The following is a 57671-nucleotide window of genomic DNA, read 5'->3' on the forward strand; positions in this document are numbered from 1 at the left end:
CTTGCATGGCATGCAAGAGGTCGACGGTTCGATCCCGTCTAGCTCCACCAATCACTGATGGCATGGCATTCGCCTTGCTGTTCATCGAAGGTTTCGTCCCCTTCGTCTAGTGGCCTAGGACACCGCCCTTTCACGGCGGTAACAGGGGTTCGAGTCCCCTAGGGGACGCCATTTTCGCCCGCGACTTGCGGGTTTCGAGGGCTGCCGAAAGGCGGCCCTTTGTTTTTTCCGCCTTTCCCTTTCCCTCTGCGTTTTGCATGCTGCGGGCACGCTGCGGTCTGCGGTTGGCTGCCACGCTGTCAGGCGGCATCATGTAACGGTCGTGAATCAGAACCGCTTGCCGGTGGTCACAGAGGAAGTTGCCGAGCCAAATGCCGGCGTCCGAACGGCCTGTTGTCGGCCGCAACCACTGGAGTCAGGAAATGCCCGGATCATTGTTTCAGGCCTACCCCGACCGTGACGCCTGCGTCAGGGGTCTGGCAGGTGACCTTCATGCCTGCCTGCAGCGGGCGCTGGCAGCCGATGGTAGGGCAAGGATGCTGATGCCTGGGGGTAGCAGTCCGCAGGCGCTGTTTCCGCTGTTGGCGGCACAGGCGCTGGACTGGGGGCGGGTCGACACCACACCCGGCGACGAGCGCTGGGTTGATCGCGAGGATGAGCGCAGCAACTTCCGCTTGTTGCGCGAAGGCCTTCCGCAGGCCTGCTGTCTTGATCCGCGCCTTGCCGATACCGCAGAAGAGTCGGCAAGGCTATGGGGTGAGCGCATGCGCGAGTGGCTGCCGTTTTCGGTCGTGCTGCTCGGGGTGGGCGGCGACGGCCACTTCGCCTCTCTGTTTCCAGGCATGCCGGGGCTGGATCAGGCGCTTGACCTCCAGGCCGCTCCCGACGCGCTGGTAGGCCATGCGCCGGATGAGCCGCGGCTGCGCATTTCCGCCAATCTGGCGATGCTGCTGGACAGCGACTGGGTCGGACTGCTGGTCTTCGGTGAGGACAAGAAGCGCCTGATCTATGCTGCCCTGGCTCACCAGCAGGCCAGCCTGTCGCAGCCGATCCATGCGCTGCTGCACAACGGGATACGTCCCGTGCACATTCACTGGGCGCCCTGAGCGCCCTGCACCGTGAGAACCGCCATGCTTCACCGCATCGTCGAGAAGGTCACCAGCGACTTGCAGGCGCGCTCGGCGCAGTCGCGCGAGCGCTACCTCGAACGTCTTGCCGACGCACTGGCACGGCCGCCACGCGATCGTCTCAGCTGTTCCAATCTGGCACATACCCTGGCAGCCAAGGACGAGGATGAGCGCGTAATCATCCGCCAGGGCGGCGCGCCGCATATCGCCATCATCTCCAGCTACAACGAGATGCTTTCGGCTCACGCGCCATTCAAGCACTACCCGGATCGTCTCGCCGCGGCACTCGCTCGGCGTGGTGCCACCTGCCAGTTCGCTGCCGGTGTCCCGGCGATGTGCGACGGCATCACCCAGGGCGAAGGCGGCATGCAGCTGTCGCTGTTCTCGCGCGACCTGATCGCCCAGGCCACTGCCATCGGCATGACCCATGCGGTATTCGATGGCGGCCTGTATCTGGGGGTCTGCGACAAGATAGTGCCGGGACTGCTGATAGGAGCCCTGGCGTTCGGTCATCTGCCGGCGGTGTTCGTGCCGGCCGGGCCGATGCATTCCGGCATTCCCAACAAGGAGAAGGCGGCGGTACGCCAGCGCTTTGCGCGGGGCGAGGCCACTCGCGAGGAGCTGCTGGCAATCGAGCAGGCCTCCTACCACGCTCAGGGCACCTGCACCTTCTACGGTACGGCAAACACCAACCAGGTCATGATGGAGGCGATGGGGCTGCATGTCCCCGGCAGCGCCTTCATCAATCCGGACAGCCCGCTGCGCGACGCGCTGACGGAAGAGGCGGCCCGGCTTGTAGCGCGCAACAGCCGGCATGGCGAGCGTCATCTGCCGCTGGGACTGCAGATCGATGCACGTGCGCTCGTCAACGCGGTGGTGATGCTGCTGGCGACGGGTGGTTCGACCAACCATGGTCTGCATCTGCCGGCCATTGCCCGTGCGGCCGGCTTCAAGCTGGTCTGGGAGGATTTCGCCGAGCTTTCCAGGGTCGTGCCGCTCCTGGCGCGGGTCTATCCCAATGGCGCGGCCGACGTGAACCAGTTCCAGGCGGCGGGCGGCCCCGGCTGGGTCATGGGCCAGCTGCTGGACGCCGATCTGTTGCACGCCGATGTGGCGACGGTGGCGGGCGAGGACCTGGCCGACTATGCCCGTGAGCCGTGGCTGGATGGCGATACTCTCGCCTGGCGCTCTCTTCCACGACACAGTGTGGCGCCCGACGTGCTCCGTTCCTGCGCCGAGCCCTTTGCCCCTGAGGGCGGGTTGGCGGTGCTCGAAGGCAATCTTGGCCGAGCGATGATCAAGACCTCGGCGGTGGATCCTGCGTACTGGCGGATTCGCGCACCCGCGAGGGTTTTCGACAGTGAAACCGCGGTGCAGCACGCCTACACGGCTGGCGAGCTGGTCGGTGATCTGGTGCTGGTGGTGCGCTTCCAGGGGCCGCGTGCCAATGGCATGCCCGAGTTGCACAAGCTGATGCCGCTACTGGCCAATCTGCAGCACGCCGGCCAGCGCGTCGCGCTGGTGACCGATGGCCGGCTTTCTGGCGCCTCGGGTCAGGTTCCGGCGGCCCTGCATCTGACGCCGGAAGCGCTTGCCGGCGGTGCGCTGGCACTGTTGCGCGACGGCGACATCATTGAAATCGACGCACAAAACGCCCGTCTGCACGTCGAAGTCGAGGATGCGCAGTGGTGTACGCGCACGCCGGCGACACCGAGCGAGCCACTGGCGGCCGGTTTCGGCCTTGAGCTGTTCGCTGCCCAACGTCTGCTCGCCGGTCCGGCTGATGAAGGCGGCAGCAGCCTGTTTCTGGATCACCCTCACACGGGAGCCACGCCATGACCCTGACGATGGATGAAGTGCTGCAACGAGCCCGGCCAGTGATGCCGGTGCTGGTCATCGACGATCTGAATCTTGCCGTTGATCTGGCGCGGGCACTCCATGCCGGTGGCGTCGAGGTGCTCGAGGTGACCTTGCGTACCGCCTGCGCTTTGAAAGCGGTGGAGGTGATCCGCCGCGACCTGCCCGACCTGTTGGTGGGGGCGGGGACGCTGATTCATGCCGAGCAATTTGCCGAGGCACGTGACGCCGGCGCGCAATTCGCCGTCAGTCCGGGGTTCACCGCGCGCCTGGCCGCCGCTGCCGAACAGTGCGCGATGCCTTATCTGCCTGGCGTCATGACACCCTCGGAGGTGCTGATGGCGCTGGAGCACGGTTATCGTTCGTTGAAGCTGTTCCCGGCCAATGGCTCGACCAGCGTGAAAATGCTCAAGAGTTTCAAGGGCCCGTTCACCGGAATACGTTTCTGCCCCACCGGGGGCGTCACGCCGGACAATCTGCTGAGCTTCCTGCGATTGCCGAATGTGGCGTGCGTCGGAGGTACCTGGATTGCGCCGGAAAGCCTGGTCAAGGCGCGAGCCTGGGACCAGATCACGCAATTGGCGGCTGAGGCACGCTACCTCGCCGCGAGTCTGGAGCACTCTGCATGAAGTGGGATCGTCCCGATCCGTTCACCCTGGACATCAGTGTCCAGAGCGATGATATCGACGGCCTGGGCCACGCCAACAACGCCGTCTACGTCAGCTGGCTGGAGCGCTGCGCCTGGCGTCATTCGCAGCGTCTGGGGCTGGATCTGACGGAGTACCGCCGTCTGGATCGGGCGATGGCCGTGGTGCGCCACGAGATCGACTACCTGGCCAGCGCCTATGAAGACGAGCAACTGGTCATGGGCACCTGGATCGTCGAGTGGGATCGCAAGCTGAAGATGGATCGCTGCTTCCAGCTGATTCGTCCTGCCGACGGCATGACGCTGTTGCGTGCGCGCACTACCTTCGTCTGCATCGAACTGTCCAGCGGTCGTCCGCGACGGATGCCGGCGGAGTTTCTCGACGGTTACGGGCAGGCGGTGCTGGAGCCTGCGGTCGTCTGACAGGGCAGCGCGACGGGGTGCGAAGCGAGTAAGATGCGCGCCCGCCAAATTGTTCGAGATCTTTCGCGTGCAAATTGCTCTGGCCCCGATGGAAGGGCTGGTCGACGAAATAATGCGTGACGTCCTCACGGGCGTAGGCGGTGTCGACTGGTGCGTGACCGAGTTCATCCGCGTCAGCGATCGCCTGCTGCCCGCATCGCAGTTCCGCCGTCTCGCCCCCGAGCTTGCCCAGGGCGCCCGCACGGCCGCCGGCACGCCATTGCGAGTGCAGTTGCTCGGCTCCGATCCTGCCTGCCTTGCCGACAATGCGGCGCGCGCCTGCCGCCTCGGTGCGCCGGTGATCGATCTGAATTTCGGCTGTCCGGCGCGGACCGTGAACAAGTCGCGCGGCGGTGCCGTGCTGCTCAAGGAGCCCGAGCTGCTGCATGCCATCGTCCGCGAGGTACGGCGCACGGTGCCGGCGGCCATCCCGGTGACCGCCAAGATGCGTCTGGGCTTCGAGTCCACCGATCTGGCGCTGGACTGCGCGCGCGCCCTGGCCGAGGCGGGTGCCGGACAGCTGGTGGTGCATGCGCGGACCAAGGCTCAGGGCTACCGCCCGCCCGCGCATTGGGAGTGGGTTGCGCGGGTGCAGGAGGTGGTTGCCGTGCCGGTTTATGCCAACGGCGAGATCTGGAGTGTCGAGGACTGGCGTCGCTGTCGTGAGCTCAGTGGGGTCGAGGACATCATGCTCGGCCGCGGCCTGGTTTCCTGTCCCGATCTGGCGCTGCAGATCGCCGCTGCCCGTCGCGGCGAGGTGCGTCAGCCGGATGGTTGGCGCGAGGTTCTGCCGCTGCTGCTGGAGTTCTGGCGGCAGGCGCGCAACAAGATTGCACCGCGCTACGCGCCAGGCCGGCTCAAGCAATGGCTCGCCCAGCTCAGCCGCAACTATCCGCAGGCCGCTGCGCTTTTCGCCACCTTGCGGCGGGAAACCGACTGCGAACGGATCGATGCACTGCTCGCCCAGCCTGTCGCCCGCTGGGGTGATTTGGCGGCGGCGGGTTCGTAATCAGATGCCGAGCGGCGGCGTGGTAGCGTCGCGTAGCAGGGTGATGAAGGCTTCCAGTGGGATGGGCCGGCTGAACAGATAGCCCTGGTACAGGTGACAGCCCTGTTGCTGCAGGAATTCGAGCTGCTCCTGTTTCTCCACGCCCTCGGCGATCACTTCCAGGCCAAGGCTGCGCGCCATCGCTGCGATGGCACGGATGATCTCTGCGTCGTTGGGATCGCTGGTGGCATCCCGCACGAACGACTGGTCGATCTTCAGAATGTCCACTGGCAGGCGCTTCAGATAGGTCAGTGACGAATAGCCGGTACCGAAGTCATCCATGGCGAAATTGACGCCGATCTTCTTCAGTCGACGCATCTTGCCGATGGTGTCGTCGATGTTCTGGATCACGATGCCTTCGGTGATTTCGAGCTTGAGGGCGGCGGCCGGCAGGCCGCTGGCGGACAGCGAGTGTTCGACATGCTCGATGAACTGAGGATCGCGGAACTGACGTGGGCTGATGTTGACGCAGAGACTGAATTCCCTGCTGACCAGCTTGCGCGCGAACAGTTCGGCACAGGCCGCGCAGGCCTGGCGCAGGACCCAGGCACCGACCTGAACGATCATGCCGCTTTCTTCCAGCACCTGGATGAACTGCGCCGGAGATTGTTCTCCACGCTGGGGGTGCCTCCAGCGCAGCAGGGCTTCTGCGCCGATCACGCTGCTGTCGCGCGCGTCGACCTGCGGCTGGTAGTGCAGTTCGAATTCGCTGCGACTGAGCGCCTGACGCAGGTCGCTTTCCAGTCGCAGCCTGTCGCTGGCGGCCTGTTGCATATCGCTGCGAAACATCTTCAGCGCGTTGCGACCGGAGTCCTTGGCCCGGTACAGCGCAATGTCGGCGCGCTTGAGCAGGTCGGCAGGGTCGCTGCCATGATCGGGAATCAGCGCGATGCCCATGCTGGGGGTGACCTGCAGCCGGTGACCGTCGAAGGTCATGGGCTCGGCAAGCAGGTTACGCAGCTTGTCGGCGATCTGACGGACCTGGCGGGTGACCTCCGAGCGTTTGCCCTCAAGGCCGGACAGCAGCACCACGAACTCGTCCCCGCCCAGGCGGGCGACCGTGTCTTCCTGGCGCACGCTGGCCTCCAGGCGGGCGGTAACCATCTTCAGCACGGCGTCGCCGACCGGGTGGCCGAGGGAGTCGTTGATGTGCTTGAAGTGGTCCAGATCGAGAAACAGCAGGGCACCGCGCAGGTCGTGACGCTTGAGCAGGGCGATCTGCTGGGTCAGGCGGTCCATCAGCAGTGCGCGGTTGGGCAGGTTGGTCAGCGAGTCGTGATAGGCCAGGTGCTGGATCTGCGCCTGGGCCTGCTTGAGTGCGGTGACATCGCGTCCGGTCAGCAGCAGGCAGGGCTTGTCGTCGAGGTCGATCGGCTCGACCGATACTTCGACCACTTTCTCGTTGCCGAAACGGTCACGTCCGGGCACCTCCAGATGGTGGATGAAACCGTCACGCTCCAGCTGGGCCGCCAGCCGCTCCCGTTGATCGGGCAGGGCCCACAGCTGCAGGTCCTCGACGTTCTTGCCGTAGGCCTCCTCCGGCGTGTAGCCGGTGAGGCGGGTAAAGCCTTCGTTGACTTCGAGGTACTTGCCGCTGGCGCGGTCGGTAATGGTGATGGCGTCCGGGCTTGAATGAAACGCCTTGGCGAACTTCTCCTGGCTGGCCTTAAGGGCGGCCTCGGCGCGCTGGCGCTCGGTGATGTCGCGGAAGGTCGAGGTGATGCACATTTGCCGGTTGATGCGCAGGAAGCGACTGGAAACCTGGCAGGTGAGCACGCGGCCGTCGCGGGTGCGGAACTGCGCTTCCTCGTTGTTCAACGCCTTTTCCGCCATCAGCCTCTCGAACAGGCGACGACGGTGGTCGGGGTCGACCCAGAAGTTCACCTCCGGGGCGCTGCGACCGACGATCTGCTCGGGACTCCAGCCAAAGGTCTCGCTGAAGCTCGGATTGACCTCGGTGAACACGCCATCGCGGATGCGCGAGACCGAAATCGGGTCCGGACTGGCCTGAAACAGTGCGGAGAATTTTTCCTCGGAGGCCCTGACATGCTGCTCGCGAAGTACCCGCTCGGTGATGTCCACGACGATGCCAGCCATGCGCAAGGGCTTTCCGTGTTCGTCGCGGTAGAGCTTGGCCGTGCTTTCCAGGTAAAGCTTGCGTTCACCGATGTAGGTTCGGTAGGTCACCTCGTAGCGCTGGCTGCGGCCCTCGGCGAGTTCCCGGTAGGCTCGGCGTAACGCCAGACGATCATCCATGGGGACGTTGGCGAAGAAGTCCTTGAAATGCCCCTGAAAGGCGCCGCCGGCCAGTTCGCTCAGGCCGTGCAGGCGTGCGGAGCGCTCCGAGCCGTAGAGGGTGCCGCTGGGAATGTTCCATTCCCAGGTGCCCAGGTCGACCGAATCCAGGGCCAGCGCCAGGCGTTCCTGGCTGTCGCGCAGGGCCTGCTCGCGCGCCAGATCCTCGGTGATGTCGCGAGCGGTCAGGACCAGGCAGCGGACCCCGTCCAGATCGACGGTGCCGCCGGTCATTACATTGGTGGTGATGTTGCCGTCGCGCCCGCGAAAGCGCAGGCGAATCGGTGCCAGGGTGCCGTTCTCGTCCATTGCGTCGAGCATGCGCCGGCGGTCATCAGGGTCGACCCACAGCCCCAGGTCGACAGAAGTACGGCCGAGGGCTTCGGCGGCGCTCCAGCCGGTCTTGCGGGTAAAGGTATCGTTTACCTCGACATAGCGACCCGACTCCATTTCGGTAATGACGATGGTATCGGCAGAGCTGTGAAAGGCCTTGGCGAACTTGCTCTCGCTGGTGCGCAACGCGGCTTCGGAGCGCTTCTGTTCGGTGGTGTCGAGAAAGGTGCAGAGCAGGCAGGGCTGCTCGTCCAGATCCATGTACTGGGCGCTGAGCACACCATGCAGGATGCGCTCGTCACGGGTGCGCAGCTGCACTTCGACATTCACCGGCTCCGGACTGGCCAGGGCGCGGGCGCGCACTTCGTCGCGCTGCTGAGTGTTCACCCAGAGCTTGAGCTCTGCGGTCGATCGCCCGATCGCCTGCTCGGCGCTCCAGCCGAACACTTGCTGGAAATTCTGGTTGGCCTCGAGGATCACCGCGTCGCTGAAGCGAACCAGCACCACGACGTTGGGGCTCATGTGAAACAGGCTGGAAAAACGCTGCTGCGAGTTGGTCAGGGCTTCTGCGCGTTCGCGGCGGCGGGTGATGTCACGGACCACTCCCATCAGCAGGGGACCCTGCTCGGACTGCTGCACGGTGCCGCGAAGTTCCAGCCAGTGCAGGCTGCCATCGGGCCAGCGCACCCGGTGCCGAAGGGGGGCAAGCGGCGCCTGGCCTGTTATCGCCGCCTCCAGTTGTTCGCGAATGCGGTCACGATCGAGTTCGTGGATCAGCTCGAGATAGTTGCGCGGCTGCTCGGAGGCTGCATCCGGGTCTCGGCCGAACAGAACGCTGGTGCCCCTGGACCAGTGCGCTTCGCCCGTCTTGAGGTTCCACGCCCAGGCGCCCAGCCCGGCGGCATTCATTACCGCGATTAGACGCGGCGCGTCCTGCCAGGAAGCCTCGATCTCCCGAGGGTCGAGCGGCGGCAGAAACGGAACCGAGGTGGGGGCTTTGGGCGGTTTGGGCATCGCGGTGTCGTTCTACCTGCGCTGACTGACTACTGCGCCGGCTACATCGGCTGGGCGCGTTTTTGTTGCGGTTCACGTTAGCCTCTGCCGCTGCCGCTAGGCAAGGTCGGCGTTTGCCTCCAGCAGCGCCATGAAGGCGCGCGTTGCATTGGAAAGGGTTCGCTCGGTGTGGACGATGTAACCGAGCTGGCGAGTCAGCTGGATGCCGGGCAGTTTCAGCGCCGCTACCTGGCCATCGAGCATGGTGCGCGGCAGTACGCTCCACGCAAGACCGATGGAGACCATCATCTTGATGGTTTCCAGGTAGTTGGTGCTCATGCTGATGTTGGGCGTCAGCCGACGTGCCTCGAACAGATCCTTGACGATGTGGTGGGTGAAGGTGTTTTCCCCGGGGAACACCGCCGGCTGGCCGGCGACATCCTCGAGGCGGGCGCGCTGCAGCTGCGCCAGCGGGTGTTCCGGGGCGGCGACGAAGTCCAGGGGGTCATTCCAGATTGCGGTGGCCCTGACCGGCGCCCGGGTCTGCGGCGCCAGGGTAATGACCGCCAGCTCCGCGCGCCCATGCAGAACTTCTTCGTAGGCTACTTCCGAGTCTAGGAAATGGATATCCAGGGAAACCTGCGGATGTGCGCGGGTGAATTCGCGCAGCAGTGGTGGCAGGCGGTGCAGGCCGATGTGGTGGCTGGTAGCCAAGGTCAGGCGGCCGCTGATCTCGCCGGAAAGGTTGCTCAGGGCACGACGCGTGTCGTCGAGCACATTGAGTATCTGGTAGGCGCGCGGCAGCAATGCTCGGCCGGCCTCGGTCAGGCTCACCTCGCGGCCGAGACGGTCGAACAGCCGGATGCCCAGTTGCTGCTCGAGCCCGGCGATGCGCTTGCTGATCGCAGGCTGAGTCAGGTGCAGACGCTCGCCGGCCTCGGAGAAGCTGCCGCATTCGGCGATGGCTATGAAGGTGTCGAGGTTGGCGATGTCCATCGAGTGTTTCTGCAGTTGCGTCGATGTCGGGATTGTATTCCTTAAGGGAATGCTTTGAATAAAAAATATGAATTTGAGTTATCCGTCAGGAATCCCTAGCATCCTCCCCACAAGCAGCAGGGTTACTCCCGCAGCTGCAGGCAGAGAACCTGATGAGGATTGTTCAATGGCCGGCAAGACGCTCTATGACAAGCTCTGGGAAATGCATGAGGTGAAGCGTCGCGACGATGGTTCGTCGCTGATCTACATCGACCGCCACATTCTCCACGAGGTGACCTCGCCCCAGGCCTTCGAAGGGCTGCGTCTTGCCGGGCGCAAGCCGTGGCGCATCGACGCCAACATCGCCACCCCGGACCACAACGTGCCCACCACCCGCGCCGAGCGCCAGGGCGGGCTTGAGGCCATCGCCGATGAAGTGTCGCGTATCCAGGTCCAGACCCTGGACGAGAACTGCGACGATTTCGGCATTCTCGAATTCAAGATGAACGACGTGCGCCAGGGTATCGTCCATGTGGTCGGTCCGGAGCAGGGCGCCACTCTGCCGGGCATGACCGTGGTCTGCGGTGATTCGCACACCTCGACCCACGGCGCCTTCGGTGCGCTGGCGCACGGCATCGGCACCTCCGAGGTCGAGCACGTGCTGGCTACCCAGTGCCTGGTGGCGAAGAAGATGAAGAACATGCAGGTGCGCGTCGAGGGGCAGTTGCCTTTTGGCGTCACCGCCAAGGATATCGTCCTGGCCGTGATCGGCAGGATCGGCACCGCCGGCGGCAATGGCCACGCCCTGGAGTTTGCCGGCAGCGCCATTCGCGAGCTGTCGCTGGAGGGGCGCATGACCATCTGCAACATGTCGATCGAGGCGGGCGCCCGCGTCGGCCTGGTGGCCGTCGACGAGAAGACCATCGCCTACGTCAAGGATCGTCCCTTCGCACCCAAGGGCGGCGACTGGGACAAGGCTGTGGCGCAATGGCAGGGGCTGGTGTCCGACGCCGACGCCGTATTCGATACGGTGGTCGAGTTGCGCGCCGAAGACATCAAGCCGCAGGTGTCCTGGGGTACCTCGCCGGAAATGGTCCTGGCGGTTGATCAGAATGTCCCCGACCCGGCCCGCGAGAGCGATCCGGTGAAGAAGGACTCGATCATCCGTGCGCTCAAGTACATGGGGTTGGCCGCCAACCAGCCGATCACCGACATTCGTCTGGATCGGGTCTTCATCGGTTCCTGCACCAACTCGCGGATCGAGGACCTGCGCGCCGCCGCCGAGGTGGCCAAGGGACGCAAGGTAGCTGCCACCGTCAAACAGGCGCTGGTGGTGCCGGGCTCCGGCCTGGTCAAGGCGCAGGCCGAGAAGGAAGGATTGGACAGGATCTTCATCGAGGCCGGTTTCGAGTGGCGCGAGCCGGGCTGCTCCATGTGCCTGGCGATGAATCCGGACAAGCTGGGCAGTGGCGAGCATTGCGCGTCTACCTCCAACCGCAACTTCGAAGGCCGCCAGGGTGCGGGTGGGCGTACCCACCTGGTCAGTCCGGCGATGGCCGCCGCCGCGGCGGTGACCGGCCATTTCATCGATGTGCGCGAACTGATCCAGTCCTGAGGAGATTCCGATGCGAGCCTTTACCCAACACACTGGCCTGGTCTGTCCGCTGGATCGCGCCAACGTCGATACCGACCAGATCATCCCCAAGCAGTTTCTGAAGTCGATCAAGCGCAGCGGTTTCGGCCCCAACCTGTTCGATGAGTGGCGCTATCTGGATGTCGGGCAGCCGAACCAGGATTGCTCCAATCGTCCGCTGAACAAGGATTTCGTGCTGAATTTCCCGCGGTATCAGGGCGCCAGCGTGCTGCTCGCGCGGGAGAACTTCGGCTGTGGCTCCTCCCGCGAGCACGCACCATGGGCATTGGACGAGTACGGCTTTCGCGCCATCATCGCGCCGAGCTTTGCCGACATCTTCTTCAACAACAGCTTCAAGAACGGTCTGCTGCCGATCGTGCTCGCCGAGACTGAGGTCGATGCGCTGTTCGAGCAGGCCGAGGCCTGTGAGGGTTATCAATTGACGGTGGACCTGGCGGCGCAGACCGTCACGCGTCCGGACGGCGTGCAGTACGGCTTCGACATCGATGCGTTCCGCAAGCACTGCCTGCTCAACGGGCTGGACGACATCGGCCTGACCCTGCAGGACCAGGATGCGATCCGCGCCTTCGAGGCAAAGCACCGGCAGAGCAGCCCCTGGCTGTTCGGCGCGATCAAGTAAATGGAGGGCGGGTTAGGCGTAGCCGTAACCCGCCGAAAAGAGGCACGGCGACGAAATGTCGGGTCTTGCTGAACAAGTGAGGAATGCAATGAGCAAGCAGATTCTGGTTCTCCCCGGTGACGGCATTGGCCCGGAAATCATGGCCGAGGCGGTCAAGGTGCTGAATCTGGCCAACGACAAGTTCAATCTGGGCTTCGAGCTGAGCTTCGATGATCTCGGTGGCGCGGCTATTGATCGCTACGGCGTGCCGCTGGCTGACGAGACGCTGGCGCGCGCCCGTGCGGCCGATGCCGTGTTGCTCGGTGCGGTCGGCGGGCCGAAGTGGGACACCATCGACCCGGCCATACGTCCCGAGCGCGGCCTGCTGAAGATCCGTTCGCAACTGGGCCTGTTCGGCAACCTGCGTCCGGCCATCCTCTATCCGCAGCTGGCTGAAGCGTCCAGCCTCAAGCCTGAAGTGGTCGCCGGCCTGGATATCCTGATCGTGCGCGAACTGACCGGTGGTATCTACTTCGGCCAGCCGCGCGAGAGCAAGGTGCTGGAAAACGGCGAACGCATGGCCTACGACACCTTGCCGTACAGCGAAAGCGAAATCCGCCGTATCGCCAAGGTCGGCTTCGACATGGCCCGCGTGCGCAACGGCAAGCTGTGCTCGGTGGACAAGGCCAACGTGCTGGCTTCCAGTCAGCTGTGGCGCGCAGTGGTCGAGGAAGTCGCCAAGGACTACCCGGACGTCGAGCTGTCGCACATGTACGTCGACAATGCGGCTATGCAGCTGGTGCGTGCGCCCAAGCAGTTCGACGTGATCGTCACCGACAACATGTTCGGCGACATCCTCTCCGATGAAGCCTCCATGCTCACCGGTTCCATCGGCATGCTGCCGTCGGCCTCGCTGGATGCACACAACAAGGGCATGTACGAGCCGTGCCATGGCAGTGCGCCGGATATCGCCGGTCAAGGCATTGCCAACCCCCTGGCGACCATCCTGTCGGTCTCGATGATGCTGCGTTACAGCTTTGCTCAGGTGGCGGCTGCCGACGCTATCGAACAGGCGGTCAGCCTGGTGCTCGATCAGGGGTTGCGCACCGGCGACATCCATTCAGCAGGAACCACGCGAGTGGGAACACGCGAGATGGGCGACGCGGTAGTCGAGGCGTTGCGTAATCTGTAATCTGTCCGGCCCGTCATGCCTGGCGGCCGCTTTCTTCTCTGGGGTGCAGTGGTTATGAAACGAGTAGGTCTGATCGGTTGGCGCGGTATGGTCGGCTCCGTTCTCATGCAGCGGATGCTGGAAGAGCGGGACTTCGACCTGATCGAGCCGGTGTTCTTCACCACCTCCAATGTCGGGGGCGAGGGTCCCGCCATCGGCAAGGACACCGCTGCACTGAAAGACGCCTACAGCATCGAAGAGCTCAAGGGGCTCGACGTGATCCTTACCTGTCAGGGTGGCGACTACACCAGCGAAGTCTTCCCCAAGCTGCGCGAAGCCGGCTGGCAGGGTTACTGGATCGATGCTGCATCCAGTCTGCGCATGGCCGACGACTCGGTGATCGTGCTCGATCCGGTCAATCGCAAGGTCATCGACCAGTCGCTGGATGCCGGCGCCCGCAACTACATCGGCGGCAACTGCACGGTCAGCCTGATGCTGATGGCGCTGGGCGGTCTGTTCGAGGCGGGTCTGGTCGAGTGGATGAGCGCCATGACCTATCAGGCGGCCAGTGGTGCAGGGGCGCAGAACATGCGCGAGCTGATCCGTCAGATGGGCGCGATCAACGCGTCGGTGGCCGATGATCTGGCCAATCCGGCCAGTGCCATCCTGGACATCGATCGCAAGGTCGCTGAAGCCATGCGCGGCGAGAGCTTTCCCACTGATCAGTTCGGCGTGCCCCTGGCCGGCAGCCTGATTCCCTGGATCGACAAGGAACTGCCGAACGGCCAGAGCCGCGAAGAGTGGAAAGGCCAGGCTGAAACCAACAAGATTCTCGGCCGCTTCAAGAACCCGATTCCGGTCGATGGCATCTGCGTGCGCATCGGCGCGATGCGTTGCCATAGCCAGGCACTGACCATCAAGCTGAACAAGGATGTCCCGCTGACGGACATCGAGGGACTGATCAGCCAGCACAATCCCTGGGTCAAGCTGGTGCCAAACCAGCGCGACGTGAGCATGCGCGAGCTGAGCCCGACCGCGGTGACCGGCACGCTCGGTGTGCCCGTTGGTCGGTTGCGCAAGCTCAACATGGGAACTCAGTACCTGGGTGCGTTCACCGTCGGTGATCAGCTTCTCTGGGGTGCTGCCGAACCGCTGCGGCGGATGCTGCGTATTCTGCTGGAGCGTTGAAAGGCTTTGCCGGGGGAGTACGGCGGGTTTGCTCGCCCGGCAGCTGCTTTATCGCAGGTGGGGTTCGAAATTGTGGATTGTGTCTGATAACGCGGTGAAAGCCTGAGCGCACAATGCTGGGCAAATCGCCAGGTTGTTGATAAAACACTATCTGTAAAAGATACTTACCTGAAAAATTGAAAGACTATTCTAGCTTGGCAATACTGACTGGGCTGTTTTGCTGAATGGGGAATCGCCTCGGCGATACAGGCAGCAGAAGTAGAATTCCTCTCGAAGTTCGAGAAAAAAGATAAAAAGGGATGACGCTATGGTTCGGGTTCGCAAACTGGTGCTGGCAATTGCAGCTGCTTCGGCGCTGTCCTCCGGTGTGGCGCACGCGCTGGGTCTTGGGCAGGTTTCCCTGCAGTCGGCGCTGAATCAACCGCTGGTCGCCGAGATCGAGTTGCTTGAGGTTCGCGATCTGGAAAACGCGGAAGTGGTCCCTCGTATCGCTTCGGCCGAGGAATTCAACAAAGCAGGCGTTGATCGGCAGTTCTTTCTGACTGACCTGAAATTCACCCCGGTCATCAAGCCCGGTGGCAAAAGCGTCATTCGCGTCACTTCGAGCAAGCCGGTTCGCGAGCCTTACCTCAACTTCCTCGTCGAAGTGATCTGGCCGAACGGCCGCCTGCTGCGCGAATACACCCTGCTGGTGGATCCGCCTCTGTACACGCCGGCTCCGGTGACTTCCAGTCCTGCGCGCATGCCGGCTGTTGCGCCGAGCCAGACGCCGGTTCGCAGCAGCATCGCTTCTACCGCTCCCGTACGTACTACCGCCCCGACAACCAGCACCGCTTCTACCGCCGCGCCCCTGCAGGGTAACGAATACCGCACCAATAGCAGTGACACGCTTTGGGAAATCGCCCAGCGTGTCCCGGGCGGCTCGGTTCATCAAGCCATGCTGGCGATCCAGGATCTCAATCCCAATGCCTTCATCGACGGCAATATCAACCGTCTGAAGAGCGGTCAGGTTCTGCGTCTGCCCGATGAGCAGCAACTACAGAGCCGTTCGCGTACCGAGGCTATTGCCCAGGTCGCTCAGCAGAACACTGCCTGGCGCGAGGGGCGTGCCCTGGCTTCGGGTGCGCGTCAGATCGATGCAACCAAACGCAATGTGGCGGGTGCGGCGCCTGCTAAGGCCGACGCCGGAGACAGCCTGCGCCTGGTCGCCTCCGACAGCGGCAAGTCCACCTCCGGTAGCGACAAGGGTAATGCCCAGAGCAAGGCCCTTAGCGACAAGTTGGCGGTTACCCAGGAAAGCCTTGACTCGAGTCGTCGTGAGAACACCGAACTGCAAGGTCGGGTTGATGACCTGGAGAGCCAGCTTGAGAAGCTGCAGCGTCTGATTCAGTTGAAGGATGACCAGCTGGCGAAAATGCAGGCTGATCTCGCAGCGCAGGAGAAGAGCGCGGCTGAAGCCAAGGCGGCTGCTCCGGCAGTAGTGCCCGCCGATGAGTTGCGGCCGGCGGAGGCTCCGGTGCCAGACAATGGCAGCGCGCCCAAGGTCGAGCAGGGGGCAGAACTGGGCGCCGCTCCGCAGCAGGAGGCGACGCCGGACTTCAACTACAGCGAGGAGCCCGCACCCGCGGACCCTCAGGCGCAAAACGAAAAGCCGGCTGAACAGCCGGCTGTTTCCGTTAAGCCCGAGCCGGTTGCCCCGGTCGCACCGCCGCAGGCTCAGCCCAAGCCGGTGGCTCCGGTAGTCGCGCCCGAGGCGCCGGCAACCAGCTTCATCGACGATCTGCTGGCCGATCCGCTGATGCTTGGCGTGGTGGGCGGCGGTGCGCTGCTGGTGCTGTTGATCGGTCTGATGATTCTGTCCCGTCGCAATGCAATGAAGGAAGCCGAGCTTCAGGAAGCCCTGGCGGCGCAAGACGAAGGTTCCTTCGACGGCTCGATCGGCTTCAACGACAACGGCTTCGACAGTCTGGATATCGGTGGAAGCCCAAGCGTCGAGCCGGAAGCGCCGGTTTCTGCGCAGACCGCAGATGCTCTCGGTGAGGCTGACATCTACATCGCTTATGGCAAGTTCGCCCAGGCGGCCGAGCTACTACAGAACGCCATCAACGAAGAGCCTCATCGCGCTGACCTGCGACTGAAGCTGATGGAAGTCTATGCCGAGCTCGATGATCGCGAGGGCTTCGCCCGCGAAGAGAACGAGCTGCGTGAAATCGGTGGTGCGGGTGCCCAGCTGGATCAGCTCAAGGCCAAGTACCCGGCGATGGTGGCGGTCTCCACTGCTGCGTCCGCATCGATGCTGGAGGACTTCAGCTTCGACAACCTTGATCTGGATGAGAAGCCGCAAACCACCGAGCCGGCACCGCTGGCTGCCGGCAGCGACCTGGACGATTCCTTCGACCTGAGCCTGGATGATTTGGAAGCAGAACTGGATCGTGATCTTCAGTCTGCCGCTCCTCAGGCGAGCAACGACTTTGCCGACCTGTCGCTGGATGATCTGTCGCTGTCGAACGAAGCGCCTGCTGCCGACAATCCGGGTTTCGATCTGGATCTCTCCGGTCCTGCCGCTGGTACCGTGGCGGCGGAGGAGTCCCTTGCCGACTTCGATCTCGAGCTGGATGCTCCTGTAGCCTCCGATAATGGGCTGGCCGACGACGAGTTCATGCTCAGTCTCGACGAAGACCTGGGGCTGGATGCGCCTGCTGCTCAGGGCTCGACCGATCTGGGTGCCGATCTCGAGCTGGAAGCTGGCGAGCTGGATATGCCGGCGGACTTCGACCTGTCGCTGGCCGAGGATGCGCCGGCCGACGCGGCTGCTGACGCTGAAGCAGACGCCTTCCTGTCCGGGCTCGACGAGGTTGGTGGCGAACTCGATGAGCTTTCTGCTGATCTGCATCTGCCTGCAGAAGAAGTACCAGTTGCCAGTGCGGCGCCTCTTGCAGTCGATGGCGATGATGATTTCGACTTCCTCTCCGGCACTGACGAAACCGCTACCAAGCTGGATCTTGCGCGGGCCTACATCGATATGGGCGACACCGAAGGTGCTCGTGACATTCTCGACGAGGTCATCAGCGAGGGCAGTGTCGCCCAGCAGAGCGAGGCACGCGATTTGCTCGCCGGCCTTTCCTGACAGTGAGTTCAGTAGTACCAACAGCGGCAGCCGAAACGGCTGCCGCTGGCGTTTCCAGGATCGCCCTGGGCGTCGAATACAAGGGCAGTCGTTATCGCGGCTTTCAGCGTCAGCGGGCCGGAGTCGCGTCGATTCAGGAGGCGCTGGAAAAGGCGATCTCCAAGGTGGCAGGAGGGCATCCGGTTACGCTCAGCTGTGCTGGTCGTACCGATGCGTTGGTGCATGCCTGCGGCCAGGTGGTGCATTTCGACACCACCGTCGAGCGCAGCATGCATGCCTGGGTCATGGGTTCGAATCTCAACCTGCCGGGTGACATCAGCGTCACCTGGGCGCAGAAGATGCCGTCACACTTCGACGCGCGCTTCAGCGCGATGGCGCGGCGTTATCGCTATGTCATCTACAACGATCAGATCCGGCCTGCGCAGATGGCCGAAGAGGTGACCTGGAATCATCGCCCGCTCGATCTTGCGCGGATGCGCGAGGCGGCTCGGGTTTTCGTCGGCACCCATGACTTCAGTGCGTTTCGTGCCCGGCAGTGCCAAGCCAAATCGCCGGTAAAGACGGTGCATCACCTCGAGTTCTTTGAGCAGGGGCGTTTCATTGTTCTCGACATCCGCGCCAATGCCTTTCTACACCACATGGTGCGCAATCTGGCCGGAGTACTGATGACCATTGGTGCCGGGGAGCGGCCGGTGGAATGGGCGGCGGAGGTGCTCGAATCGCGCCTGCGCCGAACCGGCGGCGTCACTGCCCATCCTTACGGGCTCTACCTGGTCGAGGTCGACTACCCGGCGGAGTTCGACCTGCCCAGGCGCTTTCTCGGTCCGCACTTTCTCTCCGGACTGCCGGATTGTCGTGGTGCGAGTCTGTGCGAATGAGCGTCTTGCAGCGCGATCTGCTTTTGCTAATATCCAGGCTCTTTTTGAGGTAACCAGCATTTGTCAGCCGTTCGCAGCAAGATCTGTGGAATTACCCGCGTAGAGGATGCACTCGTTGCCGCCGAGCAGGGTGCAGATGCCATAGGTCTGGTGTTCTATGCAAAGAGTCCGCGGGCCGTCGATGCGTCTCGTGCCAGGGAAATCCTGCGTGCGCTGCCCCCGTTCGTGACCAGCGTAGGGCTGTTCGTCGATGCTACGACGGCCCAGGTCAAGGAGGTCCTGCGTGTGGTTCCGCTGGATCTGCTGCAGTTTCACGGTGACGAGACGGCGGAGTATTGCGAAAGCTTCGGCCGGCCGTACATCAAGGCATTGCGTGTGCGTCCGGATCTCCCGCTTCGCCAGCAGTGTGCGAGCTTTGCCAGTGCCTCGGGCATCCTGCTGGACAGCTACGTTCCCGGGGTTCCAGGAGGTACCGGTGAGGCTTTCGACTGGTCGCTGGTGCCTGCCGACCTGGGCAAGCCGGTGATTCTTGCCGGTGGACTCGATGCGCAGAACGTGGCCGCCGCCATCGCTCAGGTGCGTCCTTATGCGGTGGATGTGAGTGGCGGCGTCGAACGCGACAAGGGTCTCAAGGACCCCCTAAAGGTCGCGGCATTTCTGCAGGCGGTGCGGGCTGCTGTCTGATGTGACGATGGCTGTACCTTGGCCGTCCAAAGGCCTGTCGTGCGCAGGCTGGCGCTTGAAATGGTGCGCTGAACGGCGCGTTTGCGTCGAGGCGACAACGAATTCACACCCGGGCGGGCCGCCTTGAATGGCAGGTTCGCGGGTCAATGGCTTGGGAGAAGAGGCATGAGTAACTGGCTGGTAGACAAGCTGATCCCCTCGATCATGCGTTCCGAGGTAAAGAAGAGCTCGGTACCCGAGGGCCTGTGGCACAAGTGCCCGTCCTGCGAGGCGGTGCTTTACCGTCCGGAGCTTGAGAAGACCCATGATGTCTGCCCCAAGTGCAATCATCACATGCGTATTGACGCGCGCCGTCGCCTCGACCTGTTTCTGGATGAGGAAGGGCGTAGCGAGATCGGCGCCGAGCTCGAGCCGGTTGATCGGCTGAAGTTTCGTGACAGCAAGAAGTACAAGGATCGCCTGGTTGCGGCGCAGAAGCAGACCGGCGAAAAAGATGCACTGATCGCGATGAGCGGTGCGCTGGAAGGCATGCCGTTGGTGGCCTGTGCCTTTGAATTCTCCTTCATGGGCGGCTCGATGGGCGCGATCGTCGGCGAGCGCTTCGTGCAGGCGGCCAACGTTGCGCTGGAAAAGCGTTGCCCGCTGATCTGCTTCGCCGCCTCCGGCGGTGCGCGCATGCAGGAAGCGTTGATTTCCCTGATGCAGATGGCCAAGACCTCGGCGGTCCTGGCGCGCTTGCGCGAGGAGGGGATTCCGTTCATCTCGGTGCTGACCGATCCTGTCTATGGTGGCGTTTCGGCGAGCCTGGCGATGCTCGGTGACGTGATCGTTGCCGAGCCGCGTGCGCTGATCGGCTTTGCCGGTCCGCGAGTGATCGAGCAGACGGTTCGCGAGAAGCTGCCGGAAGGCTTCCAGCGCAGCGAGTTCCTTCTTGAGCACGGCGCAATCGACATGATCATTCCGCGCAGCGAGCTGCGTCCGCGTCTGGCGCGCCTGCTTGGCCAGTTCATGCATCTGCCCGTCAGCGCATGACCCAACGCAGCCTGGCCGATTGGCTGGCCTACCTCGAGCAACTGCATCCCAGTGCCATCGACATGGGCCTGGAGCGGGTTGCCGAGGTCGCCGCCCGGTTGGGTCTGGGGCGCCCCGCCAAGCGGGTGGTGACGGTTACCGGTACCAATGGCAAAGGCTCTACCTGTGCCTTCCTGGCCGCGTTGCTGGCGGGTCGGGGGCACAAGGTTGGAATCTACAGCTCGCCCCATCTGCTGCAGTACAACGAGCGCGTCGTCATCGATGGTCAGATGGTCGCTGATGACGCGCTTTGTCGTGCTTTTTCAGCGGTCGAGGCGGCGCGCGGCGATACCAGCCTGACCTACTTCGAGATGGGCACGCTCGCAGCCTTGTGGCTGTTCGAGCAGGCCGAGCTGGGCGTCGCGGTGCTCGAAGTCGGCCTGGGCGGGCGGCTGGATGCAGTCAACCTGATCGATGCCGATCTTGCGCTCATCACCAGCATCGGCGTGGATCACGCCGAATGGCTCGGCGACAGTCGCGAGTCGGTGGCCCGCGAGAAGGCGGGGATCATGCGCGCTGGGCGTGCGGCGCTGTGCGGTGATCCGCAGCCCCCGGCCAATCTTCTGCAGTACGCCAACACCCTGGGTGTCGAGCTGAGCATTCGCGGACGCGATTTCGATCTCGCTGTCGAGGGTTCCGGTTGGCGCTGGAGCGGCCGCAGCGCCCAGGGCGATAGCCTCACCCTGGATGAGCTGCCGCTGCTTGATCTGCCGATGGAAAATGCCGCGCTGGCCCTGCAGGCTTTCGTTCTGCTTGAGCCGCAGTGGCGCATCGAACAGGTTCGACGCGCTCTGGGGGATACTCGCCTGGTCGGGCGGCTGGATCGTCGTCAGGTGCAGGTCAATGGGCGCACTCTGACGCTGCTGCTGGACGTCGGGCATAATCCCCAGGCCAGCGAGTTTCTCGCTGGTCGCCTGCGTCAACGCGCTTGCGCCGGGCGTCGTCACGCCGGGCGTCGTTACGCTGTTTTCGGCCTGCTGGCCGACAAGGATCTGCCTGGCGTCGTGCAGCCGTTGCTGGATCTCGTCGATACGTGGGCGGTGGCGCCCTTGCCTTGTGGGCGCAGCCGGGCGGCAGCTGAATTGCGTGAAGTGTTGAGCGGTTTCGGCGCGCGCAGTGTCGAAGCTGGCTCGGTAGCCGAGGCGCTCGACAAACAGTGCGCCCAGGCTGACGAGCAGGACGAGATATTGGTGTTCGGTTCTTTTTATTGCGTCGCCGAAGCGCTGGCCTGGCTGGCTCGGCATTAGCAGGAGAGTGGTTATGGCATTGCTGGACAAGGGACTCAAGCAGCGCATCGTCGGTGCGCTGGTACTGGTCGCGCTGGCGGTGATCTTTCTGCCGATGCTGCTTTCACGCCAGGACGAGCGCGCCAGCATCGAGGTGGAAGTGCCTACGGCACCGGTTTCACCGGGAATGCCGGAAACGGTCGCGCCGCCGGTAGAGGTGCCGGTCGCCAGCGAGCCGGTGCCGGGTGATGTCGATCAGCCTCTACCGCTGGAGCCGCAACCGCTCGTCGAGCCCGCGACGCCTGCTCAGGTTGAATCCTCCCGGCCGGCAGCAGCAGCGTCGGAAACGCCTGCTTCGCGTCTCGACGAGGCGAGCCTGCCGGTCAGCTGGTCCGTTCAGCTCGCCAGCCTGTCCAGTCGCCCTGGGGCGGAAGCGTTGCAGAAGACCTTGCGCAGTCAGGGTTACAACGCCTACATCCGCCAGGCGGACGGAATGAATCGGGTCTTCGTCGGGCCGGTGATCGAGCGCAAGGAGGCCGATCGCCTGCGTGATCAGCTCAACCGCCAGCACAAGCTCAGCGGCTTCGTGGTGCGCTTCCAGCCAGAGCGTTCCTGAGGGCGGCTTACCCCTGCTGCGGTGCTCTGCTAGAATGCGCGGCCTCCACTTTCGGTAGGCGCAGTCGTGGCATTCAGTTGGGTCGATTGGGCGTTCATCGCCGTCATCGCCGTTTCCAGTCTGATCAGTTTGAAGCGTGGCTTCGTCAAGGAAGCGCTGTCTCTGCTTACCTGGATCGTCGCTGGCGTGGTCGCCTGGATGTTCGGCGGAGCACTATCGCATTACCTGGCCGGCTACATCGAAACGCCTTCGGTGCGAGTCATCGCGGCCTGTCTCATTCTGTTCGTCGCCACCTTGCTGGTGGGGGCGCTGATCAACTTTCTCATCGGGGAGCTGGTGCGCGTCACCGGGCTGTCCGGTACTGATCGTTTCCTTGGCATGGTCTTCGGCGCGGCGCGCGGCGCCTTGCTGCTGGTGGTCGCGGTTGGATTGCTCAGCCTGTTGCCGGTGCAGCAGGACCGCTGGTGGCAGGAGTCGCGCCTGATGCCGCATTTCCTGATGGTTGCGGACTGGTCGAAGAATCTGATTCTGGGCATGAGCGGCCGCGCCGAGCAGGGCGAACTGCCCGAGCGAGGGGGGCAGGAGCCAGTGCCAATGGTCGTTCCGGCAGGCTGAATCGCAGTATGTGGTGCGACGCCAGGCGTCGCTCCGTCGAGGTTTGAACTACTAGCAGGGGTTGCGTCACATGTGTGGCATCGTCGGTATCGTCGGCAAGTCGAACGTCAATCAGGCGCTGTATGACGCGCTCACCGTCCTTCAGCATCGCGGCCAGGACGCTGCCGGTATTGTCACCAGTCATGAGGGGCGCCTGTTCCTGCGCAAGGACAACGGGCTGGTGCGCGATGTCTTCCAGCAGCGGCACATGCAGCGGCTGGTAGGCAGCATGGGCATCGGTCACGTGCGCTATCCCACCGCCGGCAGCTCCAGCTCCGCCGAGGCGCAGCCGTTCTATGTCAACTCGCCCTATGGCATCACCCTGGCGCACAACGGCAACCTGACCAACGTGCAGCAGTTGGCCAAGGAGATCTACGAGTCCGATCTGCGCCACGTCAACACCAGCTCCGACTCCGAAGTCCTGCTCAACGTGTTCGCCCACGAGCTGGCGGTGCGCGGCAAGCTGCAGCCGACCGAGGAGGACGTGTTCGCCGCAGTCTCCGGTGTGCATGAGCGCTGCAAGGGTGGTTACGCGGTGGTGGCGATGATCACCGGCTACGGCATCGTCGGTTTCCGCGACCCCAACGCGATCCGTCCGATCGTCTTCGGCCAGCGCCATACCGACGAAGGCGTCGAGTACATGATCGCCTCGGAAAGTGTCGCGCTGGACGTGCTCGGCTTCAGCCTGATTCGCGACCTGGCCCCGGGCGAGGCGGTCTACATCACCGAGGGCGGCAAACTGCACACACGCCAGTGCGCGACCAGCCCGAACTACTCTCCGTGCATCTTCGAGCATGTCTACCTGGCGCGTCCGGACTCGATCATGGACGGCGTTTCGGTCTACAAGGCACGCCTGCGCATGGGTGAGAAGCTGGCCGAGAAGATCCTCCGCGAGCGTCCGGATCACGGCATCGACGTGGTCATCCCGATTCCCGACACCAGCCGCACCTCGGCACTGGAGCTGGCCAATCGCCTCGGCGTGAAGTTCCGCGAGGGCTTCGTCAAGAATCGCTACATCGGCCGCACCTTCATCATGCCGGGGCAGGCGGCGCGGAAGAAATCCGTGCGCCAGAAGCTCAACGCCATCGAGCTGGAGTTCCGTGGCAAGAACGTCATGCTGGTCGACGACTCGATCGTTCGCGGCACCACCTGCAAGCAGATCATCCAGATGGCGCGCGAGGCGGGGGCGAAGAACGTCTACTTCTGCTCGGCGGCGCCGGCGGTACGCTACCCGAACGTCTATGGCATCGACATGCCCAGCGCCCACGAGCTGATTGCCCACAGCCGCAGCACCGAAGAAGTCTGCGAGCTGATCGGTGCCGACTGGCTGGTCTACCAGGATCTGGCTGACCTCGAAGAAGCGGTGCGTGACGGCAATCCGCAGATCGTCGGCTTCGACAGCGCGGTGTTCAACGGCGAGTACATCACCGGCGATATCGATAGCGTCTACCTGAACCGCATCGAGCAGGCGCGCAACGATTCGAGCAAGAACAGCAGCAACATGGTCAGCGCGATCATCGACCTCTACAACAACTGATACAGCCGTCGGCGCCTGCTCGGGCGTGCGCGATCGGCATTCGGAGCCTGGATATGACGATTGAATGGGATGCCGGTCGCCTGGACAGTGATCTTGAAGGCGCCGCCTTCGAGACCCTGGCGGTGCGTGCCGGGCAGCATCGCACGCCGGAAGCCGAGCACGGCGAAGCGCTGTTCATGACCTCCAGCTACGTGTTCCGCTCTGCTGCCGATGCGGCGGCGCGCTTTGCCGGCGAAGTGCCGGGCAACGTCTACTCGCGCTACACCAACCCGACCGTGCGTGCCTTCGAGGAGCGCATCGCCGCGCTGGAAGGCGCCGAGCAGGCGGTTGCCACGGCCTCCGGCATGGCCGCGATCCTGGCCATGGTCATGGGCCTGTGCAGTGCTGGCGATCACGTGCTGGTGTCGCGCAGCGTATTCGGCTCGACCATCAGTCTGTTCGAGAAGTACCTCAAGCGCTTCGGCATCCAGGTCGACTATCCGCCGCTGTCGGACCTGGCCGCCTGGGAAGCTGCCTGCAAGCCGAACACCCGCCTGCTGTTCGTCGAGTCGCCTTCCAACCCGTTGGCGGAGCTGGTCGATATCGCGGCGCTGGCCGAGATCGCCCATGCCCACGGCGCGCTGCTGGCGGTGGACAACTGCTTCTGTACGCCGGCGCTGCAGCAGCCGCTCAAGCTCGGCGCGGATCTGGTCATGCATTCGGCGACCAAGTTCATCGACGGCCAGGGCCGCTGCCTGGGGGGCGTGCTCGCCGGTCCGGCGGAGCTGATGAAGGAGATGGTCGGCTTTCTGCGCACTGCCGGGCCGACCCTCAGCCCGTTCAATGCCTGGCTGTTCCTCAAGGGACTGGAAACCCTGCGTATCCGCATGCATGCGCATTGCGCCGCGGCGCAGGAGCTGGCCGAGTGGCTGGCGGCTCAGCCGGGCGTCGAGCGCGTCTACTACGCAGGCCTTCCCAGTCACCCGCAGCACGAGCTGGCGCGCCGGCAGCAGAGCGCCTTCGGCGCTGTGGTCAGCTTCGAGGTCAGCGGTGGCAAGGAGGGCGCCTGGCGCTTCATGGACGCCACCCGGATGATCTCGATCACCACCAATCTGGGCGATACCAAGAGCACCATCGCCCATCCGGCGACCACCTCGCATGGCCGGTTGAGTCCGGCCGAGCGCGCCGCTGCCGGGATCAACGACAACCTGATCCGGCTGGCTGTAGGCCTGGAGGCGGTCGAGGATCTCAAGGCTGACCTGGCCCGCGGTATCGCCGCGCTCTGAGTGCTGCCGCCGATAGCTTGCGCTACAGCAGCTGCATTATCGGTAGGGCGGATTAGCCGCCTGCGGCGTAATCCGCCACGGACGGAGCGCTGAGCGCGTGGAACCGAGCACTGCTGAAGCCGCATGACTGCGCAGAAGTCGGCGCAATGCGCTGCGCTTATTGCGCCCTACGTCCTGTTGAGCTGAAACGAAAAACCCCGCCGGAGCGGGGTTTTTCGTTTGGCTGCTTCCCAGCGGCTCGTCTGTGCTCAGTCGCGCAGGTCGATGGCGCCACCGGTTTTGCCGTCGAACAGCTGATTGGGCGTGCCCGGCAGGATGTTCGGCTGGCGCTCGCCTTCGTGGAAAATATGCACGTCGGAGTACTTCTTGCCCGACAGCGCGGCGAGGCCGGCAGCGTCGCGAACCACAGTGGGACGCAGGAACACCATCAGGTTGCGCTTGATGTGCGACTCGCGGGTGGAGCGGAACAGGCCGCCAAGGATCGGGATATCACCCAGCAGCGGCACCTTGGAATCGGTGCGGGTGACATCGTCCTGGATCAGGCCGCCAAGTACGATCACCTGGCCGTCTTCAGCCAGGATGGTGCTTTTGATCGAGCGCTTGTTGGTCACCAGGTCCACTGCCTGGGCATTCAGGCCGCCACTGGGGGCGATCGAGGAGATCTCCTGCTCGATCTCCAGGCGCAGGGTGGCGCCGTCGTTGATGTGCGGAGTGACCTTGAGGGTGACGCCGATGTCCTTGCGCTCGATGGTGGTGAAGGGGTTGTTCGCGCCCGCCGCATCGGTGGTGTAGGAGCCGGTCTGGAAGGGCACGTTCTGGCCGACCAGGATCTCCGCCTTCTGGTTGTCCAGGGTCAGCAGGCTGGGCGTCGACAGCAGGTTGCTCTTGCTGTTGGAGGACAGGGCGGTGATCAGTGCGCCGAAGCTGTCGGTGCCGACGCCGATGATGGCGCCGTCCGGCAGGGTCACGTTGGGTGTTTCGTCCGACTGGATCGCGCTCAGTACGGTGCCTACCGAAAGGCCGGTGCCGGAGAAGTTGACCCCGCCGAGACCGCCGCGGTCACCGCGTGCATCTACTGCCCACTGCACCCCCAGCGCATCGTTGATATCGCCGGAAACCTCGACGATCGCAGCCTCGACCAGCACCTGGGCGCGCGGTACGTCCAGCTGGCGAACGATGTCTTCGAGGGTGGCGACCAGGTCCGGTTCGGCCAGCAGTACCAGGGCATTCAGGCTCTCGTCGGCGCGGATGAGGATGTTCTGCGGTTTGCTGGTCGCAGCACCTTCGCCGCCGCCTTCGGGATTCTTCATGCCTTCGGAGATTTCGCCGAGGGTCTCCGCGAGGCTCTTGGCGTCGTTATGGCGCAGGCGAATCACCCGGGTGTTCGCCGAACGGCTGGTGGGGGTATCGAGCGACTTGGCCAGGGCGACCAGCTTGGCCCGCGACGCCGGGGGACCCATCACGATCAGGCGGTTGGTACGGGCATCGGCGATGATCTGCGCGCCGGTACTGACGCCTTTCGGCTCGCCGCGCTGCAGCGCGCTGCGCAGCACCTCGGCGGTGTCCATGACCCAGGCGTACTGCAGGTTGAGCACGGTGTAGTCGGCGTTACCTTTCTGATCCAGCTGGCGGATCATCTCCTCGATGCGATCGATGTTGGCGCTGCGGTCACTGATGATCAGCGCATTCGCCGAGGTCACCGCGGCCATGTGGCCGTACTGCGGCACCAGCGGGCGAATAAGTGGAATGAGTTCGTTGGCCGAGGAGTGCTGTACCTGGATCATCCGCGTTTCCAGGCGGTCGGCGGCACGGGGGCCACTGTCGGCTTCGGCCTTGGCCTCGGCGTTGGGGATGATCCGCGCCTGGCCGTCCTGGGTAATGACGGTGAAGCCATGGGTAGCCATCACGGACAGAAACAGCTGGTAGACCTGGCTCAGGTTCATCGCCGATTTGGACACGACGGTGACCTGGCCCTTGACCCGCGGATCGACGATGAAGGTCTCACCGCTGATGTCGGCAACCTGGTCGATGAAGTCGCGGATCGGTGCGTCCTTGAGATTGATGGTCCAGCTTTCTTCCTGCTGGGTCTGGGGGCTGGCTGGCGCCAGCGGCTCGGCAACGAGCGGCAACGGACTGCTGGCGAGTCCAGCGACGAGCAGGGCAATGGTCAGGCGCGATAGCTTCATCGATCAATCGTCTTCCGGAGTGTCTGTGGGGTACGGAGCGTCCAGCATGCTGGCTTCCATCTGCTGGCGGAGCTCTTCCATGCGCTGTTGCAGAAGTTCTTCATCGCCTTCTTGCAGGTCATCCAGGGTCACGGGGGGCGGCGGTGGGGTGTAGCCGGTGCGGTCGGCACTGTTGCTGGTGCGGGTGACCGGAAAACCGAGGCGTTCGATGCGGCCGTCGCGCTCGAGTTCGATGCGGTCGCGATAAACCGCATGCAGGCGAGTCGAGTCGTCGATCTTGTCGCCGACCACGAAGCGCTTGGCCGGCTCGCCGCCACGCTGCAGGATCGCGCTGGATTTCGCCGGGTCGGCATTGACGAAACTGCCGTTCAGGGTCAGGTCCAGGTTGGTCACCGGCGCATTGCCCTCGCTGCGGCGCGCAGGGCCGAACAGCGGTTCCAGGCGCTCGAGCGCAGGACCTTCCTGAGCTGCGCTGGCGTCGACCGGCGCTACCTGGGCAGGCGCGCGTAACAGACGCATCCATTCGGCGCTCTGCCAGGCGAGGCCGGCGCAGGTTGCCAACAGCAGGGCGGCACCGAGTAATGTGGGGGCTTGCTGCTTGAGCCGGTGGGGGCCAGCGAAGAGTTGCAAGGCGTTCACTCCATGGAATTATGAGTATGTGGTGTGGATCGCGCGCCGATCATAACAGCTGCAATCTCGTCTACCGCAACCCATACAGGTGGTGTTTGCCCTGCATTGTTGTGATAAAGATAGCCAGCCTGTGCGGTGTCGCGCACTGCGAAAAAAATCTATAAGAAATCGCGGAATCGCAATGTCTGACGGTCAGATTCGACAGTCATACTCTCCTGCGGTTGCCGTCTGAAGGCTCGATCATGAACGCCCTGCTCAATTCGCTGCCCCAGCGTCGTCTCCCATTTGGTTTTGCCAAGCGTCATGGAGTGGTTCTTGCCACCCAGGACAGCCAGCCGTGCCTGTTGCATCGTCCCGGCGTCGATCTGGTCGCCGTGGCCGAAGCGCAGCGCTTCGCCGGGGCCCGGCTGACGCTCAGGGCGCTCAGCCAGGAGGCCTTCGAACAGGCGCTGGCAGCCGCCTATCAGCACGACTCCTCCGCCGCGACCCAGCTGGCCGAGGATCTCGGCAATCTCGATCTGGCGGCGCTGGCCGACCAGGTGCCCGAGACCGAAGACCTGATGGAGCAGGAGGACGATGCGCCGATCATCCGCCTGATCAACGCCATCCTCGGCGAAGCGATCAAGGAGGGCGCCTCGGATATCCACCTGGAAACCTTCGAGAAGCGTCTGGTAGTGCGTTTTCGCGTCGACGGCGTGCTGCGCGAGGTGCTCGAGCCCAAGCGCGAGCTGGCCGCCTTGCTGGTGTCGCGGATCAAAGTCATGGCGCGCATGGATATCGCCGAGAAGCGCATTCCGCAGGACGGCCGGATTTCCTTGCGTGTCGGTGGTCGCGAGGTCGATATTCGCGTCTCGACCCTGCCGTCAGCCAACGGCGAGCGAGTGGTGATGCGTCTGCTCGACAAGCAGGCCGGGCGCCTGTCGCTGCGCCACCTGGGCATGAGCGACCGCGACCGCGTGCTGATGGAAGAAAACGTACGCAAGCCGCACGGCATCATCCTGGTTACCGGCCCGACCGGTTCAGGCAAGACCACCACCCTGTACGCCAGCCTGGTCAGCCTCAATGATCGCTCGCGCAACATTCTTACCGTCGAGGACCCGATCGAGTATCACCTCGAAGGCATCGGCCAGACCCAGGTCAATCCCAAGGTCGACATGACCTTTGCCCGCGGCCTGCGCGCCATCCTGCGCCAGGACCCGGACGTGGTGATGGTCGGCGAGATCCGCGACAAGGACACCGCCGAGATCGCCGTGCAGGCCTCGCTGACCGGGCACCTGGTGCTCTCGACCCTGCACACCAACAGTGCCATCGGCGCCATCACCCGCCTGGTCGACATGGGCGTCGAGCCGTTCCTGCTGTCCTCCTCCTTGCTCGGCGTACTGGCCCAGCGTCTGGTCCGCGTTCTATGCCCGCATTGCCGCGAGGCCTACAGCGCCGACGAGGCCGAGTGCCGGATGCTCGGCGTCGATCCGGCCAGCCCGCCAACCCTGTATCACGCCAAGGGTTGCAGTGAATGCCACCAGCACGGCTACAAGGGCCGGACCGGGATCTACGAGCTGGTGATCTTCGATGAGCCGCTGCGCACCATGATCCACAACGGCGCCTCGGAGCAGGACATGGGGCGCCACGCGCGCACCCTGGGCCCGAGTATCCGTGACGACGGCCGGCGCAAGGTGCTCGAGGGCAGCACCACGCTCGAGGAAGTACTGCGCGTGACCCGGGAGGAATAGATGACGAGGTTTTCCGCTCCCGTGTCTCGGCGGGCTCCCAGCGTGTCGGGAGTCTGCTGAATGGCCGCATTCGAATACATCGCACTGGACGCCAAGGGGCGCCAGCAGAAGGGCGTGCTCGAGGCCGACAGCCCGCGCCAGGTGCGCCAGATGCTGCGCGACCGGCAGCTGGCGCCGCTCGAGGTCAAGGCCACGCGCACCCGCGAGCAGGGTGGCGGGCTGGGTTTTGGTCGCAACCTGTCGGCGCGTGACCTGGCGCTGGTGACACGCCAGTTGGCGACCCTGGTGCAGGCTGCTTTGCCGATCGAGGAAGCCCTCGGCGCCGCGGCGGCGCAATCGACCACCCCGCGCATCCAGGCGATGCTGCTGGCGGTGCGCGCCAAGGTGCTCGAAGGCCACACCCTGGCCGACGCGCTGAAGGAATTTCCCGGCGCCTTTCCCGATCTCTACCGCGCCACCGTCTCTGCCGGTGAGCACGCCGGCCACCTGGGGCCGGTACTGGAACAGCTGGCCGATTACACCGAGCAGCGCCAGCAGTCGAAACAGAAGATCCAGCTGGCGTTGCTCTATCCGGTGATCCTGATGATCACCTCGCTGATCATCGTCGGCTTCCTGCTCGGCTTCGTGGTGCCGGACGTGGTGCGGGTGTTCGTCGACTCCGGGCAGACGCTGCCGGCGCTGACTCGCGGCCTGATCGCGGTGAGCGAACTGGTCAAGGGCTGGGGCTGGCTGTTCATCATCCTCAGCATCGCCGGGGTGATCGGCCTGCGCGCAGCGCTGAAGGACGAAGGGCGTCGCCGCCGCTGGCATGGGTTTCTGCTCAAGTTGCCGATGATGGGGCGGATGATGCGCGCCACCGATACCGCACGCTTCGCCTCGACCCTGGCAATCCTGACCCGCAGCGGCGTGCCGCTGGTCGAGGCGCTGGCGATCAGCGCCGAGGTGATCAGCAACAGAGTCATTCGCGGCGAGGTGGTGATCGCGGCGCAGAAGGTCCGCGAAGGCGGCAGTCTGACCCGCGCCCTGGATGCCAGCGGTCAGTTCCCGCCGATGATGCTGCACATGATCGCCAGCGGTGAGCGTTCCGGCGAGCTGGATTCGATGCTGGCGCGTACCGCGCGCAACCAGGAGAACGACCTGGCCGCGCAGATTTCCCTCTTGGTCGGCCTGTTCGAGCCGTTCATGCTGGTCTTCATGGGTGTGGTGGTGCTGGTCATCGTACTGGCGATCCTCATGCCGATTCTTTCTCTCAACCAACTGGTGGGGTAGCACGTGAGCAACGCACGCAGACAACAGGGTTTCACCCTGATCGAAATCATGGTGGTGGTGGTCATCCTCGGCATTCTTGCCGCGCTGGTGGTGCCGCAGGTAATGAGCCGGCCGGATCAGGCCAAGGTCACCGTGGCCCAGGGCGACATCAAGGGCATCGCCTCGGCGCTGGACATGTACAAGCTCGACAACCATTCCTACCCCAGCACCCAGCAGGGCCTCGAGGCGCTGGTGAAGAAGCCTTCCGGCAATCCGGCGGCGAAGAACTGGAACAAGGACGGCTACCTCAAGCGCGTGCCGGTCGATCCGTGGGGCAATGACTACCAGTACCTGTCGCCGGGTACCCGTGGCGCATTCGATCTGTACTCCTTTGGTGCCGACGGCAAGCAGGGCGGTACCGACCTGAACGCCGATATCGGCAACTGGGATCTCTGAACCCTCCATGCGCCCATCGCGGGGTTTTACGCTGGTCGAGCTGCTGGTGGTGCTGGTGATTCTCGGCAGCCTGGTGGGCCTGGCCGTGCTCAGCACCGGCATCGCCGGCACCTCGCGTGAGCTGCGCAGCGAGGCCGAGCGGCTCGCCGGGCTGATCGGCGTGCTGGTCGAGGAGGCGGTGCTGGACAACCGCGAGTACGGCCTGCGCCTGGAGCGCACCCGCTACCAGGTGGTCAGCTTCGACGAGGGCACCGCCACCTGGGTGGCCAAGCCGCGTTCCGAACACGTTCTGCCGGAGTGGGCGCAGCTCAGTTATGAGCTCGATGGCGAGCCTCTGCGTCTGGCCGGGCCCGGCGGCTCCAGCGAGGTCCCTGGCGACAATGACGACGAGGAAGACGACGCGGAGAAAGCCGAGGCGGCCCGCCAGCCGCAGCTGCTGATCCTTTCCAGTGGCGAGCTGAGCCCGTTCCGCCTGCAGCTCGAGGAGCGACGCAAGGATGGCGTGCGCCTGCAGCTGGCCAGTGACGGCTTCTCGCTGCCCAAGGTCGAGGTGCTCGAGAAGTGAAGCGCATGCGCGGATTCACCCTGCTCGAAGTGCTGGTGGCACTGGGGATCTTCGCGATCGTCGCCGCCAGCGTGCTCACCGCCAGCAGCCGCAGTCTGCAGAACGCCGCGCGGCTGGAAGAAAAGACCATGGCGATGTGGATCGCCGACAACCGTCTGAGCGAGATGCAACTGCTCGACCCGCCGCCGGGCGATGGCCGCGATCAGGGTGAGGTCGACTTCGCCGGGCGCCGCTGGGAGTGGCGCAGCGAAGTCAGTGCCACCAGCGAACCAGCCATGCGCCGGGTCGAGGTGCTGGTGGCGCCGCGTGTGGAGCGTGGCCCGCGCGGCGACATCGAGGAGCGCTCGGTGGCGCGCCTGAGCGGTTTCCTGAGTGCGCCGCAATGATCCGCAGTGCTCGCGGTTTCACCCTGCTGGAGCTTCTCATCGCCATCGCGATCTTCGCGCTGCTCGGGCTGGGCACCTATCGCATGCTCGATACCGTGCTGCGCACCGACGCGGCCACCCGCGCCCAGGAGCAGGATCTGCGTGAGTTGGTGCGTGCCCTGGCGGCCTTCGAGCGCGACCTGCTGCAGGCCCAGCCGCGACCGATCCGCGATCGCTTCGGCGATGCTCGCCCGGCGCTGGTCGGCGAGGTGCTGGATTCGGCCGCGGTGGAATTTACCCGCACCGGTTGGCGCAATCCGCTGGGCACGCCGCGTGCCCGGCTGCAGCGAGTGCGCTGGCAGCTCAGTGGCGAGCAGTGGCAACGGCGCTACTGGACCGTCATCGACCAAGCGCAGGACTCCCAGCCTCAGGTGCAGCAGGCACTCGACGGGGTGACCCGCTTCGAGCTGCGCTACCTGAACGAGAAGGGTGCCTGGGTCGATGGCTGGCCGGCCAGCGATGGCGAGCAGGCCGAGCGCAACGAGGGCCTGCCGCTGGCAGTCGAGCTGACCCTCGAACACCGCCGCTATGGTCAGTTGCGTCGCGTGCTGCGCCTGCCGGACGGCCCGCCCAAGCGTGAGCAGCAGGGCGAAGGCGCCGGTGCGGAAGGTGAAGGCGGCGAAGGCGGCGAGAGCGGGCTGGGCGGCGGCATGGAGCTGGGGCTGTGAGCCGGCAGCGTGGCGTGGCCCTGATCACCGTATTGCTGGTGGTGGCGGTGGTGACCATCGTCACCGCCGGAATCATCGCCCGCCAGCAACTGGCGATCCGCAGCGCCTCCAACCAGTTGCATGTGCGCCAGGCCTGGCAATACGCCCAGGGCGGCGAGACCCTGGCCAAGGCGATCCTGTTTCGCGACCTGCGCGAGGGCGACCGCCAGGCGCCGGTGGATCATCTCGGCGAAGCCTGGGCGCGGCCTTTCGCGCCGTTCAAGCTCGACGAGGGCGGCGAGTTGCGCGTGCGCATCGAGGACCCCAGCGGACGCTTCAATCTGAACAGTCTGGTGCGCCAGGGCCAACCCAACGAGCTCGCCCTGCAGCAGTTCCGCCGGTTGCTGCTGCGTCTGCAGATCGAGGAGCCGTACGCCGAGCGGCTGAAGGACTGGATGGATGCCGACCAGGACCCGACCGGCTCCTATGGCGCAGAAGACAACCAGTACCTGTTGGCGCAGCCGCCATACCGCACGCCGAACCGCGCGCTGGGCGATATCTCCGAGCTGCGCCTGCTGTTCAACATGCGCGAAGAGCACTACCGGCGCTTGGCGCCCTTCGTCAGTGCGCTGCCGCCGGACGCGGTGCTCAACGTCAACACCGCAAGCCCGATGGTGCTGTCGAGCCTGGCCGATGGCCTGAGTCCGGCGCTGGCCGCCGAGCTGGTCAGTGTCCGCGGCCTGCTGGGCTTTCGCGACCTGCAGGCGTTCCTCTCGCAGCCGGTGCTGGCCGGGCTTGGCGTGCAGGGCGAAGGGCTGGGGATCAATACGCAATATTTTCAGGTGGTCAGCGAAGTGAGTGTCGGTGATCGTCGTCAGGTGCTGGTCAGTCAACTACAACGCGGCCGTGATGGCCGCGTGCGGGTGCTGTCCCGTGATCTGGGGCAGAGCGGCTTGCCGCCGGCCCCCGTGCAGGAGTCTTCAGAATGAGTCAGGCGTGTATTTTTCTTCTTCCCTCGGCCTGTGCGGAAGCCGATGCCCAGGCCGAGGTGGTCTGGGTGCGTGACGACGAACAGCTGCGCCTGCCGTTCGCCGAGGCGCTGGCGCGCAGCGATGCCGGTTGGCGCCTGGTGCTGCCGGTCGAGGCAGTGACCGCCTGCGCGGTGCAGTTGCCGACGCAGAAGGCCCGCTGGCTGCGCCAGGCACTGCCGTTCGCGGTCGAGGAACTGCTGGCCGAGGACGTCGAACAGATGCACCTGGCGCTCGGCGAGCTGCTGGCCGACGGGCGCCACCGGGTGTTTGCGGTTCGGCGAGCCTGGCTGGCGGCCTGGCTGGAGCTGAGCGCCGGGCAGCCGCCGGCCAGCATCCAGGTCGACGCCGATCTGCTGCCGGCCGAAGGCACCCAGCTGTTGTGGGCCGAGCAGCGCTGGCTGCTGGGTGGCGAGGTGGCTGCACGCCTGTCCTTGTCCGACGAGGACTGCCGCGAGCTGTGCCCAGCCTTCCCCGAACCCCTGCATATCCGCGCCGAAGCCGGGCGCCCGGCGCCGGTCGCGGGGCATCAGCTACAGACGCTGGCCGATCCCTTCGCCTGGCTGGCGGCGCAGAAAGGCGGCTGCGACCTGGCCCAGGCCGAGTTCGCCCTGCAGCAGAGCGGCAACGACTGGAAGCGCTGGCGGCCGTTGTTCGTCGCGGCGGGCTTGTGCGTGCTGCTGCAATGGACCTTCTTCATGGCCCAGGGCTGGCACCTGGAGCGCGAGGGCGATGCCTATCGCCAGGCCAGTGAAGCGCTGTACCGCGAGTTGTTCCCTGAAGAAACCCGCCTGGTGAACCTGCGTGCGCAGTTCGACCAGAACCTGGCCAGCGGCGCCGGTGGCGGCAGCGGTCGTCTGCTGGTGCTGCTCGATCAGGCCAGCGCGGCGCTGCAGGCCGAGGGATCGACGGTGCAGGTGCAGCAGCTGGACTTCAGCGACAGCCGTGGCGATCTGTCGATGCAGGTACAGGCGCCGGGTTTTGATGTGCTGGAGCGTCTGCGTGAACGCCTGATCGAGGCCGGCCTTGCGGTCGAACTCGGCTCGGCCAGCCGCGAGGCAGCCGGCGTCAGTGCTCGTGTGGTTATCGGAGGTTGATGATGGGAACGACTAAACCACTGTTCGCGGGGCTCGAATCCTCGGTGCTGGTGCAACGCTGGCGCGGCATGCCGCCGCGCGATCGCCTGGCGCTGGGCCTGCTCGGCGGCTTCCTGCTGCTGGTGCTGCTGTACCTGATGGTCTGGCGTCCGGCGCAGGCCGGTGCGCTGCAGGCGCGCGACTACTACCAGCAGGAGCGTGAGCTGCACGCCTATCTGCAGGCCAACGCCGGGCGCGCCAGGGGGCTGCAGAGTGCGCCGCAGGAAACCGTGGACGCCTCGCGCCTGCAGGGCTTCGTGACCCGCAGCGCTGCAGAACACGGCATGACCATCGAACGCCTCGACAACGAAGGCGCGGGTGGTCTGCAGGTCAACCTGCAGCCGGTGGCCTTCGCCGATCTGCTGCGCTGGTTTGTCGAACTGGAGGCCAACGGTGTGCGCGTCGACGAGGCCGGGCTCGACCGCGCCGAACAGGGGCGGGTGACGGCACGGCTGACCCTGCGGACCGAAGGCTGAGGTGCAGGCGGCCAGCCGCTGTGCGACGAGCTTTTCCAGCGCAGCGGCAGATTTACGCAAGTCATTCTCGCAACAGGAGAAAAAAGATCGAAAGGCGTGTTGACTTGCCTGGGGTGCCCGAGTAAATTGCGCGCCTCGCAAGGCGAACGGCTGATTAGCTCAGCTGGGAGAGCACCTGCATCACACGCAGGGGGTCGGCGGTTCGATCCCGTCATCAGCCACCAACCCTTGTGAGATTTCGGACGAAAGTCCGGCCGACGCGCAGCGGTAGTTCAGTCGGTTAGAATACCGGCCTGTCACGCCGGGGGTCGCGGGTTCGAGTCCCGTCCGCTGCGCCATATCGAAAGCCCTTGGATAGCAATATCCAGGGGCTTTTTCTATTTCAGCTGTCGCCATTTGCAGCGACGTGCACCACCCGTAGGGCGGATTAGCCGCTCGCGGCGTAATCCGCCACAGACCCGCACCGGGCGGCGCGGTCAGTGCATGGAAACGAGCTTTCGCCCCAGCCATCTTGGCCGCGCAAGAGCCGGCGCAATGCGCTGCGCTTATTGCGCCCTACGGCCTACGCCCCTGCAATGAAGGCGACGCTCTGCGCGATGACCTCGGCATCGCTCAGCAGGCGGCGATGGCCCAGCCCCGAGAGCTCGACCAGGCGCGAGTCCGGCCAGTTCTGCTGCAGTGCCTTTGAGGCGCCGAAGGGCACGGTGCGGTCCTCCGGGTCGTGCAGGATCAGGCCACGATGACGCAGCCCGTCGCGCATGTTCTCGATGTCGAGTGCGCTCAACGGCTGGCCGATGTGGCCGTGCGCCCAGGCCAGCAGGGCTTCGGTCTGCTGCGGCTCAAGACCGTACGCGGCGCTTGCACCCAGCAGCATCCGCTGCAGCGAGGAGGGGCCGCACAGGTGCACGGATGCGTTGACCCGCAGGCCACGATTGAACGCCCACAGGCTTCCCGCCGAACCCGCGGAGTGGGCAATCACCGCCTCCACCTGGCCCAGGCTCTGGCAAACCGACAGCAGCGCCTCGCCGATATGTACGACGCTGGTGACGTCGCCGCTCGACTGGCCATGGGCCGGCGCGTCCAGCAGCGTCACCGCAAAACCGGCCGCCAGCAGCGGATCGACGAAATCGAGCATCTGCGCCGCGCAGCCATCCCAGCCATGCAGCAGCACCACACGCGGCCCCTCGCCAAAACTCCACAGCGCCAGCTCGCCGTCGGCATGCCGATGACGGCTGTGGCTGGCCTGCGCCAGACGTTGCTGCTGAGCCTCGTCGAGCGGCATGCGTCGGGGATTGGCGAAGGCTTGTAGCAGGGCGGCAGGTGGGACGTTGATCGAGGTGTTCAGATTGCTCATGGCGGGCTCCTTGGGCGGCTGCAGTAGCGCAGTCGCATTTTAAATGTCGACCATAATACAAAGAGTCGTCAAGCAGAATTTCAGCATTGGAAGCGGCCAGGATGGGGCTCTATGGATGGCTGCGGCGGAGAGTTCGTCGCACGGCACCGGGGCTGGTCGAGTGCTAGAGGGTTCGCTCGTGTAGCGAGGGGGCAACGCCGATCCTGCGCTATGTCTGGCAGCCGGCCCTTCGGACATTCGCACCGTGCAGGGGGCACGGTGGATAAACAAGGCGTTATCCACCCTACGAAGCTGGCGTCCTCCACGAAACCGTAGGTTGGCGCCGAGCTAAGCGAGGCCCAACGGACGAACTCGCAACGGTCCACGCGCTATCGTCTTGCCCCGCGTTGGGCCTGGCGGCCGAACCTACGAATCCACCGACCTACGCCACGGCGAGCCTGGTGGTCCTAGGGCATTCGCACCGTGCCGCGGGCTCGGTGGATGAACAAGGCGTTATCCACCCTACGATGCTGGCGTTCTTCACGAGACCGTAGGTTGGCGCCGAGCAGAGCGAGGCCCAACGGACGATCTCGAAGCGGTCCACGCGCTATCGTCTTGCACCGCGTTGGGCCTGGCGGCCCAACCTACGAATCCATTGGCCTGCGCCAACTCGAGCGCCGGCCGCGTGCACGCACCGTAGGGTGGATAACGCTCTGTTTATCCACCAGCCCACTGCGCAAAGCTTGCGTCCTTCACGGCGCTCGTCCGCCCCGGGCATCGCCTTGCCAGCGGTTGCACCGAGACAAGGTTCGGGGATCAGATGGAGGAGGGCGCGCCGCCGCCCAGCGCCTTGTAGATCGCCACGATGCCGCGATACAGGTCGACCTCGGCCTGGGCCAGGTTGTCCTCGGCGGCCAGGCGTTCGCGTTCGGCGTCCAGCAGCACAAGAAAATCCACCTCGCCTTCGCGATAGCGCACGCTGGCCTGTTCGGCGGCGGCCCGGCTGGCCTCTGCCTGGCGCATCAGGGCGAGCTGGCGCTGCTGGCGCTGGGCGTAGTCGCTGAAGGCGTTTTCCGACTCCTCCAGGGCCAGCAGCACCTGCTGCTCGTAACTGGCCAGCGCGCCGTCGGCATCGGCTTCGGCCGCGCGCAGGCGGGCCCGCACGCTGCCCAGGTCGAACGCCGCCCAGGTCAGTGACGGCGCCAGGCCCCAGGCGCCGGCATCGGCCGCACCCAGGCGCGAGCCGCGTCCGGCGGTGAAACCGAGAAAGCCGGAGAGGCTGACGCGCGGGAACAGGTCGGCTGTGGCCACGCCGATATCGGCGGTCGCCGCGGCCAGCTCACGCTCGGCCGCACGCACATCCGGACGACGCTGCAGCAGCTCGCCCGGATCGCCAATGCGGATCGACTTGGCAATCGCCGGCAGCGGCTGCGGCGCCAGGTCGAGCTGCAGCTCGCTCGGCCGCTGACCGAGCAGGGTGGCGATGCGATTGCGCGCCCGTGCCTGTTCGGCCGCAAGCATTGGCAGGCTGGCTTCGGTCGCGGCCAGGCGGGCGTCGCTGCGCAGCACGTCCAGCTCGCTGCCCACACCGGCTTCGCGCAGCTGCTCGGTGAGCTTGCGCGACTGCCGCTGGTAGTCGAGGTTCTGCCGGGCGATGCGCTCACGCAGCTGGGCGCCGCGCAGCGTGCCGTAGGCGTCCACCAGCTCGGCGATCAGGCTGACCTGCAGCTGCGCAAGCTGCGCCTCGGCGACTTCGGTGCGGGCGTCGCTGGCTTCGATCTGGCGCTGGATGCGGCCGAACAGGTCGAGCTCCCAGAGCATGTCCAGGCCCAGGTCGTAGCGCTCCTGGCGCACCCGTTCCTCGCTCAGTGGTGGCTGCTGCGCCTTGCCGAACTCGCCGGACGCACGCCCGGTGATGGTCGGCAGCTGGTCGTTGGCGGCGTCGTCGCGCAGGGCGCGGGCGGCGCGCAGCCGGGCGAAGGCAATCTGCAGTTCGCGGTTGCTGGTCAGCGACTGGCGCACCAACTGGTCCAGCACCGGATCATCGAACTGCTGCCACCACTCGCTCTGGTAGGCGCTGCTGTCATGCAGCGCCGGCTCGATGCTGCCGAGCTGCGCAGGCTCGGTGCGCGGCGCCTGGTAGTCGGGGCCCACCGCGCAGGCGCTCAGCGCCAGGACCAGCAGGCTTGGAATCAGCGCTTTCATGCATGCACCTCGTGCAGTCGGGTTGCCTGGCGCGCCTCGCGTTTCTCGACGAAGGCGCGGATCAGCACATAGAACAGTGGCGTCAACAGCAGGCCGAAGAAGGTCACCCCGAGCATCCCGCTGAACACCGCGACGCCCATCGCATGACGCATCTCGGCGCCGGCGCCGGAGGAAAGCACCAGCGGCACCACGCCCATGATGAAGGCGAAGCTGGTCATCAGGATCGGCCGCAGGCGCAGGCGGCAGGCTTCCAGTACCGCGGCGACGCGATCCAGGCCTTCCTCTTGTTTCTCCTTGGCGAACTCGACGATCAGGATGGCGTTCTTGCACGCCAGGCCCACCAGTACGATCAGGCCGATCTGGGTGAAGATGTTGTTGTCGCCACCGGCCAGGATCACCCCGGTGATGGCCGACAGCAGCGTCATCGGCACGATCAGGATCACCGCCAGCGGCAGGCTCCAGCTTTCGTACTGCGCCGCCAGCACCAGGAACGCCAGCAGCACGCAGAGCGGGAAGACGAAGATCGCGCTGTTGCCGGCGAGGATCTGCTGGTAGGTCAGGTCGGTCCACTCGAAGGTCATGCCGTTGGGCAGCTCCTGGGTCAGCAGTTCGGCAATCGCCGCCTCGGCCTGGCCGGAGCTGTAGCCGGGGGCCGCCGCGCCGTTGATCTCGGCGGTGAGAAAACCGTTGTAGTGCATCACCCGGTCCGGGCCCGAGCTCGGCTCGACCTTGAGGAAGGCCGACAGCGGCACCATCTCGCCACGGTTGTTGCGCACCTTGAGCTGGCCGATCTGTTCCGGCTCGAGGCGGAACTGCTGCTCGGCCTGGACGTTGACCTGGTAGGTACGGCCGAAGCGGTTGAAGTCGTTGGCGTAGAGCGAGCCCAGGTAGATCTGCAGGGTGTCGAACACATCGCTGATCGCCACGCCGTGGATCTTCGCCTTGTCGCGGTCGATGGCGGCGTCGATCTGCGGCACGTTGACCTGGTAGCTGGTGAACAGCGACATCGGGTCCAGCTCCGGCAGCTCGCGCGCCTTGGCCAGGATGTTCTGGGTCTGCACGTAGAGCTCGTCGTAGCCAAGGCTGGCGCGATCCTGCACCTGCAGGCGGAAGCCGCCGATGGTGCCCAGGCCCTGCACCGGCGGTGGCGGGAAGATCGCCAGATACGCCTCCTGGATGCTGCCGAAGCGACCGTTGAGTTCGGCGGCGATGGCATCGGCGGACATCTCCGCGTCGGTGCGCTGGTCGAAGTCCTTCAGCGCGACGAAGACGATGCCGCTGTTCGGGCTGTTGGTGAAGCCGTTGATCGACAGGCCGGGGAAGGCCACGGTGTTCTCCACGCCCGGATGCTTGCCGGCGATCTCCGACATCTCCTTGATCACCGCTTCGGTGCGATCCAGGGTCGCGGCATCGGGCAACTGGGCGAAGGCCACCAGGTACTGCTTGTCCTGCGCCGGGACGAAGCCTGCCGGGGTATTGGCAAAGCCCAGGTAGGTCAGGCCCATCAGCCCGGCGTAGATGAACAGGGCGATACCGCTGCCGCGCAGCACGCGCTTCACGGCGCCGACATAGCCGTGGCTGGCGCGCTCGAACAGGCGGTTGAACGGGCCGAACAGCCAGCCGCCGAACAGCCGGTCGAGCACCTTGGAAAAACCATCCTTCGGCGCGTCATGGCTCTTCAGCAGCACCGCCGCCAGCGCCGGCGACAGGGTCAGCGAGTTGAACGCCGAGATCACCGTGGAGATGGCGATGGTCAGCGCGAACTGCTGGTAGAACTGCCCAGACAGACCGGAGATGAACGCCGTGGGGATGAACACCGCGCACAGCACCAGGGCGGTGGCGACGATCGGCCCGGTGACTTCCTTCATCGCCTGGCGGGTGGCCTCCAGCGGCGTCTTGCCCAGGCCGATGTTGCGCTCGACGTTCTCCACCACGACGATCGCGTCGTCCACCACGATGCCGATCGCCAGCACCAGGCCGAACAGCGACAGCGCGTTGAGCGAGAAGCCGAACATGTGCATCACCGCGAAGGTGCCGATCAGCGACACCGGCACCGCCACCAGCGGGATGATCGAGGCGCGCCAGGTCTGCAGGAACAGGATCACCACCAGCACCACCAGCACGATGGCTTCGAGCAGGGTGTGCACCACCGCCTCGATGGAGCCGCGCACGAAGATGGTCGGGTCGTAGACGATTTCGTAGTCCACACCCTGGGGGAAGTTCTGCTTCAGCTCGCTCATCCGCTCGCGCACCGCGTCGGAGATCTCGATGGCGTTGGAGCCGGGCCGCTGGAACACCGGCATCGCCACCGCCGGCTTGTTGTTCAGCAGCGAGCGCAGCGCGTACTGGCTGGAACCCAACTCGATCCGCGCGATGTCGCGCAGGCGGGTGATCTCGCCGTCATCGCTGGCCCGCACGATGATGTTCTCGAACTCCTCCTCGCTGACCAGGCGCCCCTGGGTGTTGATCGACAGCTGGAAGCTGTTGCCGGCATTGGCCGGTGGCGCGCCGAGCGAGCCGGCGGCGACCTGGCGGTTCTGCTCGCGGATCGCCGCGACCACGTCGCTGGCGGTGAGGTTGCGCGAGGCGACCTTGTGCGGATCGAGCCAGACGCGCAGCGAGTAGTTGCCCAGGCCGAACAGCTGCACGTCGCCCACGCCATCCAGCCGCGCCAGCTCGTCCTTGACGTTGAGCGCGGCGTAGTTGGACAGGTAGAGCATGTCGTAGCGATCGTCCGGCGAGATCAGGTGCACCACCATGGTCAGGTCGGGCGAGGCCTTGTCGACGGTCACGCCGAGCCGCTGCACCTCGGTCGGCAAAGTCGGCATGGTCCGGGTCACGCGGTTCTGCACCTGCACCTGGGCGTTGTCCAGGTCGGTGCCGAGGGCGAAGGTGATGGTCAGCGTCAGGTTGCCGTCGGCGGTGCCCTGGGAGGACATGTAGAGCATGCCCTCGACTCCGGTGATCGCCTGTTCCAGCGGCGAGGCGACGGTCTCGCCGATCACCTTGGGGTTGGCGCCGGGGAAGGCGGCACGCACCACCACGGTGGGCGGCACCACTTCCGGGTATTCGCTGATCGGCAGCTGGAACAGCGACAGCGCCCCGGCAATCAGGATCAGCAGCGAAAGCACCGCGGCGAAGATCGGCCGGCGGATGAAGAATTGCGAGAAGTTCATCGTCGTTGTCCTGTATCAGCCGCGGGGCGTGCGGGCGGGGCGAGCGATCTGCTCGACCATCTGCGGGGCGCTGCGGGCTTGCACCGCGCGGCGCTGGCTGGCCAGGGCTGCGAGGGTGGCTTCGCTGGCCATGGGCACCGCCTGCGGGTCGACCACGGCGCCGGGGGTCACCCGCTGCAGGCCGTTGACCACGATGCGCTCGCCACCTTGCAGGCCCTTGCGCACGATGCGCAGGCCTTCCAGCTTCGGCCCGGTCTCGATGGCGCGGTAGGCCACGCTGTTGTCCTCGCCGAGCACCAGGACGAATTTCTTGCCCAGGTCGGTGCCGATGGCCGCATCGCTGATCAGCGTGCCGTCGTAGGCGCGGCTGCCGACCAGCTTCAGGCGCACGTAGAGGCCGGGGGCGAAGCGTCCGTCGGCGTTGTCGAACACCGCGCGGCCACGGATGGTGCCGGTGCGCGGGTTGACCTGGTTGTCGAGAAAGTCCAGCTGGCCCAGGTGCGGGTAGCCGTCCTCGCTGGACAGCCCCAGGTACACCGGGCTGGCATCGCGCACCTGGCCGCCGTTGTCGCGGGCCAGGTCCAGGTACTTGAGGAACAGGCGCTCGTCGGCGTCGAAGTAGGCGTACACCCGGTCGGTGGAAACCAGGCTGGTCAGCAGCGTCTCGCCGGCATTCACCAGGTTGCCGGCGGTGACTTCGGCGCGGCTCACGCGGCCGTCGATGGGCGCGGTAATGCGGGTGAACGACAGGTTCAGCCGGGCGTTATCCAGCTGCGCCTGGATCGCCGCCAGCGCCGCCTTGGCTTCGACTGCGGCACTGGCGCGGGCATCGGCCAGCTCGCTGGAGATGGCATTGCTCTGGCGCAGACGCTCGCCGCGGCGTGCTTCATTGACTGCCCGACCATGATTGGCGCGCGCCTGCTCCAGCTGCGCCTGCAGCCGGGCGACCTCGGCCTGGAACGGCCGCGGATCAATCTGGAACAGCAACTGGCCTTTCTTCACCAGGCTGCCCTCGTCGAAGCTCACCGTGTCGACGTAGCCGGAAACCCGCGGGCGGATCTGCACCGACTCCGGCGCCTCGAGGCGGCCGCTGAGCTCGTCCCATTCATTGATCGGTTGCTGGATGGCTTCGGCGACGCTGACCTGCGCCGGCGGCATCTGCGCGCTGGCTTCAGGTGCGCGTTCGCAGGCGGCCAGGGCGAGGAGGAGGGTCAGCGCAAGAGGGGCGCGCCAGAGAAGGGATGACTGTTCCATGAGAGATTCCGCCAGTCGGATGGATGACCGGCGGAAGTCTGCGACGGGCGTTGGCGAGGCACGAATCGAACGCCGCGAAGGTGATTATCATTCGGAATGATGGATTGGCGGCTTGCCATCATCGCGACGCGAGTGACAACGCACTGGGAAATCGCAGGAAAGGCAGCGAGCGAAGGTCCGAGCAGGCCCGCCGCAAGCCTGATCTCAATCACGCCAGGGCAAGTGCAGCACTGTTCAGACGCCTGCTCAGGCGAGGCTCGCCGGATCGGCGCAGAACATCTGGATGCGCGAGCGCAACCAGCGCTCGGCCGGGTCGTTGTCCTGGGCGCCGGGCCAGACCATGTGCAACTCGAACGACGGCGAGGCCATGGGCAGCGGCTCGGCGCGCACCCCGCCACCGGCGGTGAGCACCGCAGCGGCGTAGTCCGGCACGGTGGCGACGATGTCGGTGCCGGCGAGCAGCGTCGCCAGGCCGTTGAACTGTGGCACCGCCAGCACCACGCGGCGCTTGCAGCCGACCTTGGCCAGCTCCTCGTCGATGAAACCGCTGAGGTCGCCGGCGTAGGACACCAGCGCGTGCGGCCGGGCGCAGTAGTCGTCCAGGCTCAGTTGCCCGGGCACGCTGTCGGCGCGCAGCAGCTTGGGCAGGCTGCGGCGCAGCACCTTGCGCTTGGCGTTGGCCGGCAGCTCCTCGGTGTGGCTCACGCCCACGGAAATCTCGCCGGATGCCAGCAGGCCCGGCATCAGCAGGTAATTGGCACGGCGCACCACCAGCGCCACACCGGGCGCCTCGGCGCGCAGGCGGCGCAGCAGCGGCGGCAGCAGGGCGAATTCGACATCATCGGAAAGGCCGACACGAAATACCGCGGTGCTGGTGGCGGGGTTGAAGTCGGTGGCGCGGCTGACGGCGGTGGAGATCGAATCCAGCGCAGGCGAGAGCAGGGCGAAGATCTCGCGGGCCCGCGCGGTCGGCTCCATGCTGCGCCCGGTACGCACGAACAGCGGATCGTCGAACAGCGTGCGCAGGCGGGCGAGGGCGGCGCTGATCGCCGGCTGGCCGAGAAAGAGTTTTTCCGCTGCCCGGGTCACGCTGCGCTCGTGCATCAGCGTCTCGAACACGATGAGCATGTTGAGATCGACGCGGCGCAGGTCGTTGCGGTTCATGCAGAGCATTCCATCGGAAATGCTGCGCACGTTGCGACGGCCCGGCCGCCTCGTCAAGAGCCCTCTGCGGGCGGCGCACGGTCGTTCCATCATCGCTGGGCATGATGACTATTGATCCACGCGGTTGGCAGGGCCCGGACAGCCCGGATAGAGTGCGCCCCATATCGATCCATGGCGAGGTAGCAGATGTCCCGCGTGATCCGCTTTCACCAGTTCGGCGATGCCAGCGTGCTGCGCCTGGAGGAGTTGCCTACTCCGCAACCCGGTCCGGGCGAGGTGCTGGTACGTACCCAGGCACTGGGCGTCAGCTGGTACGACGTGCTCTGGCGCCAGAGCCTGGTGCCGGACCAGCTGCCGCAACTGCCCTGCGGCGTCGGCAGCGAACTGGCCGGGGTGGTCGAGGCGGTCGGCCCCGGCGTGAGCGGCTTCGAACCGGGCATGGCGGTGGCCAGCTTCCCGACCTTCAGCCCGAACCAGTACCCGACCTGGGGCGACTACGTCCTGCGTCCGGCCAGTGCGCTGATCGCCTACCCGAGCGTGCTGACTCCCGAGCAGGCGGCGATTCACTACTGCTCCTACATGCTGGCCTACTTCGCCCTGGTGGAGCTGGCGCAGCTGCAACCCGGCCAGCGCGTGCTGATCACCGAGGCGGCCAACTGCCTGGCGCCACAAGTGCTGCAGATGGCCAAGGCGCTCGGCGCCCAGGTCGTGGCGGCGACCAGCATCGGCGACAGCGCGCCCTTTTTGCGCGAGCTGGGCGCCGACCACATCATCGATACCGAAACCCAGGACCTGGTTCTGGAAGTGGAGCGCATCACCGGCGGGCAGGGCGTCGAGATCGTCCTCGACCAGTGCGCCGGCCCGCAGATGAAACTGCTCGGCGACGTTGCCGCCGCGCGCGGCAAGCTGATCATCTACGGCGTACACGGCGGCAACGACGCCACCTTCCCGGCCTGCGCGGCATTCAAAAAGCACCTGCAGATCCACCGCCACTGCGTACTCGACTTCACCGGCCAGCCCGAGCTGGGCCTTGAGCGCAACGCCGCTGCCGTGGACGCCGCCCTGGCCCGCATCAACCAGCTGACCGAAGCCGGCCTGCTGAAAGCACCCATCGCCAGGACCTTCGCCTTCGAAGACTTCGTCGCCGCCAACCTGTACATGGAGACGTGTCCGGCGGGCGGGCGGGTGGTGATGAGGGTTGGGGTGGATGGGGTTGAGGGCTGAAGCGATGCCCAGCGTTAGCTGGGAATAAATCCGTCCTCAGCTGGATTGACACGCTATGGAGCTTACGAAGCGCAATCACTACAACCCCTGCTTCTGGACGGCGCTCTGGAACGCCTCCTACTACGAAAAGGTGGTGGCTGGTCTTGTTTCTGATGACCTGGCGCGCAAACAGGTCGTTCACGCCCTCAACGCTAAGTCGAAAAAAATTTACCCAACGACGGTCGAGCGGGTGCACTACGACAAAAACTTGGGGATCGCCGAGATAACCAAGCTTGCCGCGGAAGATTTTGTACGGCGCCACCACCCTGATCGGTGCGAACGGTTTCTCGCGGAGAGCGCGACGGCCTCTTACCCGGTCTACCTCGACTTCGAGAACATTCTTTCGGGTATTGAGGCGACACCCGCGTACCGAGCCTTGCTCAAGGTCGCTACCACTCAAGCTGTCGAGAATCTGATTGAAAAGTCCTATCTCGCATCGTTCGTGGTGCTCCAGAACCTACGCAGTCACTCGATGATGAACGCCATGATTGACTGGCACGAAGAGACTGGCAGCGAGAAATTTGAGCACTTGGTGACACTCAAATGGATGCTGAGCGATCCGCACTTCCTCTTCCGGCTGGTTCATCCATTGGTTTCCTCTCAGTGGGTACTCCACAAATCCGCCGAGCATTGCCTCCCACTCTGTGATTCACCAATCCTCGTGCAACCAACAAGCGTGATGGTCGCTCTTTCCCCTCGATTGTTGCTTGAAATACACACAGACACGCCTGCGCCAGAAGACGCGATGCCTATTTCGCAGAAGATGAGGGACGAAAGGCTGGAAGAACATCGCGTGCGGACTATCGGCAACACGTTTCGAGAGATCATTGGTGAGTCGAAGCAGCTCGAAAGATTGAGCGCCAGTTCTGAGTTTCAAGCTCGAAGCGAGTTGATGAAAGACGTCAAACGCTACAACACGTTGGTCAGGGCAGCAGGCAATCGAGAGCTATGGCATCTGAACGTATATGCCAATCGTCGATAGCGGGGGAGGCTTAGGGAATAAAGTGGCGGATATATTTTTCGAATTTTTTGTCTTCAGTAAATAAATCTGTCCCCTTTAATTTTTTGAAAATAAATTATGGCCCCTTAAGTCGTTTAACGAGTAGCGGTAAAGGGTGGGGTGGGGAAAATGAACGAAATTGAGAATTTAAGTAAGAGACTTCAGGCTTCCATTTTTGAGCTGTTGGGGCCTATTCAGGCTACCAAGGAGATAAATTACGAGGCTTTTAATAGGGCCGATGAAGTAGGGCGAGAGTTGACGCGTTTGCTCAAAGGGCAAGAGCTATTGCCCAAGGGTGCTCTGTACAGTTTGGATATGGCAGTGGGTGTTCTACTTAATGAAGCAGAATACTGTCGCGACAAGGAGGAAGTTTTAGCAGTGGCTAGAGCACTTCGTCTGACATATGGGTTGCTGCTTTGTGGAGAGGCTCATGATGAGTAAATGCACGAGCCAAAATTAAATCTGTCCCCTTGTAAATAGTTTCTAATGTTTAGAATCTTCGGGGGATTAGAGAAGGGGGCATTAATTTCTCCGGGGAAAATCACAATTAACCATCCCATTAATCGTGGTCGAAATCGGCCCCATTTTTTTCAGCGCCATATCCCAGGCCGCCCCGTCACCCACGAGGCGGCCTTTTTCGTCACTGAGACAACGCCGCCTTCTTCTGCCTGGCCCGGCGCGCGAACATGTTCAGTACCTCGACGCCTGCGGAGAACGCCATCGCGGCATACACGTAGCCTTTGGGGACGTGGGCGCCGAAGCCTTCTGCGATCAGCGTCATGCCGATCATCAGCAAAAAGCCCAGCGCGAGCATGACCACGGTCGGGTTGTCGTTGATGAACTTGGCCAGCGGGTTAGCCGCCAGGAGCATCACGGTGACCGCGACAACGACGGCGACGACCATGATAGCCACATGGTCGGTCATGCCCACCGCGGTGATGATGCTGTCGACCGAGAACACCAGATCCAGCAGCAGGATCTGCGCGATGGCGGCGCTGAAGCCCATCACCGCTGCGCCCTCCAGGGCCTTGCCTTCGAACATGTCGCCGCCAGGGGTCGGGTCCACGCTGTGGTGGATTTCCTTGGTGGCCTTCCAGAGCAGGAACAGGCCGCCGGCAATCAGGATCATGTCCTTCCAGGAGAAGGCGTTGCCAAACAGCTCGACCACCGGCTCGGTGAGCTGAACGATCCAGGCCACGGTGCCGAGCAGACCCAGGCGCAGCACCAACGCCAGGGTTATGCCGATGCGCCGGGCGCGCTCGCGCTGATGCTCCGGAAGCTTGTTGGTCAGGATCGAGATGAAGATCAGGTTGTCGATGCCGAGGACCACCTCCATGGCGATCAGGGTGGCCAGGGCGACCCAGGTGTTGGGTTCGGAAAACAGCTGGATAAGCGATTCCATCAAGGCTCTCTTGGACTAGTCAGGTGATATCCCCGAAACGGGGGAACGGCAGCGGGAGCTTTCGGAAGGGGCACGCAAGAAGCTCTTCGCTCCGTCCGATTGTATCCGGGCAATTCGGTTCCGGCTCCATGCGAATCAGGGGACCTACCACGATTGGTTGACGCTGGATCGTGGTCGGTTCCGGACGTGTAATTCTGGGCTTGTAGTCCCGGACGGGCACGTCCCGGACGGGCATGTCCCGAACGGGCATGTCCCACACGGGCAGCCGCTCGGCTTCGCGGCGGCCGAACAGCCAGAACATCGCTGGCGTCAGGTGGGTGTCGAGCAGGGTCGAGCGGATCCGCTGTAGGGTGGACAACGCTCTGTTTGTCCACCACGCCTTCTGCAATGTATTCAACGAGAGCCGAAAATCCTGCACAGGCTGCGGCACTTGGTGGTGGATGAGGAAAGCGTCATCCACCCTACAACGACGGCGTTGACCGTGGCGTAGGGTGCGCGTAGCTAACGCTATGCCCCTTGAGCTGTAAATTGACCGTCCGCGCGTCCTGTCGGCGAGTTCTGCGAGTGCAAGGGCATCGGCGACAGACCACGATTAACGAACGCCAAATCGTGGCCCGTTCCCACACGGGCCGTCCCACACGGGCCGTCCCGAACGGGCATGTCCCAGACGGGCCGTCCCCTCTACTCACAGCGCTTCGGCGCTTTCCTCCGCCAGCAGTCGCTCCGCTTCGCGGCGGCCGAACAGCCAGAACATCGCGGGCGTCAGGTAGGTGTCCAGCAGGGTCGAGCTGATCAGTCCGGCGAAGATCACCACCGCTACCGGATGCAGGATCTCGGTGCCGGGGCGTTCGGCTTCGAACAGCAGCGGCGCCAGGGCGAAGGCCGTCACCAGGGCGGTCATCAGCACCGGGCTCAAGCGCTCCAGCGAGCCGCGCAGGATCATCTGACGGCTGAACTGCTCACCCTCGAAACGCATCAGGTTGATGTAGTGGCTGATCTTCAGAATGCCGTTGCGCACCGAGATGCCGGCCAGGGTGATGAAGCCGATCAGCGCCGCCACCGACAGCGGTTGTCCCGACAGCCACAGGCCGAGCACCGCGCCGACCAGCGCCAGCGGAATGTTGAGCATGATCAGCACGGAGAACAGGGCAGAGCGGTAGCGCCCGTAGAGCACCACGAACATCAGGCTCAGCGACACCAGCGAGAGTAGGGCGATCAGCCGCGAGGCTTCCTCCTGGGCCTGGAACTGCCCGCCGAGGGTGACGAAGTAGCCGTCCGGCAGGGGCTGTTCGCTGACCACCGTGCGGATGTCCGCGACTATGTCGGAGAGCGCGCGGTCCTGGCTGTTGGCGGAGATCACGATGCGCCGCTTGCCGTCGTCGCGGCTGATCTGGTTGGGGCCGTCGCTCACCTCGATCTGCGCCAGCAACGACAGCGGCACGGGCCCGGCGGGCGTATCGATCATCAGCGCGCCCAGCCCGTCTGCCGAACGGGCCTGCTCCGGCAGGCGCACCAGCAGGTCGAAGCGGCGGCCACCCTCGATGATCTGGGTGACCTTCTCGCCTTCGACCAGCGCCTGCAGCGTCTCCAGGATGCGCGGCGCCGCCACGCCGTACTGCGCCGCGGCGGCGTAGTCGATGCGCACCTTGATCTGTGGCGAAAGCACCTGCTTCTCGATCTCCAGGTCAGCCAGGCCGGGTATCTCGGCAAGTCGCTTGCGCAGCGCTTCGGCCTGGCTGCGCAGGGTGTCGAGATCGTCGCCGAACAGCTTGATGGCGATCTGCGAGCGCACCCCGGAGAGCATGTGATCGATACGGTGCGAGATCGGCTGGCCGATGCTCACCGCGGCCGGCAGGTTGACCAGGCGCGCACGGATGTCGGCGTTGATCGCGTCCATGCTGCGGGTCAGCTCGGCCGCCGGCAGCAGGCCGATATCCAGCTCGCTGACATGGACGCCCTCGGCGTGCTCGTCCAGCTCGGCGCGGCCGCTGCGCCGGCCGACGTGGGTCACCTCCGGCACCTGCGCCAGCAGGCGTTCGGCCTGGGTGGCCACGGCAGAGGATTCGGCCAGGGTCACGCCGGGGTTCAGGCGCAGGCCGACCAGTAGCGTGCCTTCGTTGAACGGCGGCAGGAAGGTGCGCGCAAAGAACGGCACGCTCACCGCTGCCAGCAGCACCGCCAGCAGGGCGCCGGCGAGCACCGGGCACGGATGGTCGAGCGCCCGTTGCAGGCTGCTCTGATAACCACGCTTGAGCCAGGCCAGTAGGCGCGTATCGCCATGCCCGAGGGACTTCATGCCGGGCAGCAGATAGAGCGCGAGCACCGGGGTGAGCGTCATCGAGACCAGCAGCGAGGCCAGGGTCGAGACGATAAAGGCGATCCCCAGCGGCACGAACAGCCGTCCTTCCATGCCCGGCAGGGCGAACAGCGGCAGGAACACCAGGACGATGATCAGGGTGGCGTAGAGGATTGCCGAGCGCACCTCGAGCGAGGCCGCGACCACCAGCGGCAGCGCGGCGAGACGTTGGCCCAGCGGCTTTTCCCGCTCCTGCTTCATCCGCCGCATGATGTTCTCGACATCCACCACGGCATCGTCGACCAGGCTGCCGATGGCGATGGCCAGGCCGCCCAGGGTCATGGTGTTGATCGACATGCCGAAGTAGCGGAACACCAGCACCGTGACCAGGATCGAGGTGGGAATCGCGACCAGGGCGATCAGCGTCGGCCGCAACGAGCCGAGGAAGAACAGCAGCACCACCGCGACGAACGCCGAGGCGCCGATCAGCTTGCCCTGCAGGGTGCTGATCGAGGCCTCGATGAAGTTCGCCTGGCGAAAGGTCACCTGCGGCGCCTGCATGCCTTCGGGCAGCGAGCGGCGCATGTCGTCCAGCGCGCTTTCCAGCGCGCGGGTCAGGGCCAGGGTGTCGGCGTCCGGCTGTTTCTGGATGCCGAGGATCACCGCCTGCTGGCCGGCGAAGCCGGCGTCGCCGCGTTTCGGCGCGGCGGCGAAGGTCACCTCTGCGATCTGCCCGAGCAGGATCGGCTGGCCATTGCGCAGGCCCAGCGGCAGGCCGGCGAGGGTCTCCAGGCTGGAGGTCTGGCCGAGGTGGCGGATCAGGTACTCGCGGCCGTTGAGTTCGAGGAAACCGCCGGAGGTATTGCTGGCGTAACCGCGCAGCGCCTCGCGCAGCTCGCCGTGGCTGATCCCCAGCTGCGCCATGCGCGAGCTGTCCGGCTGCACCTGGAACTGGCGCACCTCGCCGCCGATGGGAATCACCTGGGCCACACCCGGCACCGCCAGCAGGCGTGGGCGCAGCACCCAGTCGGCGTATTCGCGCACCTGCATCGGGCTGATCCGTTCGGCATCGATCGGCAGCGCGATCTGCATGATCTCGCCCATGATCGAGGTGACCGGGCCCATGTGCGCCACCACGCCCGGCGGCAGGCTCTGTTCCATGCTGCCGAGGCGCTCGGCGACCATCTGCCGGGCGCGGAAGATCTCGCTGTCCCAGCTGAAGGTCAGGTAGATGAACGACAGGCCGCTGCTGGACACCGAGCGCACGCTCTCGACCCCCGGCAGGCCGCTCATGGCGGTTTCCAGCGGCAGGCTGATCAGCTGTTCGACTTCCTCGGCGGCCATGCCGCCGGCTTCGGTCATCAGGGTCACGGTGGGCTTGTTGAGGTCGGGGAAAACGTCGACCGGCATGCGCGACAGGCTGACGGCGCCATAGGCCATCAGCACCAGGCTGGCGATCACCACCAGCAGGCGGTTGTTGAGACTGTGGCTGAGCAGAAGCTTGAACATGAGGCGGCTCCCGTCAGCGGATCTGGTTGATCAGGCTGGCACCGCGTGTCACCACGCGATCACCGCTCTGCAAGCCGGACTCGATGGCGACGTCCGCGCCATCCAGTGCGCCGAAGGTCACCACGCGCGGCTCGAAGCGTTCGGCCTCGCGCTTGACCCAGACGATGTCCTGGTTGGCGGCGTTCTTCACCAGCGCCGTTGCCGGCACGGCGAGCCCTTCCAGCGTCTGGCTGCCATGCACGAACACCTTCACCGGCTGGCCGACGGCCAACTGTGCCAGCGCCGGATGCTCGCCGGCGAACAGCATCGGCAGCGCCTGTTCGCGCAGGCTGCGGGCGGCACCGACGAAGCGCAGCGGGACGCGCTGCTCGTCCAGTGCCAGGGTCGCGCCTGCCACGTCGCTGGCCAAGGTCGGCTCGTAGGCCAGCACCTCCACCTGCAGCCGCGCCGGGTCGACGATCTCGAACAGCAGCTCGCGGGCATCGACCACCTGGCCGGCGAACGCCGTGCTCGATGCGATCACCCCGGCCACCGGCGCGCGCAGCGTGTCGCGGGCAACACCTGCGTTGTCGAGGGCGCGCAGCTGGGCGTCGAGCCCGCTCAGTTCGGCGACGGCGGCTTCCAGCTCCTTGCGTGGCACCGTGTCGCTCAGCTCGCGCAGCCGGGCCACGCGCTTGTCGGCCAGGGCCCGCGCGGCGCGCAGCTCGCCCTGGCGCGCGGCCAGCTCGATACGCTCGGCGCCGGCCAGGCCGGGCACTACATAGGCGAGGATTTCATCCTTGCTGACCCGCTTGCCGACGCTGGGCAGGCCGTTCGGTCCGGCTTCCACGCGGCCGGCGATCAGCGCCTGGACCTTGCCACCGGCGTTGGGGTCCATGACCACCTTGCCGGCCAGCTCCCGCGCGCGCGGGCGGTTGGCCGGCTGTACCGGCAGGGTGCGCACGGCGAGCTGGCGCTGGGCGGGCTTGGGCAGGAACAGGCTGCCGTCCGGCAGGCGCTGCGGTGCGTCGCCGCTGGGTCGGGCGGCGGGTTGCTCGTCGTGGTCGTGGCCATCGTGGCTCCAGGCGGGCAGGCCGAGGGTGAGCAGGAACAGGCAGGCGGCGGTTCTGAGAATCGAAAGGGGCATGGCGAAGACCTTCACGAGGCGCGCGAATCGGAGCGGGCATGACGAACAGCCCAGAACAGGAGTGCCAGGGCAGCGAGCCCGCCGAGCAGCCAGAGCAGCAGGGGGCGGCCTGCGCTGGGTGCGTCGTCGTGGTCATGCTCGGCATGGGCAGGCGTCAACTCGCCCTGGAGGCGTTCGACGCTGGCGCCACGCACGACCCTGGCCTGCACGGCGATGGCGCCTTGCTCGGGCAGGGCCGGCAGATGGGCGTCGAAGGTGCCGGGTGCGCTCTGCTCGACCTCGACGGCAACGCCGTCCAGTTGCAGCGTCAGCTGGGCATCGGTCACCGGGCTGTTGTCATGCCAGTCGTCGAGATAGAGCGTCAGCTCGTCACCATCGAGCACGCCGACCAGTTCCAGTCCGTGGGCCTGGATGGCGAAGCGCGGCAGGGCGCCTTCGACGGCGGGCGCGGCAGTGGGTGAGGGTGCGTGGTCGTGGTCGTGGTCGTCGTTGTGGTCATGAGCGTGGCTTTCGCCGTCGTGGTCATGCTCATGGGTTTGGCTTCGGCCTTGGCCTCGGTCAGTTTCATGTTCATGTTCATGTTCATGTTCGTCGTGGCTCTGGCTCTGCTCGTGGGCATGCTCTTCGTGCGCGTGGTCATGCTCGCCATGGGCGTGGACGCCAAGCGGCAGCAGACCGAGGAGCACGGCGACGCTGCCGATGAGCAGGGGGCGGTACGAATTCATTCAGTGGGTTCCTTGTCGGTAGGCCGGCTCATTCGGGCAGCAGGCCGAGGGCCTGGCGCAGTGCGGAGACCGCGGCGGCCTGGTCGAGGCGGGCCAGGGCATGCTGGCGGCGGGCATCGTCGGCATCGCGCTCGGCGAGCAGACGGGTCGGCAGATCGATTTCACCGAGGCGAAAGGCCTTGTCCATGAAGCCGCGGGCTTCGCCGGCCAGCCGGCTGCGCCGCTGTGCGGCATCGGCCTGGACCCGCGCGGCGTCGAGCTGCAGGCGGGCCAGGGCGATCTCGCCGTGCAGGCGCTGGCGCTCCAGGCGCGCCTGGGCTTCGGCCTCGATGGCCTGCGCCTCGGCGCTCGACTGCCTCAAGCGGGTGCGACTGGGCGAACCGAGCGGCACGCGCAGGCCCACGGTGATGCTCTGGTCGTAGGCCTCCCCGGGGTCGCGGCTGCGGGTGGTGGCAAGGGTCAGCTCGGGGTTGCCCTGGCGTTGCGCACGGCTGAGTTCGGCGGCGCGGCGGGCTGCCTCGGCGCGGTCGAGCAGGGCGCGGATCTGCGGATGCCGACCGTCCAGGCTGGCGAGTTCGCTGGGTACGCTGGGAAGCGCCTCGCCGCTGGCGTCGCCGTTGTCGCTTGGCGTGACGCCGGTCAGGCCATACAGGCGCTGACTGGCCAGAGCTTCGGCGCTGCGGCTGCGCGCCTGCTCGCTCTCGGCCTGGGCCAGGGCAGCGTCGGCCTGGTGCTGGTCGACGCGCGCCAGCTCGCCGGCCTGGAAGCGCCGCGCCACATCGGCTGCCAGCAGACGGGCATGCGCCAGTCGTTCCTCGCCCAGGCGGCGCTCTTCACGGGCGCGCTGCCACGCCCAGTAGCTGTCACGTACCTGAGCGGCCGTGCGCAACTGCGCTGCCACGGCCTGACTGTCGACCGCGCGCGACTGCGCATCGGCGAAGGCGCCGGCACGCCGGCGTTCGCCCGGCAGCCAGAGCGGGATCGCCAGGCCCAGGCTGTGCTCGCGCATGCCGTCGTTGCCATTCAACTGGTCGCCTTCGCTGGACAGCTCAAGCGCCAACGGCTCGGCGCTCCAACTGCGGGCGATTTCGCTGCCGGCCTGGGCGGCTGCCTGGTGGCTGGCCAGCGCCTGGGCCTCGGGTTGCTGCTGCCAGGCCAGCTCGAAGGCCTGTTGCAGGGTGAAGCTGGTTTCGCCGGCATGCGCCTGGCTGCCGCTCAGCAGAGCAAGCAGCGCACAGCGCAGCCAGCGTGATCGCGTGGATGGGTACATCCGATTCTCCAGTGATGAAAAGACACGGGGAATCGGCGAAACGGCGGGTGGTATCGGTGGCGAACCCGTTGGGGGCCGCGTCTGGAAATCCGGTCTTCGTCTCGCCGATCAGGCGAGCGGACGTATCACCGGGCGTTCCGGCGGGCTGGAGGGCCGGAACAGGGGCTGGGGTTCGCGGCTGACGAACAGGTCGGCACTGGGGAGGGTCGGCAGCAGCAGGGAGGTGCCCAGGGGCACCAGGCTGCCGGCGATGCAACTGTTGCAGTCGGCATAGGCCGCGCCCTCGGCGTGGGCGCTGTCGTCCTGCTGGTTATCGTCATGCTGGTGGGCGTGATGCCCGAGGTGCTGCGCCTGCTCGCCGCTTTCATGCTGGCAATAGCTGCCCAGTGCTGCCCAGCCGAGCTGCAGCGGCATCATCACCAGCAGAAGTATCGATATCCAGCGGCGCATGGCGTCTCGTCGGCCGTTGCAAAGCGCGCAAGCCTACCAGCCGACGCCGTGGAAATGAACGGGAATGTTTCGCACTCGCGCGATGAACGCGGCGTTCTCTACCGAGCGACCGTCGCGGCCGTGCCTGAACGCAGGGATTCTTAGGCCGCGAACCGCCCGTGCCAGCATCAGCACATGGACCAGAAGGTGTCAGCAGGTGGACGCCTGCCCAGGCACATGTGCCTGCTCCAGGTGAGGATCTGTCCCTGTTTTGCTAGGCCAGCGCCAGTACCTCGCCATCGGCGGGAATGAGCAGTCGCTCAGCGCTGCCTGCGTCCCTGGCGGCACGTGCCAACCCCGCCCGGGTAACAGGGCAGTGATTGATCGCCTCCAAGTGATTGGCAATGACGGTCCCGGCGCAAAGGCGCGTGAACTCGAGCACATCGCTCACGCCCATGATGATGTCGCCGCCCACATCGAAGCGCGCTCCACCCGCGGGTATCACACTCACCTGCGGCTGATGCTGGCGCACGAAGTCACGCACGCCGGGTGTCAGAATCGTATCGCCGGCCAGGTACAGGCTGGGCTCGCCAGGCAGCTCGATCAGATAGCCGACCCCATGCTCCATCAACCGGCCAACCACGCCTTCGCCATGGGTGCAGCGCACGCTGCGGATGACTCCGCCCAGAAAAGGCGTCGGTTCCCGGTGCCCTTCGGGCAATGGCTGGACGTTCAAACCCAGTTTCGCCAGATGAGCCGCGTCATGTGGCGTGCAGATGACGGGCGTCTGCCGCTGTTTCAACCAGCGGGTAGCTGCTCTGTCCAGATGATCGAAGTGACCTTTCTGGCAGTGGGTGATCAGGCAGTGGGTGATGGACTGCAGAACCTCGTGAGTCCCCTCGGGCAGTTCGACGGTCGGGTTTCTCTGGCGGTCCTTGAAGAACCGCAGTGAGGGCAGGGCTCCCTTGCGTGCCAGCATCGGGTCGACCAGGACACGGTTGTCACCGAGTTCGAGAATGATCGTGGCGTTGCGGATCTGCTGAATTTTCATCATGAGCCCCCTTGGTTGTGAGGACTCATGGTGCCGAGAGGGCGCGTTGTCCATAATGGCCGTACACGACATAAATGATTCATTTCCAGTCATGCCTACTACGCTACGAATCGGTCTTCTGCTCTTCCCCGGCTGCATGCCCGCAGGGCTTCTGGCCTTTGCGGATATGCTCCACGCCGCGAACCGACGAACCGGGCTCGCCCTGTTCGAAACACATTTCGTCGCCGCGCAGCCTGGTCCGGTCGACTGCGCCCATGGTCTGGTACTGGCGGCGAGTCACGGCCTGGCAGAGCTGCCTCTGGGGGCGGTACTGATCCCCGGCTTCTGGGCGGAGTCAGCACAGCAGGTGGAAGCGACCCTGGCTGATAACGCCTCGCTCCTGGCCAGCCTGGCGAAGCTTGGCAAACGCTGCCGCGTGTGGAGCTATTGCACAGGCGTCTGCCTGGCTGCGGCCAGTGGCCGCCTTGATGGGCAACCCGCCACGGCGACCTGGTGGTTGGCGGATGCGTTGCTTCTGCGCTATCCCAGGGTGTCCT

The 57671-nt window shown here is 65.2% G+C and carries 47 protein-coding genes and 3 tRNA genes (1 of these 50 running past the window's edge); 34 read left to right on the forward strand and 16 right to left on the reverse strand.

What is annotated here, in order from left to right:
- The first annotated feature begins 95 nt into the window (after positions 1-95).
- The 6 genes from DBO85_RS18140 (at position 96) to DBO85_RS18165 (ending at position 5101) form a co-directional block, all read left to right on the forward strand.
- A tRNA-Glu gene (locus DBO85_RS18140) sits at positions 96-171 on the forward strand.
- Positions 172-422: 251 nt separating this feature from the next.
- Positions 423-1106 carry a 6-phosphogluconolactonase gene (locus tag DBO85_RS18145; RefSeq protein WP_158268909.1) on the forward strand — a complete coding sequence of 228 codons (684 nt, stop codon included), beginning with the start codon at positions 423-425 and terminating at the stop codon, positions 1104-1106.
- Between the two features lie 24 nt (positions 1107-1130).
- Positions 1131-2966 (forward strand): phosphogluconate dehydratase, encoded by a 1836-nt coding sequence (edd, locus tag DBO85_RS18150; protein ID WP_108109109.1) that lies wholly within the window; start codon positions 1131-1133, stop codon positions 2964-2966.
- On the forward strand, positions 2963-3613 hold the full coding sequence (locus tag DBO85_RS18155) for a bifunctional 4-hydroxy-2-oxoglutarate aldolase/2-dehydro-3-deoxy-phosphogluconate aldolase (protein WP_108109111.1): 651 nt from the start codon (positions 2963-2965) through the stop codon (positions 3611-3613). The genes edd and DBO85_RS18155 overlap by 4 nt, the downstream gene beginning before the upstream one ends.
- Entirely contained in the window at positions 3610-4053 is a 444-nt protein-coding gene (locus tag DBO85_RS18160; RefSeq protein WP_108109113.1) for an acyl-CoA thioesterase, read from the forward strand. Before DBO85_RS18155 ends, DBO85_RS18160 begins: the two co-directional genes overlap by 4 nt.
- Before the next feature lie 67 nt (positions 4054-4120).
- Positions 4121-5101, forward strand: coding sequence for a tRNA dihydrouridine synthase (locus tag DBO85_RS18165; RefSeq protein WP_108109374.1), 981 nt, complete (start codon positions 4121-4123; stop codon positions 5099-5101).
- On the opposite strand, the gene DBO85_RS18170 is transcribed toward DBO85_RS18165, so the two are convergent.
- On the reverse strand, positions 5102-8782 hold the full coding sequence (locus DBO85_RS18170; RefSeq protein WP_108109115.1) for a PAS domain S-box protein: 3681 nt from the start codon (positions 8780-8782) through the stop codon (positions 5102-5104).
- Between the two features lie 96 nt (positions 8783-8878).
- Positions 8879-9757, reverse strand: a complete 879-nt coding sequence (locus DBO85_RS18175) for a LysR family transcriptional regulator (RefSeq protein ID WP_108109117.1) — start codon at positions 9755-9757, stop codon at positions 8879-8881.
- A 166-nt stretch (positions 9758-9923) separates the two neighbouring features.
- On the opposite strand from DBO85_RS18175, the gene leuC reads away from it, so the two are divergent.
- The 13 genes from leuC (at position 9924) to DBO85_RS18240 (ending at position 25405) form a co-directional block, all read left to right on the forward strand.
- Positions 9924-11351, forward strand: coding sequence for a 3-isopropylmalate dehydratase large subunit (leuC, locus tag DBO85_RS18180; protein WP_108109119.1), 1428 nt, complete (start codon positions 9924-9926; stop codon positions 11349-11351).
- Positions 11352-11361: 10 nt separating this feature from the next.
- Complete coding sequence (gene leuD, locus DBO85_RS18185) at positions 11362-12009, forward strand: 3-isopropylmalate dehydratase small subunit (RefSeq protein WP_108109121.1); 648 nt, start codon at positions 11362-11364, stop codon at positions 12007-12009.
- An 88-nt stretch (positions 12010-12097) separates the two neighbouring features.
- Positions 12098-13180 (forward strand): 3-isopropylmalate dehydrogenase, encoded by a 1083-nt coding sequence (gene leuB, locus DBO85_RS18190; protein ID WP_108109123.1) that lies wholly within the window; start codon positions 12098-12100, stop codon positions 13178-13180.
- Between the two features lie 54 nt (positions 13181-13234).
- The gene (gene asd / locus DBO85_RS18195) at positions 13235-14347 is read left to right on the forward strand and encodes an aspartate-semialdehyde dehydrogenase (RefSeq protein ID WP_108109124.1); all 1113 of its coding nucleotides are present in this window, start codon (positions 13235-13237) and stop codon (positions 14345-14347) included.
- A gap of 307 nt (positions 14348-14654) precedes the next feature.
- Complete coding sequence (locus DBO85_RS18200) at positions 14655-17474, forward strand: FimV/HubP family polar landmark protein (protein ID WP_108109126.1); 2820 nt, start codon at positions 14655-14657, stop codon at positions 17472-17474.
- 2 nt (positions 17475-17476) lie between these two features.
- Positions 17477-18352 (forward strand): tRNA pseudouridine(38-40) synthase TruA, encoded by an 876-nt coding sequence (truA, locus tag DBO85_RS18205; RefSeq protein ID WP_108109128.1) that lies wholly within the window; start codon positions 17477-17479, stop codon positions 18350-18352.
- 60 nt (positions 18353-18412) lie between these two features.
- Positions 18413-19036, forward strand: coding sequence for a phosphoribosylanthranilate isomerase (locus DBO85_RS18210; RefSeq protein WP_108109130.1), 624 nt, complete (start codon positions 18413-18415; stop codon positions 19034-19036).
- A gap of 165 nt (positions 19037-19201) precedes the next feature.
- Positions 19202-20068, forward strand: coding sequence for an acetyl-CoA carboxylase, carboxyltransferase subunit beta (accD, locus tag DBO85_RS18215; RefSeq protein ID WP_108109132.1), 867 nt, complete (start codon positions 19202-19204; stop codon positions 20066-20068).
- Entirely contained in the window at positions 20065-21354 is a 1290-nt protein-coding gene (gene folC / locus DBO85_RS18220) for a bifunctional tetrahydrofolate synthase/dihydrofolate synthase (protein ID WP_108109134.1), read from the forward strand. The genes accD and folC overlap by 4 nt, the downstream gene beginning before the upstream one ends.
- Positions 21355-21367: 13 nt before the next feature.
- Positions 21368-21949 (forward strand): SPOR domain-containing protein, encoded by a 582-nt coding sequence (locus DBO85_RS18225; RefSeq protein ID WP_108109136.1) that lies wholly within the window; start codon positions 21368-21370, stop codon positions 21947-21949.
- 66 nt (positions 21950-22015) lie between these two features.
- Positions 22016-22564 carry a CvpA family protein gene (locus tag DBO85_RS18230; protein WP_108109138.1) on the forward strand — a complete coding sequence of 183 codons (549 nt, stop codon included), beginning with the start codon at positions 22016-22018 and terminating at the stop codon, positions 22562-22564.
- Between the two features lie 70 nt (positions 22565-22634).
- The gene (purF, locus tag DBO85_RS18235) at positions 22635-24140 is read left to right on the forward strand and encodes an amidophosphoribosyltransferase (RefSeq protein WP_108109140.1); all 1506 of its coding nucleotides are present in this window, start codon (positions 22635-22637) and stop codon (positions 24138-24140) included.
- Between the two features lie 53 nt (positions 24141-24193).
- Positions 24194-25405, forward strand: a complete 1212-nt coding sequence (locus DBO85_RS18240; protein WP_108109142.1) for an O-succinylhomoserine sulfhydrylase — start codon at positions 24194-24196, stop codon at positions 25403-25405.
- A gap of 248 nt (positions 25406-25653) precedes the next feature.
- Here the strand turns inward: DBO85_RS18240 and gspD are convergent, their stop codons facing one another.
- Together gspD and DBO85_RS18250 are read right to left on the reverse strand one after the other, a co-directional pair.
- Positions 25654-27591 (reverse strand): type II secretion system secretin GspD, encoded by a 1938-nt coding sequence (gene gspD, locus DBO85_RS18245; RefSeq protein WP_108109144.1) that lies wholly within the window; start codon positions 27589-27591, stop codon positions 25654-25656.
- Positions 27592-27594: 3 nt separating this feature from the next.
- Positions 27595-28221, reverse strand: a complete 627-nt coding sequence (locus DBO85_RS18250) for a type II secretion system protein N (RefSeq protein ID WP_158268910.1) — start codon at positions 28219-28221, stop codon at positions 27595-27597.
- Between the two features lie 242 nt (positions 28222-28463).
- On the opposite strand from DBO85_RS18250, the gene gspE reads away from it, so the two are divergent.
- The 11 genes from gspE (at position 28464) to DBO85_RS18305 (ending at position 36270) form a co-directional block, all read left to right on the forward strand.
- The gene (gene gspE / locus DBO85_RS18255; RefSeq protein ID WP_108109148.1) at positions 28464-29951 is read left to right on the forward strand and encodes a type II secretion system ATPase GspE; all 1488 of its coding nucleotides are present in this window, start codon (positions 28464-28466) and stop codon (positions 29949-29951) included.
- 60 nt (positions 29952-30011) lie between these two features.
- On the forward strand, positions 30012-31220 hold the full coding sequence (xcpS, locus tag DBO85_RS18260) for a GspF family T2SS innner membrane protein variant XcpS (protein WP_108109150.1): 1209 nt from the start codon (positions 30012-30014) through the stop codon (positions 31218-31220).
- A 3-nt stretch (positions 31221-31223) separates the two neighbouring features.
- Positions 31224-31655, forward strand: a complete 432-nt coding sequence (gene gspG / locus DBO85_RS18265) for a type II secretion system major pseudopilin GspG (protein ID WP_267895621.1) — start codon at positions 31224-31226, stop codon at positions 31653-31655.
- Between the two features lie 7 nt (positions 31656-31662).
- The gene (gene gspH / locus DBO85_RS18270; RefSeq protein WP_108109152.1) at positions 31663-32220 is read left to right on the forward strand and encodes a type II secretion system minor pseudopilin GspH; all 558 of its coding nucleotides are present in this window, start codon (positions 31663-31665) and stop codon (positions 32218-32220) included.
- Positions 32217-32606, forward strand: a complete 390-nt coding sequence (gene gspI, locus DBO85_RS18275; RefSeq protein WP_108109155.1) for a type II secretion system minor pseudopilin GspI — start codon at positions 32217-32219, stop codon at positions 32604-32606. Before gspH ends, gspI begins: the two co-directional genes overlap by 4 nt.
- Entirely contained in the window at positions 32606-33313 is a 708-nt protein-coding gene (gspJ, locus tag DBO85_RS18280; RefSeq protein ID WP_158268913.1) for a type II secretion system minor pseudopilin GspJ, read from the forward strand. The genes gspI and gspJ overlap by 1 nt, the downstream gene beginning before the upstream one ends.
- Positions 33310-34281, forward strand: coding sequence for a type II secretion system minor pseudopilin GspK (gspK, locus tag DBO85_RS18285; RefSeq protein ID WP_108109159.1), 972 nt, complete (start codon positions 33310-33312; stop codon positions 34279-34281). Before gspJ ends, gspK begins: the two co-directional genes overlap by 4 nt.
- Positions 34278-35417 carry a type II secretion system protein GspL gene (gene gspL / locus DBO85_RS18290; protein WP_108109161.1) on the forward strand — a complete coding sequence of 380 codons (1140 nt, stop codon included), beginning with the start codon at positions 34278-34280 and terminating at the stop codon, positions 35415-35417. The genes gspK and gspL overlap by 4 nt, the downstream gene beginning before the upstream one ends.
- A gap of 2 nt (positions 35418-35419) precedes the next feature.
- Complete coding sequence (locus tag DBO85_RS18295; RefSeq protein ID WP_325051553.1) at positions 35420-35932, forward strand: type II secretion system protein M; 513 nt, start codon at positions 35420-35422, stop codon at positions 35930-35932.
- Positions 35933-36080: 148 nt separating this feature from the next.
- A tRNA-Val gene (locus tag DBO85_RS18300) sits at positions 36081-36156 on the forward strand.
- Positions 36157-36193: 37 nt separating this feature from the next.
- Positions 36194-36270: transfer RNA gene (locus DBO85_RS18305), tRNA-Asp, on the forward strand.
- Between the two features lie 224 nt (positions 36271-36494).
- On the opposite strand, the gene DBO85_RS18310 is transcribed toward DBO85_RS18305, so the two are convergent.
- The 5 genes from DBO85_RS18310 to DBO85_RS18330 form a co-directional block, all read right to left on the reverse strand.
- Positions 36495-37286 (reverse strand): alpha/beta hydrolase, encoded by a 792-nt coding sequence (locus DBO85_RS18310; protein WP_108109165.1) that lies wholly within the window; start codon positions 37284-37286, stop codon positions 36495-36497.
- 795 nt (positions 37287-38081) lie between these two features.
- Positions 38082-39470 carry an efflux transporter outer membrane subunit gene (locus DBO85_RS18315; RefSeq protein ID WP_108109167.1) on the reverse strand — a complete coding sequence of 463 codons (1389 nt, stop codon included), beginning with the start codon at positions 39468-39470 and terminating at the stop codon, positions 38082-38084.
- A complete protein-coding gene (locus DBO85_RS18320) occupies positions 39467-42646 on the reverse strand; it encodes an efflux RND transporter permease subunit (RefSeq protein ID WP_108109169.1) in 3180 nt (1059 codons plus the stop codon). Before DBO85_RS18320 ends, DBO85_RS18315 begins: the two co-directional genes overlap by 4 nt.
- A 15-nt stretch (positions 42647-42661) precedes the next feature.
- Positions 42662-43900 carry a multidrug efflux RND transporter periplasmic adaptor subunit MexE gene (gene mexE, locus DBO85_RS18325; protein ID WP_108109170.1) on the reverse strand — a complete coding sequence of 413 codons (1239 nt, stop codon included), beginning with the start codon at positions 43898-43900 and terminating at the stop codon, positions 42662-42664.
- Between the two features lie 246 nt (positions 43901-44146).
- Positions 44147-45064, reverse strand: a complete 918-nt coding sequence (locus DBO85_RS18330; protein ID WP_108109172.1) for a LysR substrate-binding domain-containing protein — start codon at positions 45062-45064, stop codon at positions 44147-44149.
- Between the two features lie 186 nt (positions 45065-45250).
- Here DBO85_RS18330 and DBO85_RS18335 point away from each other — a divergent pair, with 186 nt between their 5' ends.
- The 3 genes from DBO85_RS18335 to DBO85_RS18345 all read left to right on the forward strand — a co-directional run bounded on the left by DBO85_RS18335 (position 45251) and on the right by DBO85_RS18345 (position 47768).
- On the forward strand, positions 45251-46288 hold the full coding sequence (locus DBO85_RS18335) for a zinc-dependent alcohol dehydrogenase family protein (RefSeq protein WP_108109175.1): 1038 nt from the start codon (positions 45251-45253) through the stop codon (positions 46286-46288).
- Positions 46289-46343: 55 nt separating this feature from the next.
- Positions 46344-47309: a hypothetical protein gene (locus DBO85_RS18340; RefSeq protein WP_108109177.1), complete on the forward strand. Its 966-nt coding sequence runs from the start codon at positions 46344-46346 to the stop codon at positions 47307-47309.
- 147 nt (positions 47310-47456) lie between these two features.
- Positions 47457-47768, forward strand: a complete 312-nt coding sequence (locus DBO85_RS18345) for a hypothetical protein (RefSeq protein WP_108109179.1) — start codon at positions 47457-47459, stop codon at positions 47766-47768.
- Between the two features lie 199 nt (positions 47769-47967).
- Here the strand turns inward: DBO85_RS18345 and DBO85_RS18350 are convergent, their stop codons facing one another.
- The 7 genes from DBO85_RS18350 to DBO85_RS18385 all read right to left on the reverse strand — a co-directional run bounded on the left by DBO85_RS18350 (position 47968) and on the right by DBO85_RS18385 (position 57135).
- Positions 47968-48729 (reverse strand): TerC family protein, encoded by a 762-nt coding sequence (locus tag DBO85_RS18350; RefSeq protein ID WP_108109180.1) that lies wholly within the window; start codon positions 48727-48729, stop codon positions 47968-47970.
- 685 nt (positions 48730-49414) lie between these two features.
- On the reverse strand, positions 49415-52534 hold the full coding sequence (locus tag DBO85_RS18360; RefSeq protein WP_108109183.1) for an efflux RND transporter permease subunit: 3120 nt from the start codon (positions 52532-52534) through the stop codon (positions 49415-49417).
- Between the two features lie 13 nt (positions 52535-52547).
- Positions 52548-53660 (reverse strand): efflux RND transporter periplasmic adaptor subunit, encoded by a 1113-nt coding sequence (locus tag DBO85_RS18365; RefSeq protein WP_108109185.1) that lies wholly within the window; start codon positions 53658-53660, stop codon positions 52548-52550.
- A gap of 11 nt (positions 53661-53671) precedes the next feature.
- Positions 53672-54385, reverse strand: coding sequence for a hypothetical protein (locus DBO85_RS18370; protein ID WP_108109187.1), 714 nt, complete (start codon positions 54383-54385; stop codon positions 53672-53674).
- Between the two features lie 28 nt (positions 54386-54413).
- Entirely contained in the window at positions 54414-55655 is a 1242-nt protein-coding gene (locus DBO85_RS18375) for a TolC family protein (RefSeq protein WP_108109189.1), read from the reverse strand.
- Between the two features lie 108 nt (positions 55656-55763).
- Positions 55764-56105, reverse strand: a complete 342-nt coding sequence (locus DBO85_RS19330) for a DUF2946 domain-containing protein (RefSeq protein WP_177429804.1) — start codon at positions 56103-56105, stop codon at positions 55764-55766.
- A 253-nt stretch (positions 56106-56358) separates the two neighbouring features.
- Positions 56359-57135: an MBL fold metallo-hydrolase gene (locus DBO85_RS18385; protein ID WP_108109191.1), complete on the reverse strand. Its 777-nt coding sequence runs from the start codon at positions 57133-57135 to the stop codon at positions 56359-56361.
- Between the two features lies 1 nt (position 57136).
- Here DBO85_RS18385 and DBO85_RS18390 point away from each other — a divergent pair, with 1 nt between their 5' ends.
- Positions 57137-57671: the 5' portion of a GlxA family transcriptional regulator gene (locus DBO85_RS18390; RefSeq protein WP_233356646.1), read on the forward strand. The gene runs 524 nt beyond the window's last position; only the first 535 of its 1059 coding nucleotides appear in the window; it begins with the start codon at positions 57137-57139; its stop codon lies beyond the right edge, outside the window.

It is taken from the genome of Pseudomonas mangrovi, assembly GCF_003052585.1.
Lineage (GTDB): Bacteria > Pseudomonadota > Gammaproteobacteria > Pseudomonadales > Pseudomonadaceae > Aquipseudomonas > Aquipseudomonas mangrovi.

Excerpts from the sequence above, each read along its gene's own strand:
- DBO85_RS18225 (WP_108109136.1), top strand. The coding sequence starts at position 21,368 with ATGGCATTGCTGGACAAGGGACTCAAGCAGCGCATCGTCGGTGCGCTG.
- DBO85_RS18385 (WP_108109191.1), bottom strand. The coding sequence starts at position 57,135 with ATGAAAATTCAGCAGATCCGCAACGCCACGATCATTCTCGAACTCGGT.
- gspL (WP_108109161.1), top strand. The coding sequence starts at position 34,278 with ATGAGTCAGGCGTGTATTTTTCTTCTTCCCTCGGCCTGTGCGGAAGCC.
- DBO85_RS18335 (WP_108109175.1), top strand. The coding sequence starts at position 45,251 with ATGTCCCGCGTGATCCGCTTTCACCAGTTCGGCGATGCCAGCGTGCTG.
- DBO85_RS18145 (WP_158268909.1), top strand. The coding sequence starts at position 423 with ATGCCCGGATCATTGTTTCAGGCCTACCCCGACCGTGACGCCTGCGTC.
- DBO85_RS18365 (WP_108109185.1), bottom strand. The coding sequence starts at position 53,660 with ATGCCCCTTTCGATTCTCAGAACCGCCGCCTGCCTGTTCCTGCTCACC.
- DBO85_RS18240 (WP_108109142.1), top strand. The coding sequence starts at position 24,194 with ATGACGATTGAATGGGATGCCGGTCGCCTGGACAGTGATCTTGAAGGC.
- DBO85_RS18340 (WP_108109177.1), top strand. The coding sequence starts at position 46,344 with ATGGAGCTTACGAAGCGCAATCACTACAACCCCTGCTTCTGGACGGCG.
- DBO85_RS18360 (WP_108109183.1), bottom strand. The coding sequence starts at position 52,534 with ATGTTCAAGCTTCTGCTCAGCCACAGTCTCAACAACCGCCTGCTGGTG.
- purF (WP_108109140.1), top strand. The coding sequence starts at position 22,635 with ATGTGTGGCATCGTCGGTATCGTCGGCAAGTCGAACGTCAATCAGGCG.
- DBO85_RS18175 (WP_108109117.1), bottom strand. The coding sequence starts at position 9,757 with ATGGACATCGCCAACCTCGACACCTTCATAGCCATCGCCGAATGCGGC.
- DBO85_RS18345 (WP_108109179.1), top strand. The coding sequence starts at position 47,457 with ATGAACGAAATTGAGAATTTAAGTAAGAGACTTCAGGCTTCCATTTTT.
- DBO85_RS18200 (WP_108109126.1), top strand. The coding sequence starts at position 14,655 with ATGGTTCGGGTTCGCAAACTGGTGCTGGCAATTGCAGCTGCTTCGGCG.
- gspE (WP_108109148.1), top strand. The coding sequence starts at position 28,464 with ATGAACGCCCTGCTCAATTCGCTGCCCCAGCGTCGTCTCCCATTTGGT.
- edd (WP_108109109.1), top strand. The coding sequence starts at position 1,131 with ATGCTTCACCGCATCGTCGAGAAGGTCACCAGCGACTTGCAGGCGCGC.
- DBO85_RS18320 (WP_108109169.1), bottom strand. The coding sequence starts at position 42,646 with ATGAACTTCTCGCAATTCTTCATCCGCCGGCCGATCTTCGCCGCGGTG.
- leuD (WP_108109121.1), top strand. The coding sequence starts at position 11,362 with ATGCGAGCCTTTACCCAACACACTGGCCTGGTCTGTCCGCTGGATCGC.
- DBO85_RS19330 (WP_177429804.1), bottom strand. The coding sequence starts at position 56,105 with ATGCGCCGCTGGATATCGATACTTCTGCTGGTGATGATGCCGCTGCAG.
- DBO85_RS18375 (WP_108109189.1), bottom strand. The coding sequence starts at position 55,655 with ATGTACCCATCCACGCGATCACGCTGGCTGCGCTGTGCGCTGCTTGCT.
- DBO85_RS18315 (WP_108109167.1), bottom strand. The coding sequence starts at position 39,470 with ATGAAAGCGCTGATTCCAAGCCTGCTGGTCCTGGCGCTGAGCGCCTGC.
- DBO85_RS18155 (WP_108109111.1), top strand. The coding sequence starts at position 2,963 with ATGACCCTGACGATGGATGAAGTGCTGCAACGAGCCCGGCCAGTGATG.
- xcpS (WP_108109150.1), top strand. The coding sequence starts at position 30,012 with ATGGCCGCATTCGAATACATCGCACTGGACGCCAAGGGGCGCCAGCAG.
- DBO85_RS18310 (WP_108109165.1), bottom strand. The coding sequence starts at position 37,286 with ATGAGCAATCTGAACACCTCGATCAACGTCCCACCTGCCGCCCTGCTA.
- DBO85_RS18170 (WP_108109115.1), bottom strand. The coding sequence starts at position 8,782 with ATGCCCAAACCGCCCAAAGCCCCCACCTCGGTTCCGTTTCTGCCGCCG.
- mexE (WP_108109170.1), bottom strand. The coding sequence starts at position 43,900 with ATGGAACAGTCATCCCTTCTCTGGCGCGCCCCTCTTGCGCTGACCCTC.
- gspD (WP_108109144.1), bottom strand. The coding sequence starts at position 27,591 with ATGAAGCTATCGCGCCTGACCATTGCCCTGCTCGTCGCTGGACTCGCC.
- accD (WP_108109132.1), top strand. The coding sequence starts at position 19,202 with ATGAGTAACTGGCTGGTAGACAAGCTGATCCCCTCGATCATGCGTTCC.
- DBO85_RS18160 (WP_108109113.1), top strand. The coding sequence starts at position 3,610 with ATGAAGTGGGATCGTCCCGATCCGTTCACCCTGGACATCAGTGTCCAG.
- leuC (WP_108109119.1), top strand. The coding sequence starts at position 9,924 with ATGGCCGGCAAGACGCTCTATGACAAGCTCTGGGAAATGCATGAGGTG.
- gspH (WP_108109152.1), top strand. The coding sequence starts at position 31,663 with ATGCGCCCATCGCGGGGTTTTACGCTGGTCGAGCTGCTGGTGGTGCTG.
- folC (WP_108109134.1), top strand. The coding sequence starts at position 20,065 with ATGACCCAACGCAGCCTGGCCGATTGGCTGGCCTACCTCGAGCAACTG.
- DBO85_RS18330 (WP_108109172.1), bottom strand. The coding sequence starts at position 45,064 with ATGAACCGCAACGACCTGCGCCGCGTCGATCTCAACATGCTCATCGTG.
- DBO85_RS18295 (WP_325051553.1), top strand. The coding sequence starts at position 35,420 with ATGGGAACGACTAAACCACTGTTCGCGGGGCTCGAATCCTCGGTGCTG.
- leuB (WP_108109123.1), top strand. The coding sequence starts at position 12,098 with ATGAGCAAGCAGATTCTGGTTCTCCCCGGTGACGGCATTGGCCCGGAA.
- DBO85_RS18350 (WP_108109180.1), bottom strand. The coding sequence starts at position 48,729 with ATGGAATCGCTTATCCAGCTGTTTTCCGAACCCAACACCTGGGTCGCC.
- DBO85_RS18370 (WP_108109187.1), bottom strand. The coding sequence starts at position 54,385 with ATGAATTCGTACCGCCCCCTGCTCATCGGCAGCGTCGCCGTGCTCCTC.
- asd (WP_108109124.1), top strand. The coding sequence starts at position 13,235 with ATGAAACGAGTAGGTCTGATCGGTTGGCGCGGTATGGTCGGCTCCGTT.